Consider the following 54,862-nt stretch of genomic DNA (forward strand, 5'->3'; position numbering starts at 1 on the left):
GCCCAGGCTGCGCGAAACATGCAGTTCGTCGGGGAATATCACCGTGCGCGGGTCCGGAGACCACCAGAGAATGGGTTGGCCCTCTGAGAACCACGGAAAGCAGCCATGGCGATAGGCCTGGACCAGTCGTTCGGCCGACAGGTCGCCACCGGCGGCGAGCAAGCCATTGGGTTCGCGCATGGCCTTGGCCAGTGGCGGAAAAGTCAGCGAATCGCGTTGCAACCAGGTCAGCATGGTATCCAGGCTTATGGAAGGGGAGGGGAGTGGCAGGTCAGTCGCCTGCCGCAAGAGTGCTGATTATTGTCGACGCAGCGCTGTGGGGCCAGCCCGAATAGGGCATTGAGTGGGATTAGCGTGAGCGGGTGTTTCTGCAACTCTATGCCTGGGGCGCGGTCGTAATCGGGTCTGTGCCGTGGAGGCCATTGGCCAAGCTTGCCTGGTTTGCTAAATACAGCTCATAAGCCTTTGTCAGCAAAGGCAATGCATGCTCAAATTGAACAGGCTGTGACACTTCAATTGTCCAGGCCGCCGGGTGAAGGGTAAGGACGTGGCATCGCCGACGCAAACCCGTACAATGCGGCCATTATGGCGTGATCGTCATTTCGTCGATCCATCATCCGGTGTTAAAAAGTAGATTCAACGACGCTCGTTCATTTTTCAGCTGCTCGGATTGGGCAGTATTTACAGTCATTCAATAGATGGACGCGCTAAAGGCGCAGGAAAAGACCCGTTTTGAAGAAATCCGCCGCAACACCTAAAGCAGCAGTCGTGCCGGCCTGGCGTCAGCACCTGCACTACCGACTCAAGGAAGGTGCGCTGATCGCCATTGGCGCGCTGTGCCTGTTCCTGATGATGGCCTTGCTCACCTATGGCAAGGACGATCCGGGCTGGAGCCACAACAGCAAGATCGAAGACGTGCAGAACTTCGGCGGTCCCGCCGGTTCCTACAGCGCCGATATTCTGTTCATGGTGCTCGGCTACTTTGCCTACATCTTCCCGCTGCTGCTGGCGATCAAGACCTGGCAGATCTTCCGCCAGCGTCACGAACCGTGGCAGTGGAGCGGCTGGCTGTTCTCCTGGCGCCTGATCGGCCTGGTGTTCCTGGTGCTCTCCGGCGCGGCGCTGGCGCATATCCATTTCCATGCACCCACCGGCTTGCCGGCGGGCGCAGGCGGGGCGCTGGGCGAAAGCCTCGGCGACCTGGCGCGCAAGACCCTGAATATCCAGGGCAGCACCTTGATGTTTATCGCGCTGTTCCTGTTCGGCCTTACCGTGTTCACCGACCTGTCGTGGTTCAAGGTGATGGACGTGACCGGCAAGATCACGCTCGACCTGCTCGAACTGTTTCAGGGCGCCGCCAACCGCTGGTGGTCGGCCCGGGTTGATCGCAAGCGCATGGTCGCGCAACTGCGCGAGGTCGATACCCGTGTCAACGAAGTGGTGGCGCCGAGCACCCCGGACCGACGTGAGCAAGCCAAGGTCAAGGAACGCCTGATCGAACGCGAACAGGCCCTGAGCAAGCACATGTCGGACCGCGAGAAGCAGGTGCCGCCAGTGATTACACCGGCGCCGGCCAAGGCGCCCGAGCCCAGTGCCCGCGTGCAGAAAGAGAAACAGGCGCCGTTGTTTGTCGACAGCGCCGTCGAAGGCACCTTGCCGCCGATCTCGATTCTCGACCCGGCCGAAAAGAAACAGCTCAACTATTCTCCGGAGTCGCTGGCGGCGGTAGGCCACCTGCTGGAAATCAAACTCAAGGAATTCGGCGTCGAAGTCACCGTGGATTCGATCCACCCAGGCCCGGTCATTACCCGTTACGAGATTCAGCCGGCCGCAGGCGTCAAGGTCAGCCGTATTTCCAACCTGGCGAAAGACCTGGCGCGTTCCCTGGCGGTGACCAGCGTTCGTGTGGTGGAAGTGATTCCCGGCAAGACCACCGTCGGTATCGAGATTCCCAACGAAGACCGCCAGATCGTGCGCTTCTCCGAAGTGCTGTCGACCCCGGAATACGACAACTTCAAATCGCCGGTCACCTTGGCGCTGGGTCATGACATCGGCGGCAAGCCGGTGATTACCGACCTGGCCAAAATGCCGCACTTGCTGGTTGCCGGTACGACGGGTTCCGGTAAGTCGGTGGGTGTGAACGCGATGATTCTGTCGATCCTGTTCAAGTCCGGCCCCGATGACGCCAAGCTGATCATGATCGACCCGAAGATGTTGGAACTGTCGATCTACGAAGGCATTCCGCACCTGTTGTGCCCGGTCGTGACCGACATGAAGGACGCCGCCAACGCGCTGCGCTGGAGCGTCGCCGAGATGGAGCGCCGCTACAAGCTGATGGCGAAGATGGGCGTGCGTAACCTGTCCGGCTTCAACGCCAAGGTCAAGGAAGCCCAGGATGCCGGCACACCGCTGACCGACCCGCTGTACAAGCGCGAAAGCATTCACGACGAAGCGCCGCTGCTGACCAAGCTGCCGACCATCGTGGTGGTGGTCGATGAGTTTGCCGACATGATGATGATCGTCGGCAAGAAGGTTGAAGAACTGATTGCCCGTATCGCCCAGAAGGCGCGTGCCGCCGGTATTCACTTGATTCTCGCCACCCAGCGTCCGTCGGTGGATGTCATCACGGGTCTGATCAAGGCCAACATCCCGACGCGGATGGCGTTCCAGGTGTCCAGCAAGATCGACTCGCGGACCATCATCGACCAGGGCGGCGCCGAGCAACTGCTTGGCCACGGTGACATGCTTTACATGCCGCCGGGCACCAGTCTGCCGATTCGTGTGCATGGCGCCTTTGTGTCCGATGACGAAGTACACCGCGTGGTGGAAGCCTGGAAGCTGCGCGGCGCACCGGAATACAACGACGATATCCTCGCGGGCGTTGAAGAGGCCGGCAGCGGCTTCGACGGCGGCAGTGGTGGTGGCGACGACGATGCCGAAACCGACGCGCTGTATGACGAAGCCGTGGCGTTCGTGCTCGAAAGTCGCCGCGCTTCGATCTCCGCAGTGCAGCGCAAACTGAAAATCGGCTACAACCGCGCCGCCCGCATGATCGAAGCCATGGAAAACGCTGGCGTTGTGACTGCTATGAACACCAACGGCTCGCGTGAAGTCATCGCCCCCGGGCAAATGCGCGACTGATCACATGCCGCGTGGCAGCACGCGGCTCGCCCTAACGACTCAATGAGGACTCCCATGCGTCTTATCCGCATGCTGTTGTTGCCGGCACTGGCCCTGACGGCTGTTTCGGCCCACGCCGACCCGGCCTCCGTAGCCAGCCTGAAGAACCTGTTGGACAAATCCCAGACCCTCACCGCGCGCTTCTCTCAGCTGACCCTGGACGCCGGTGGCACCCAGCTGCAGCAAACCGAGGGTGAAATGGCCGTGCAGCGCCCAGGGCTGTTCTACTGGCACACCGAAGGGAAGTCCGAGCAGACCATCGTTTCCGATGGCCAGAAAGTCACGCTGTGGGACCCGGACCTGGAGCAGGCGACCATCAAGAAGCTGGACCCGCGCCTGAACCAGACCCCGGCGCTGCTGCTCTCGGGCGACGTGTCGAAAATCAACGACAGCTTCGAGATCACCTCCAAGCAAACCAGCAACGTTATCGAGTTCACCCTCAAGCCGAAATCCAAGGACACGTTGTTTGACAGCCTGAACCTGTCGTTCGGCAACGGCGTGATCAACAACATGCGCCTGATCGACAGTGTCGGCCAGCGCACCGATATCCTGTTCTCCGGGGTCAAGGCCAACCAGCCGGTGCCGGCATCCAAGTTCAAGTTCGACATCCCCAAGGGTGCCGATGTGATCCAGGAATAACCTGCCTAGAGGTTTCAATCGCTGCCCATGGACCTGTTTCGAAGTGACCCGATTGCTCAGCCCCTGGCCGCACGCTTGCGTTCGACCAACCTGGATGAGTACGTCGGGCAAGAACACCTGCTCGCTCGCGGCAAGCCATTGCGCGAAGCCCTGGAGCAGGGTGCGCTGCACTCGATGATTTTCTGGGGGCCGCCGGGCGTGGGTAAAACCACCCTGGCGCGCCTGCTGGCAAAGGTGTCGGATGCACACTTCGAAACGGTTTCTGCGGTGCTGGCCGGGGTCAAGGAGATCCGCCAGGCGGTGGAAGTCGCCAAGCAGCAGGCCGGGCAATATGGCAAGCGCACCATCCTGTTCGTCGATGAAGTGCACCGCTTCAACAAGTCCCAGCAGGATGCGTTTTTGCCGTATGTCGAAGACGGCACGCTGATTTTTATCGGCGCGACCACTGAAAACCCCTCGTTTGAACTCAATAACGCTTTGCTCTCACGGGCGCGCGTCTACGTGCTCAAGAGCCTGGACGAAGCGGCGATGCGAAAGCTGTTGCACCGCGCCTTGAGCGAAGACAAGGGCTTGGGCAAGCGTCAGCTCAGTCTCAGTGACGAAGGCTTCAAGATTCTGCTGAGCGCCGCCGATGGCGACGGCCGGCGTTTTCTCAATCTGTTGGAGAATGCCTCCGACCTCGCCGAAGACGGCAACGAGATCGGCGTCGACCTTCTGCAAAGTCTGCTCGGCGACACCCGCCGCCGCTTCGACAAGGGCGGTGAAGCCTTCTACGATCAGATCTCGGCGCTGCACAAATCCGTGCGCGGCTCCAACCCCGACGGCGCGCTGTACTGGTTTGCGCGGATGATCGACGGTGGTTGCGACCCACTGTACCTGGCGCGCCGCGTGGTGCGCATGGCCAGCGAAGACATCGGCAACGCCGACCCGCGCGCGTTGAGCCTGTGCCTGGCCGCCTGGGAGGTGCAGGAACGCCTTGGCAGCCCGGAAGGCGAGTTGGCCGTTGCACAGGCCATTACGTATCTGGCCTGCGCGCCGAAAAGCAACGCGGTGTACATGGGCTTCAAATCGGCCCTGCGCGCCGCCGCCGAACATGGCTCGCTCGAAGTGCCGCTGCACCTGCGCAACGCACCGACCAAACTGATGAAACAACTGGGCTACGGTGATGAATATCGCTATGCCCATGACGAGCCGGACGCCTACGCGGCCGGCGAAGATTACTTCCCCGATGAGCTTGAGCCGCAGCCGTTCTACCAGCCGGTCCCTCGTGGTCTGGAGCTGAAGATCGGTGAAAAGCTCAATCACCTCGCCCAACTCGATCGCCTCAGCCCCAAACAGCGGAGAAAGTAGTGCTCAAGACGATTCTTGCCGTGTCCGTAGCCGGCATCGCTGGTACATTATTGCGTTTCGCCACCGGAACGTGGGTCAGCGCCAATTGGCCGAAGCATTTTTATGCGGCGACCCTGGCGGTCAACCTGGTGGGCTGCTTGATCATCGGGCTGTTGTACGGGTGGTTCCTGTTGCGCCCGGAAGTGCCGATTGAAATGCGGGCCGGCTTGATTGTCGGCTTTGTAGGCGGTCTGACGACCTTTTCATCCTTTTCACTGGATACGCTGCGCCTGCTGGAAAGCGGGCAGGCCCTGGTAGCCTTCGGTTACCTGGGCATCAGCGTGTTCGGCGGGCTGCTCGCCACTTGGGCTGGCCTGTCCTTGACCAAACTTTGATAAACGAGAGACCGACATGCTCGATTCCAAACTGTTACGTAGCAACCTTCAGGACGTAGCGGACCGCCTGGCATCCCGTGGCTTTGCCTTGGATGTTGCGCGCATCGAAGCGCTGGAAGAACAGCGCAAGACCGTCCAGACCCGCACCGAAGCACTGCAGGCTGAGCGGAATGCGCGTTCCAAATCCATCGGTCAGGCCAAGCAGCGCGGCGAAGACATTGCGCCGTTGATGGCGGACGTCGAGCGCATGGGCACCGAGCTGTCCGACGGCAAAGTCGAGCTGGAAGGCATTCAGAGCGAGCTGGATTCGATCCTGCTGGGCATTCCCAACCTGCCGCACGAGTCCGTGCCGATTGGCGAAGACGAAGACGGCAACGTCGAAGTGCGCCGTTGGGGCACACCCAAAGCCTTTGATTTCGAGATCAAGGACCACGTTGCCCTGGGCGAATTGACCGGTGGCCTGGATTTCGAAACTGCCGCCAAGATGTCCGGCGCGCGTTTTGCCTTGCTGCGCGGTCCGATTGCGCGCATGCACCGTGCCCTGGCGCAGTTCATGATCAACCTGCATACCGGCGAACACGGCTACGAAGAAGCCTACACCCCGTATCTGGTGCAGGCGCCGGCGCTGATGGGCACCAGCCAGTTGCCGAAATTCGAAGAAGACCTGTTCAAGATCAGCCGTGATGGCGAAGCTGATTTGTACCTGATCCCGACGGCCGAAGTGTCGCTGACCAATATTGTGGCCGGCGAGATCCTCGATGCCAAACAGCTGCCGATCAAGTTCGTCGCTCACAGCCCATGCTTTCGCAGTGAAGCCGGTGCGTCGGGCCGTGACACCCGCGGCATGATCCGCCAGCACCAGTTCGACAAGGTCGAGATGGTGCAAGTGGTTGAGCCGTCGACCTCCATGGAAGCCCTGGAAGGCCTGACTGCCAACGCCGAGCGCGTCCTGCAACTGCTTGAGCTGCCTTACCGCGTGCTGGCGCTGTGCACCGGCGACATGGGCTTCAGCGCCGTGAAGACCTACGACCTTGAAGTGTGGGTGCCGAGCCAGGACAAATACCGCGAAATTTCGTCGTGCTCCAACTGCGGTGATTTCCAGGCCCGTCGCATGCAGGCGCGTTTCCGTAACCCGGAAACCGGCAAGCCGGAACTGGTGCACACCCTCAACGGTTCGGGGCTGGCGGTGGGTCGCACCCTGGTAGCCGTACTGGAAAACTACCAGCAGGCTGACGGTTCGATCCGTGTGCCTGAGGTGCTCAAGCCTTACATGGCGGGCGTTGAGGTCATCGGCTAAATGGAATTTCTGCCGCTGTTTCATAACCTGCGCGGCAGTCGTGTGTTGGTCGTCGGTGGCGGGGAGATTGCGTTGCGCAAATCCCGGCTGCTGGCCGACGCCGGTGCGTTGCTGCGGGTGGTTGCTCCCCAGATCGAAGACCAGTTGCGTGAATTGGTACTGGGCAGTGGCGGGGAACTGATTTTGCGCGGTTATCAGGAGCCCGACCTTGATGGTTGCGTGCTGATTATCGCGGCGACGGACGACGAGCCGCTGAACGCGCAAGTGTCCAGTGATGCCAAGCGTCGTTGCGTGCCGGTCAATGTAGTGGACGCGCCAGCCTTGTGCAGCGTGATCTTCCCGGCGATTGTCGACCGTTCGCCGTTGGTGATTGCAGTGTCCAGCGGCGGCGATGCGCCGGTGCTGGCGCGCTTGATCCGGGCCAAGCTGGAAACCTGGATTCCGTCCACTTACGGTCAGTTGGCCGGGTTGGCGGCGCGCTTCCGTGCCCAGGTCAAAGGTTTGTACCCGGACGTTCAGCAGCGTCGTGCGTTTTGGGAAGAGGTTTTCCAGGGCCCGATCGCCGACCGACAGTTGGCCGGGCAGGGCGATGAAGCTGAGCGCTTGCTGATTGAAAAGGTCAACGGCGCGCCACCGTACGCGCCGGGCGAGGTTTATTTGGTGGGCGCAGGCCCGGGTGATCCGGACCTGCTGACCTTCCGCGCCCTGCGCCTGATGCAGCAAGCCGACGTGGTGCTGTATGACCGTCTGGTCGCTCCGGCGATTCTCGAACTGTGCCGCCGTGATGCCGAGCGCATTTACGTCGGCAAACGTCGCGCCGACCATGCCGTGCCGCAAGACCAGATCAACCAGCAATTGGTGGACCTGGCCAAGCAAGGCAAGCGCGTGCTGCGCCTCAAAGGTGGCGATCCGTTCATCTTTGGTCGTGGTGGCGAAGAGATCGAGGAGCTGGCGGCCCATGGCATTCCGTTCCAGGTAGTGCCGGGCATCACCGCCGCCAGTGGCTGCGCGGCTTATGCCGGGATTCCGCTGACGCACCGTGACTATGCCCAGTCGGTACGGTTTATCACCGGGCATTTGAAGAACGGGACGTCAGACCTGCCTTGGCAGGATCTGGTGGGGCCGTCGCAGACCCTGGTGTTCTACATGGGGTTGATTGGCTTGCCGATCATCTGCGAACAACTGATCAAGCACGGTCGCGCAGCGGATACCCCGGCGGCGTTGATCCAGCAGGGCACCACGTCCAATCAGCGCGTGTTTACCGGCACCCTGGCGGACTTGCCGCGCATGGTGGCGGAGCATGAAGTGCACGCGCCGACCTTGGTCATCGTCGGTGAAGTGGTGGTGTTGCGCGAGAAGCTCAAGTGGTTTGAGGGCGCGCAATCCCAGGTCTGATCCTTTAACGCATCGCGGGTAAGCCCGTTCCCACATTGGCCTGTGTAGACCCAAATGTGGGAGGGGGCTTGCCCCCGATGAGGCCTTCAAACACAGCGACTGATTCGGATCAGCCCTGGACGCCTTTGCCACTTAGCCGCTTCCTGTCATGCCCGGCATCAAAGGTTTGCAACGGCCCTTTCGGCACAATCCCCGTCGGATTGATCGTCCGATGGCTCGCGTAGTAATGCCCCTTGATGTGCGCAAAATCCACCGTCTCGGCCACGCCCGGCCATTGGTACATCTCCCGCAGCCAGTTCGACAAGTTCGGATAATCGGCAATCCGCCGCAGGTTGCATTTGAAGTGGCTGTAATACACCGCATCAAAACGAATCAGCGTGGTGAACAGCCGCACATCGGCTTCGGTCAGGTATTCACCGGCCAGGTAACGGTGCGCGTCCAAGTGCCGCTCCAGGTGATCGAGCTCGGCAAACACATCATCAAATGCGCTTTCATAGGCCTTTTGCGAGGTGGCGAAGCCTGCGCGGTACACGCCATTGTTCACGGCCGGGTAGATGCGGTCGTTCAGCGCGTCGATGCTTGCACGTAGTGCTTCGGGGTAGAAGTCCAGCGTGTTGCCGGTCAGGTCGTTGAAGGCGCTGTTAAACATGCGGATGATTTCCGCGGATTCATTGCTCACGATGCGCTTGAGCTTTTTGTCCCAGAGCACCGGTACGGTGACGCGGCCGGTGTAGTCGGCAGTGTCCGCGGTGTAGCGCTGGTGCATGAATTCGAACCCATCGAGCCTGTCGCCGGTGGAGCCGTGGGCCTTGTCGAAGGTCCAGCCGTTTTCCAGCATCAGCCAACTGACCACGGAAACGTCAATCAGGCTTTCCAGGCCCTTGAGCTTGCGCAGGATCAAGGTGCGGTGGGCCCACGGGCAGGCGAGGGAAACATACAGATGATAGCGACCGGCTTCTGCCTGGAAGCCGCCTTCGCCACTGGGGCCGGGCTCGCCGTTGGCTGTAACCCAGTGACGCCGTTGCGCCTGTTCGCGCTGGAAAGCGCCGTCTGCACTGCTTTCGTACCACTGGTCTTTCCAGTGTCCTTCGATCAGCAAACCCATGACTGGCTCCTTGGCTAATAAGCGTTGGAGCCCAGTCTAAAGGGATGAGTTCGAACTAAAAGCGCAAAGACTGCGGGGTAATGATCGATTAAATCGATTTGTCCCGCGCGTCCCAGTAATGCTGGGCCAGTTCGAAGGCCTGCTCCCGTGGGTGGCCGAGGCCGCGCAAGGCCAGTGCCATGGTGGCGATCAGGGCCAGTTGCGGGTAGCTGTCCTCGACATCGCCGCGCCACAGCGCTTTCAAATGCTCGGGCTCCAGGGTCGCGGGTTTGACGTGGCGCTGGTCGGAGAGGGCAGGCCACTCTTCGTCCCAGCTTTCGCCGCCGGTGGTGCCATAGAGGTGGCTCAAGGTGTCGGGGTTGATCTCGACCTCGCCACCATCGCCCTTGACCACAATCACGTTGTCGCCGAGCAGGCCGCTGGCGTCACGGTGCACGCCCTGATAACCGGGGTGGAAAATACTTTGCAGGCCGCAACGTGCATTCAGCGGGTTGAGCAGACGCGCCAGGGAATGGATCGGCGAGCGCAGGCCCAGGGTGTTACGCAAATCAATCATGCGTTGCAGTTGCGGTGCCCAGTCACCCAGAGGCATAAACGCCAGGTTGCCGTGTTCGAACGCGCTTTCAACCTGCTGCCAATTACGGCACAACGGGATCTGCAGCCCGTCCAGCAATTGCTCGGTGTACAACCGGCCAGCGGTGTGAGCGCCGCCGCCGTGCATCAGGATGCGCACACCGTTCTGCGCCAGGCATTTGGCCGCCAGCAAATACCACGGCAGGTGGCGTTTTTTGCCGGCGTAGGTAGGCCAGTCGATATCAACGTTCAACGCCGGCGCATTCAGGCGTTCGCGCACCGCTTCGGTAAACCCGGCGAGTTCTTCCGGGCTTTCTTCCTTGTGCCGCAGCAACATCAGGAAGGCGCCGAGCTGGGTGTCTTCGACTTTTTCGTCGAGCAGCATGCCCATGGCCTCACGGGCTTCTTCGCGGGTGAGGTTGCGCGCGCCGCGCTTGCCTTTGCCCAGGATGCGCACGAACTGCGCAAACGGGTGTTCGGCAGGGGTTTGAAGGGTCAGCGGGGCAAAATCGGTCATAAGCAATTCGTCGGCCTGGGCAGGCCCGCCAGCTTGGCGGCGAGTTTGGCGGGAGTGCCGTTGAACAGTGTGTTGAGGTGCAGGCTATTGCCCTTTTCCGGGCCCAGTTTCAAGGCGGTGTACTTGATCAGTGGGCGCGTGGCGGGGGACAACTGAAACTCGGCGTAGAAACCCCGCAGCAGTTCGAGGATTTCCCAGTGGTCTGCCGTCAATTCCAGACGTTCGGCGGCGGCAAGGGCGTTGGCCACGTCGGTGGACCATTGATTCAGGTCGACGAGATAGCCGTCCTTGTCCAGTTCCAGGGTGCGCGAACCTACGGTCAAGGTGTTCATAGCCAGGTGTTGACCTTGTCGTAGTCGATCGACAACTGCACGAACCCTGGATAGTCCACGCTGTCGGCCCAGTCTGGCAGGGGCAGATTGCGCGCCTGCATGTCTTCGGCCAGCACAAAGACCTTCACGCCCTTGGTGTGCAGCGCTGCATCGTGCAGGCCGTAGGCGCCATCGCCGCACAGCAGGATCGCGTCTTCGGCGCCGCAAACGCGCAGGCAACTGGCGAGGCGGCTATCGGTGAATGGGGAGTGGGACACCACATGTAAAGTCGACATCAGAGGGTAATCACCTGGTCGTAACGGTCAATCAGTTGGGAAATCTGCTCGTTGCCCAAGGCCTGAGCACTGGCGGGTGGCGCGAGCCCGCGCGCGGCCAGGCTGTGGCTGCAGGCAAACACGTCATCGATCCCGAACAGGCCCAACGCCTGCAAGTTGGCGCTGAGGTCTTTTTGCTGCACGGCCTTGGCGTCCTGGTGTGGCGCCAGCTGAAACACGCCGTCATCCATAAACAGCAGGCCGATCGGCAGATCAAATGCGCCACCGGCCAGCACGATATCCAGCGCTTCACGCGCGCTCGGCCCGGACCACGGTGCCTGACGGCTGATTACCAATAAGGATTTGGACATCTCACGGCCCTCCAAAGCAGATCAGGCGGTCAGCGGCCTGGGCGGCGTCATGCAACTGCCCAAGGCCCGACAGCGCCCACGGCGCGTCGAGGTTCACAGCGCTGCGTTGATAGCGCGTGGCCTCTTCCTTGTTCAGCACGCCGCGGCGCAAGGCAGCGGCGATGCACACCACGCCGTCGAGCTGGTGCGCGCTGACAAACTCGCGCCATTGCCGGGCGATGTCTTGCTCATCCTGGGGCGCAACGATGTTAGTGGAGGCGCTGTACACCCCGTCCTGATAAAAAAACAGCCGCACAATCTCATGCCCACCGGCCAGCGCGGCCTGTGCGAACAGCAAGGCGCGGCGCGAGGAGGGCGCATGGGCGGCGGAAAACAACGCAATCGCAAACTTCATGGAACACTCTGCAAGCAAACGTAGGCCAATCATAAAGCCGCCGCCGCGAAAAAGCCCGCCGTGATCAAAACGGTCACTCGCGGTGATTGTTCTGACGATTGCCGCCAGGCGCAAGGCTGCCTACGCTGTGGGCATTCGAACCCCAAATGGAGTCGCCATGTCAGGTCCCTTGGCTTCGCTCAAAGTGCTGGATTTTTCCACCTTGCTGCCGGGTCCGTTCGCGTCCTTGATGCTGGCGGACATGGGCGCCGAGGTATTGCGCATCGAATCGCCCACGCGCATGGACCTCTTGCGGGTGTTGCCGCCGCATGATCAGGGGACCTCGGCGAGCCATGCCTATCTCAATCGCAATAAACGCAGCCTGGCGCTGGATCTCAAGCAGGCCGAGGCCCTGGAGATCGTGCGCGAGTTGGTCAAAGACTACGACATCGTCCTTGAGCAATTCCGGCCTGGGGTGATGGAGCGTCTGGGCCTGGGTTATGAGGCGTTGAAGGCGATCAACCCGAAGCTGATTTATGTGTCGATTACCGGCTATGGCCAGACCGGCCCTTACAAAGACCGGGCCGGGCACGATATCAACTACCTGGCGCTGGCCGGTGTCGCCAGTTACACCGGTCGTCAAGACAGCGGGCCGCTGCCGCTCGGCGTGCAATTGGCGGATGTCGGCGGTGGTTCGCTGCATGCGGTAGTCGGTTTGCTCGCGGCGGTGATTGCCCGGCAACAGACCGGGGTTGGCCAATACCTGGATGTGAGCATGACCGATTGCTCGTTCAGCCTGAACGCGATGGCCGGGGCAGGGTATCTGGCCTGTGGTGTGGAGCCGGGTTGGGAGACGCATGTGCTGAACGGCGGCAGCTTCTACGATTATTACCGCTCCCGCGATGGCCGCTGGATGTCGGTCGGCAGTCTGGAACCCGCGTTTATGCAGGCCTTGTGCGCGGGATTGGGGCGTCCGGAGTTGGCGGCACACGGCCTGTCGCCCAAACCGGAACAGCAAAAAGCGCTGAAGCTGGGATTGCAGGTCGAGTTCGAGAAACGCAGCTTTGATGAGTTGTGCGAGCTGTTTGCCGGGCTGGATGCATGTGTCGAGCCGGTACTGAGCTTGAGTGAGGCTGTGGAGCATCCGCAGTTGAAAGCGCGGCAACTGGTCAGCCAGGTGCCGCGCGGCGATGGCTCGACCCAGGCGCAAATCGCCTGTCCGTTGAAGTTTTCCGAGGGTTTGCCGCAGCCTCGGCATATTGGCGCGGCTGTGGGGGCGCACAGTGATGAAGTGCTCGCCGAGTTAGGCTTCAGTGCTCAGCGGATCGACGCCTTGCGGCGGGCCAAGGTGGTTGGGTAGTGCCCGGGCAGGCGCTACCGCAGGCACCCTCCATCACTCCACCCGAGTTTCCCCGGTGTACACCAAGGTATGCCGGCACCGTCGGCACAAATAACGCCGCCCCTGGTTCACCAACCCATGCCGCTGGGCTGAGAACGGGAAGTCGCTGTCGGCACACGGGCAGCGGTAGATATAGCGGGTCACTTGTCGACGCTTGACTGCATAGGTGTGGCAGCGATCCGGCGGCAGTTCGTAAACCCCGCGCATGATCAATTGCCATTCCTCGCCATGGGGCTGGATGCGCTCGCCAAACAATTGGTGGGCAATCAGGTGCGCCACTTCATGGGCCACGGTCTGTTTAAGGAAGTGCTGGCTGTTTTCGCGGTACAACTGTGGGTTGAAGCGCAGCAGGTTCTCGTGCAAATGCGCGACACCGGCTTTCTGGCCCCGCAGCTTGAGGCTGACCTGGGGGCGTTTGAAGCTTCGTTTGAAAAAGGATTCGGCTTGCAGGAAACAATCTTCGACGCGGGTATTGAGTTGCTCGGGCATGCTGTACATATCTCCAGAGACGTCCAGTATGCCGCAAAAGCAGGTGTTTCCGAATCTGTCAGGCGCCGAATGGTCATGCATAACGCACAAAGCCACCTTGCGGTGGCCTTGCCCAGGGTTTATCAGCCTAATTGGTATAGATCGGTCCCACGCCCAGGCCCCACACGATCACAGTAAACGCCATGATCGCCACCAGCACCACCAGGCCCACGGCCAGTACCGAGCTGGAAAACAGGAAGCCCTCGTCCGGGTCAATGCTCATAAAGGTCGGCAGCCCCACATACAGCAGGTACACCGTGTAGCAGATCGCCGCCGTGCCCACGACCATTCCCAGCCACATGTGCGGGTAGAGCGCTGCCAGCCCGCCGATAAACAGCGGGGTCGCCGTGTAAGTGGCAAACGCGACACACCGCGCCATGCTGGGGCTTGCGTCATAGGTACGGGCCATCCAGTGAATGAACGCGCCCATCACCGCCACGCCGCCAAGCATGGCCGCATACGACATCAGGGTCATCCACAGTGCGCTTTCCTGGGTCAGCATGACCGGGGAGCGGTTGCCAATGACCCAGCCGACGCGGGTGGTGCCGATAAAGGCAGAGACGGCGGGGATCGCCGCGAGAATCAAGGTGTGAGTGAGGTACATGTGGCCGATACTTTCTTCTTTATCGCCACGAATTTCCCGCCATTCCTGGTCGGGATGGGTAAACAGCCCCACGACGTGATGGATCATGCCAGTCACTCCTGTCGTAATTACCATCGCCCCCCATCGGAGCGCCCACGGGCCAAATGGCCTCAAAGGTCCTGGATAGTTGTGCGACCTCAAGTCGCAGTATAGGAAGTCATGACCGGAAAAACTGTAGGGCTTTAGAGCAAATTGCGCTGTAAACATTGGCGCTAATCGCGGTGAGGTCTGTCGGCCGCCACGCGAACGGCAGGGTGGGCCGCGGGCGCGCTCCCACCTTGGAACTTGGGCGTCCTTACCGCTAAAATACCGCGCTTTTCGTCACACACCTCTAGCGGATCCAAGCGCCATGGGCACTCTTACGGTCAACCAGAACAAACTGCAAAAACGCCTGCGTCGCCTGGCCGGTGAAGCGGTCGCCGATTTCAACATGATCGAAGAGGGCGACAAGGTCATGGTCTGCCTCTCCGGCGGCAAAGACAGCTACACCCTGCTTGACGTGCTGCTGCACCTGCAGAAGGTCGCACCGATCAAGTTCGAGATCGTCGCCGTCAACATGGACCAGAAACAACCGGGTTTCCCCGAGCATGTCCTGCCGGCCTATCTGAAAGCATTGGGCGTCGAGTATCACATCGTCGAGAAAGACACCTATTCGGTGGTCAAGGAACTGATCCCGGAAGGCAAAACCACCTGTTCGCTGTGCTCGCGCCTGCGCCGTGGCACGCTCTACACCTTTGCCGATGAAATCGGCGCGACCAAGATGGCCCTCGGTCATCACCGCGATGACATCGTCGAGACGTTTTTCCTCAATATGTTCTTCAACGGCTCGCTCAAGGCCATGCCGCCCAAGCTGCGCGCCGATGACGGGCGCAACGTGGTGATCCGCCCGCTGGCGTATTGCAACGAGAAAGACATCCAGGCCTACTCCGACTTCAAGCAATTCCCGATCATCCCGTGCAACCTGTGTGGCTCCCAGGAAAACCTGCAACGCCAGGTGGTCAAGGAAATGCTCGTGGATTGGGAACGCAAGACACCCGGGCGCACCGAGAGCATCTTCCGCAGCTTACAGAATGTGCAGCCGTCGCAATTGGCCGACCGCAACCTGTTCGACTTCACCAGCCTGAAAATTGATGAGACCGCCGCTTCGCGCTTCGTCAATGTTGTGAACCTCTAGCCCGTTTCAACGCTCTGAAAGACGGCGCTTGCGGGCGCCGTTTTCAATTCAATTGCCAGGAGAGGGCATGCGCGATTACAAGTGGCTGCACGAATATTGTCTGAACCGCTTCGGTTCGGCGGCCGAGTTGGAAGCCCATCTGCCTGTACCCAAGACCCCGGCGCAATTGCGCAAAATCAGTGATGACCGTTACCTGTCGACCCTGGCGCTGCGGGTATTCCGTGCGGGCCTGAAGCACAGTGTGGTGGATTCGAAGTGGCCTGCGTTCGAGCAGGTCTTCTTCGGCTTCGACCCGGAAAAGGTGGTGTTGATGGGCGCAGAGCACCTGGAGCGCTTGATGCAGGACACTCGTATCATCCGTCACCTGGGCAAACTCAAAAGTGTGCCGCGCAATGCGCAGATGATGCTGGATATCGAGCAGGAAAAGGGCAGTTTCGGCGCGTTTATCGCCGACTGGCCAGTGACCGATATCGTCGGTTTGTGGAAGTACCTGAGCAAGCACGGCCATCAATTGGGCGGGCTGTCGGCGCCGCGCTTCCTGCGCATGGTAGGCAAGGACACCTTTGTGCCGAGCGATGACGTGGTGGCGGCCTTGAATGCGCAGAAAATCGTCGACAAAGCGCCGACCAGCCTGCGTGATCTGGCGACGGTGCAGGGTGCGTTCAACCAGTGGCACGCCGAGAGTGGGCGGCCGATGTGCCAGTTGTCGATGATGCTGGCTTACACCGTCAACCATTGAGACCGAGGTGATGCCTTCGCGAGCAAGCCCGCTCCCACATTCGACCGCATTCCAAAGGATGTACGCGGACAAATGTGGGAGCGGGCTTGCTCGCGAAGACTGACTATCAGGCGCCGAATCTCTATCAGGCCTCAGCCAACCGCCGATTCAACTGATGCCGCCACCGCACATACAACAACGCGGTGCAAAACACCGCCAGGCTCGCGAGCATTTCCAGCACGCCGAACCACTGCCGGTTCGGGTCATACGCGGCCAGCGCGCCCTTGATGAAGTACAGGTTCACCACAAAGCACATCCACGAATGCCCGCGCGCGCTGCCGAGCAACATCCCTGGGGCCAACAACACCAATGGCACCAGTTCGATGAGCAGGATTACCCATGGACGTGCGCCGTGCAGGTCGGCGACGAACAGGTAATACCCGCACAACAAACCCACCAACCCAAGAAACGCCAGCAGGCTCAGCACCCGTGCGACCTTGACCCGTGGTTCCAGCCACGCCCGGGGCGGCAGGACTTTAGGCTTTCTGGCCACGGCCGTTCTCCAGCAACACGGCGGTGTTGGCCAGGCGCAAGCCCAAGGCGCGGCACAGGGTGATTTCGTGTTGATCGAGCATGCGCTTGCCGTCGGGCCCGGCGTGATGGCTGGCGCCATACGGCGTGCCGCCGCCCTGGGTGTCCAGCAGCGCCTGCTCGCTGTAAGGCAGGCCGGTGATCAGCATGCCGTGGTGCAACAGCGGCAACAGCATCGACATCAGTGTGGTTTCCTGGCCGCCATGCAGGCTGGCGGTGGAAGTGAATACACCCGCGGGCTTGCCGACGAGCGCGCCGGTGAGCCACAAGTTGCTGGTGCCATCCAGAAAGTATTTGAGCGGTGCGGCCATGTTGCCGAAGCGCGTCGGGCTGCCGAGGGCCAGGGCCGAGCAGTTTTTCAAATCATCCAGGCTTGCATACAGCGCGCCTTCGTCCGGGATACTCGGCGCCACGGCTTCGCATTCGGCGGAGATCGCCGGCACGGTGCGTAAGCGCGCTTCCAGGCCACCTTGCTCGATACCTCGGGCAATTTGACGGGCCATTTCGCTCACCGAACCATTGCGGCTGTAATACAACACCAGCACATAGGGCGCAGTCACGGCAGGATCTCCAGCACGTTTTCCGGCGGACGGCCAATGATGGCTTTGTCGCGGGTTTCCAGAATCGGGCGTTCCATCAGCTTCGGATGTTCGGCGATGGCGGCGATCAACTGGGTTTCGCTGAGGCTGGCGTCGGCCAGGTTGAGGGCTTTGTATTCCTCTTCGCCGGTGCGCAGCAGTTGGCGCGCGCTGATCCCCAGCTTGCCGAGCAAAGCCTTTAATTGCGCGGCGTTCAGCGGGGTTTCGAGGTAGCGAACCACGCTCGGATTGAGGCCGCGAGCTTCCAGCAGTTCGAGCGCTCCGCGGGATTTCGAGCAGCGCGGGTTGTGATAAAGCGTCAGATCGGTCATGTGCGGGTCGCATCTTGCGTAAGGTGGCGGGTATTCTACCTGCGCTGCGGCCCGTCCTTAAACCGTAAGAGGCGATAGGTCGCAGCCAACGTTCATTTTTGCGAAGGATTACCCCATGACTAGGCGACTGATCGGTGCATTGGCGATCATCACAACCCTGCTGCTCAGCGGCTGCGGTAACGATTACGGCGTTGACCAATACGGCAAGAAAGTGGCGGCCGAACGCTTGGACAAACAATGGGTGGTGGTCAATTACTGGGCCGAATGGTGTGGCCCGTGTCGCACGGAAATTCCCGAACTGAATGCCTTGGCCGAGCAGTTGAAAGGGCAGAACGTGGGCGTGTTCGGGGTCAATTTCGACAACGTACAGGGTGAAGAACTCAAGGCCGCCAGCGAGAAGCTGGGGATCAAGTTCACCGTGCTGGCGCAGAACCCCGAGGAGATTTTTGATATTCCGCGCAGTGAGGCGTTGCCAGTGACCTACATCATTGATGACAAGGGCAAGGTGCGTGAACAGTTGATGGGTGAGCAGACAGCGCAAGGCGTGTTGGCCAAACTTAAAGCCTTACGCGGCTAAAGCAACCACAAACCAATGTGGGAGGGGGCTTGCTTCCGATGGCAGTCTGTCAGCGACTTATTAGTGGACTGACCCACGGCTATCGGGAGCAAGCCCCCTCCCACACTTAGACCTCACCCGTATCTGGATTGGGGCTATCAGCCTTCTTCAAGCCACAGGCGAATCGGCTTGCCTTCGGCCGGCCAGAAGCGCGTCTGCTCGATCGGCGAGATGTCCCAACGCTCAACGCCTTGCAGGGCCTGGAAGAAGCGGTGTTCCTGCTCCATCAAGGCCTCGGCGCACAGTTTGCGGGTGCTGCCGATCTTGCCGAAGCTGAGCTTGTCGCCCTCGACGGTGTACGGTGCGAACCAGTGGTTGCAGCCGCCATTGCCATAGGCGCGGCCATCGGCACCGAGGGTGACGGTCAGGTTGGCGTAGTCCATCAGCGGGCGCTCGCCAATCCATTCCACGACATAGCTATGATCCTGCTTAAGCTTCACGGCATCCCCGGCGCAGCCCGTCAGGCCAACCGCGATGGCGGCGAGCATAAGCGCGCCTTTCATTGCGCGGCCTGCTGGCATTTCGGGCAGCGGTGCTTGTCGCCTTCGCTGGCCCAGCCCAATTCCTTGATGCGCGCGTTGGCGGCCGGTTGCAGCGGCTCTTTGGTCAGCTTGGTTTCCACCGCGAATTCAAACTCCAGCACGCTGTCGCAGCTGTCGCAATTGACCTTCCAGGTGTGAATCTCCAGCTCGCCGAATTTCGGCCCCTGGGCCATGGCGACCCATTGGCCCGCCGGGCGGATGGAATAGCGCGCGTCACCTTCGACGGTCAGGCGCATCGACAGGGTTTTACTGCCGCGCAGGGTGACGATCAGAATGTCGCCATGCTTGATCGAACCGCCGTTGCCAGTGACTTGGTAACGGCCCGGCACCAGGGCGCGGCATTCGATCAGGGTGTGTTGCGGGCTCAGCAAGCTGAAGCGGAAATCGTGTTCGGCCATGGATCCTCCAAATAGGCGCGGCATCCTATCACGGGTGCCGGCCGATCATGAGCCTGGTATGTGACCGCTGATCAACCGTCGACCAGGTTCTGCGGCTGGCCATTGGCCCAGGCGGCAATGTTGGCCAAGGTGGTGCCGGCGATTGCCGCCAGGGCCTCACGGGTAAGAAATGCCTGGTGTGCGGTGATGATCACGTTGGGGAAGGTCAGCAGGCGCGCGAGCACATCGTCTTGCAGGGGCAGGTCGGAGCGGTCCTCAAAAAACAGTTGGGCCTCTTCTTCGTACACGTCCAGCCCCAGGTAGCCGAGTTGGCCGTCCTTGAGGGCTTCGATCAGCGCCGGGGTCTCTACCAAACCACCGCGACCGGTGTTGATCAGCATCGCGCCAGGTTGCAGCTGCGCCAAAGAGCGGGCGTTGATCAGGTGCTTGCTGTCGACGGTCAGCGGGCAGTGCAGGCTGATGATCTGCGCTTGCGCCAGCAGTTCAGGCAGGCTGACGTAACGGGCGCCGAGGGCCTGGACCTGCGGGTTGGGGAAGGGGTCAAAGGCGAGCAACTGGCAGCCGAACCCGGCCATGATTTTCGCGAACGTGGCCCCGATCTGCCCGGTGCCGACCACCCCGACGGTCTTGCCCACCAGGTCGAAACCGGTCAGCCCATGCAGGCTGAAATCACCGTCGCGGGTGCGGTTGTAGGCGCGGTGCAGGCGGCGGTTGAGGGCCAGGATCAGCGCGACCGCGTGCTCGGCCACCGCGTGAGGCGAGTAGGCAGGAACGCGCACGATGCTCAGGCCCAGGCGCTTGGCGGCGGGCAAGTCGACATGGTTGTAACCGGCCGAGCGCAGGGCAATCAGGCGCGTGCCGCCTGCGGCCAACTGTTCCAGCACCGGAGCGCTGAGGTCATCATTGATAAACGCACAGACCACGTCGTGGTGTTCGGCCAGGGCCACGGTGTCGAGGTTGAGCCGGGCAGGTTGAAATTGCAGTTCAAGGCCGGTTGGCAGTGGCTCGCCGAGAAAACTGTCACGGTCGTAGGTCTGGCTGCTGAAAAGAATCACGCGCATGAAAAAGCTCCCTGCACTCGCGGAAAAAAATACATGACCCCGGTGGGCGCGGGCTTGCCCGCCCCCACACAGGCGCCTTAAACGCTGACGCGCGCCTCGCTGGCCAGCCGTGCAATGGCCATGTCCAGCTCGTCCAGCGCGGTGACGGCTTTGGCGTCGTCTTGCTTAAGCAAGGTTTCTGCACGTTGGCAGGCGGCGCGCAATTGCGGCACACCACAGTAGCGCGTGGCGCCATGCAAGCGGTGGACGCGCTCGATCAGGGCGTTGTTGTCTTTGGCTTCACGGGCGGCGGTAATGGCCAGGCGATCAGCTTCCAGCGAGGCCAGCAACATGGCGAGCATATCGGCCGCCAGGTCAGCTTTGTTGGCCGCCAGGCGCAGGCCTTCGTCATGGTCCAGTACCAGCAGTTGTACGCCTGGGCCAAAACTGTCAGTGGTGCGTTCCGGCCCTTGGTTGCGCAGGGCCAGGCCGGTCCATTTCAACACCACTTGGGCCAGTTGCCGCTCGCTGATGGGTTTGGTCAGGTAGTCGTCCATGCCGCTTTGCAGCAGGGCGCGTTTTTCGTTGGCCATGGCGTGGGCGGTGAGGGCGACCACCGGCAATGGCGTGCCGTGGCGCTCGCTTTCCCATTGGCGGATCGCCTCGGTGCTTTGGCGGCCGTCCATACCGGGCATTTGCACGTCCATCAGCACCAGGTCGAAGGTTTCCTGCTTCACAGCGTCGATGGCCGCGTAACCGCTTTCCACGGCCTGGACCTTGGCACCCATGTCTTCGAGCAGGGTTTGCACCAGCAGCAGGTTTGCCGGGTTGTCGTCCACGCAAAGCACACGGGGTGCGCGGCTGGACAGGGGCTCACCAGGCTCACTGCGCAACGGGCGCGGGCTGATCAGGTCGGCAAGGGCACGGCGCAGCTTGCGCGTACAGGCCGGCTTGGCCTGCAATTGGCTGTTGGGGTTGGGCACCGACTGGTTGAACAGCATCTGCTCGGTGGTCGGGCACAGCACCAGCACTTTGCAACCCAGGTGTTCAAGGTCCCAGAGATGCTGGTTGAGGCGTTCGGGCGGAATGTCATTGGCGGTGATGCCGAGCACGGCCAGGTCAATTGCCTGTTCGGTCTGATGGGCGCTGGTGATGCCGTTGGTGAGGCTTTCCAGGGTATTGAACGGCGTGACTTCCAGGCCGCAGTCTTCCAGTTGATGTTGCAGGGCCTGGCGCGCCAACTCGTGGTTTTCCAGCACGGCCACACGACGGCCGAGCAGCGGCGCGGAGGGCAGGTCTTCGGCGTCGTCGCGGGTTTTGGGCAGGTTCAGGCTGATCCAGAACTCCGAACCTTCGCCCGGCGTGCTGTCGACCCCGATTTCACCGCCCATCTGCTCGATCAGGCGCTTGGAGATCACCAGGCCCAGGCCGGTGCCGCCCGGTTGCCGCGACAGCGAGTTGTCGGCCTGGCTGAAGGCTTGGAACAGCGCGCGTACATCCTGGTTGGACAGCCCGATGCCGGTGTCTTGCACGCTGATGCGCAGTTGGACGCTGTCTTCCTGTTCGTCCTCGACCATCGCCCTGGCGACGATGGTGCCCTCGCGGGTGAACTTGATCGCATTGCTGATCAGGTTGGTGAGGATCTGTTTGAGGCGCAGCGGGTCGCCCACTAGCGCCAACGGCGTGTCGCGGTACACCAGGCTGACCAGTTCCAGCTGTTTGGCATGGGCGGCGGGGGCGAGGATGGTCAATGTGTCTTGCAGCAAATCGCGCAGGTTGAACGGCACGCTGTCGAGCACCAGCTTGCCCGCTTCGATTTTCGAGAAATCGAGGATTTCGTTGATGATGCCCAACAGGTTGTCGGCAGATTTCTCGATGGTGCCCAGGTAATCCAACTGACGCGGCGACAGCTCGCTTTTTTGCAGCAGGTGGGTAAAGCCGAGGATGCCGTTGAGTGGCGTGCGGATTTCATGGCTCATGTTGGCGAGGAATTCCGACTTGATACGGCTGGCTTCCAGGGCCTCCTTGCGCGCCAGGTCCAGCTCGATGTTCTGGATCTCGATGGTCTCCAGGTTCTGGCGCACGTCTTCGGTGGCCTGGTCGATACTGTGTTGCAGTTCTTCCTGGGCATTTTGCAGGGTTTCGGCCATGCGGTTGATGCCCGAGGCCAATTGGTCCAGCTCCTGGCTGCCCAAAGGCGGCAAACGGGTTTCCAGGTTGCCGTCCTTCAGTTGTGCCACGGCCTGCTTGATCTGGCCGATCGGCGAGTTGATCGTGCGGCTGATCCGCAGCGCCAGGGCCGCGGTGAAAATCAGGCCGATGGCGATCAACAGCAGGCTGGCAAACAGGCTGCGATAGCCGCGCAGCAACATGCCATTGTGTGAAAGCTCCACTTCGACCCAGCCGAGCAGGCGGTCAGCTTCGTCGGGGATCAATTCGCCGGCAAGGTTGCGATGGCGACCGAATACCGGCAGCAGGTAGCGCGTGGCGTCATTGCCGGTGCGTTGCAGCAGGTGGGAGCTGTTGCCGACGGGCGGCTGGTTAAGCATGGTCGGGCCGGCGTGGGCCAGGGATGAACGGTCCGGCGCAAGGAACGACACGGCGCGCACGTCCGGTTGCTCCAGCGACTGGGTAGCGATGCGCTCCAGCAGGTCGGTGTTCTTGCTGCTTAACGCAGGGGCCACCAGCGGTGCCAATTGTTCAGCGATCATTTCGCCGCGTTGCAGCAATTGGGACTGCAATTCCGACAGCTGCATCCAGGTGAAATAGCCCCCTAACAGCAGGGCCATCAAGCTGGTCGGTAATAAGGTCAGCAACAGTACGCGGCCTTTTATCCCCATTTTTGTAAGCACGCCACTCTCCTGTTGCCACATTGTTTTCAATGATCCGCGCGGGCATCCGGCCCACGCTACCTGCGCAGTGTAGCCATTTGCGCGGTGCGGAATCTCGCAAATTAATGACAGACCGCAATCTGCGGGCCATTGGGCGCCAGCTGGCGATTGCCTGCGACAGTTTAATCTTGAATAATCAGTGATTGAGAATGACTTGCAGACGCTAATGAATCCCGCCGTGGTTGCTCTACCCAATATCCTGACGATCGAAGATGACCCTGTGCTGGGCGCGTACGTCCATGAACACCTGGGCCGCTGCGGCTTTGAGGTCACCTGGTGTCGCAACGGCGAACAGGGCCTGCAACTGGCGCGTGACCAGGTGTTCGACGTGGTGTTGATGGATATCCTGCTGCCCGGCATGGACGGCTTGTCGATCCTCACGCATCTGCGCCAGAGCCAGACAATCCCGGTGATCCTCATGTCTGCGTTGGGCGCCGAAGCCGATCGCGTCAGCGGCTTTCGTCTCGGTGCGGACGATTACCTGCCCAAGCCGTTCAGCATGGTCGAATTGCGGGTACGCATCGAGGCGATCCTGCGTCGCGTGGCCCTGGACCGTCGCCCGCCGCCCACTGTTTTACCGGCACGCGACGACAGTCGCCCCCTGTGCTTTGACGATGAGCTGTATGACGTCTGCTACCAGACGCTCTGGGCAGGGCTGACCCGCAGTGAATTTCGCCTGCTGGAAACCCTGCACCGCAATGCCGATGAAGTGCTCAGCAAAGCGTTCCTTTATCAGCATGTGTTGCAGCGCGGTTATGCGCCCCACGACCGTAGCCTGGACATGCACATCAGCCAGATTCGCCGCAAGCTCAAGGCCATCGGCTACAACGAGCGCGAAGTGCGCACCGTGTGGGGCAAGGGCTATGTGCTGAGCGTGCATGATGAAGGGCTTTGAGCAACTGCCCGGCAAGCACTCGTTATTCTGGAAACTTGCCTGCCTGCTGATCGCCTTCTGTTTACTGATGATTTGGCTCAGTTGGTCGTGGGGCCGATACATGGAACAGCGCAGTGCCTATGTGGCCGAAGAGTCGCGGGCGATTCTGCGCGGCTATGCGGCGGGGGCGGAACTGGCATGGAGTACGCAGGGCCGCGCAGGCGTGGATGCCTGGCTACAGCTGATGGCCAAGCGCGAATCCACGTGGCTGGGGGTGATCGGTCACGACTTGCAGTCGCTGAGCAGCACGCCCTTGAGCGACAAAGAGAGCCAGCGCCTGACCTTCCTGCGTGGGCTGGAGTGGCCGGTCAGTCGGCATGTCAAAGGCCTGCCGTGGGTGAAAATCCCCTTCCCGGTGGACGCTGGGGTCGGTTCGCTGGTGATGGAGTTGCCGCAACGCTTTATGCCGGGGCGCTACCAAGTGTTCTGGCGCGTGGTCACCAATGGGGTGATTCCCGGCCTGTTTACCTTGCTGCTCTGCGTGGGCCTCTACCGGCTGCTGATCATGCCCCTCAACCAATTGCGCGAGCAGGCCAATGCGTGGCGGGCCGATCAATTGAATACGCGAATGTCCAACGAGGCCACCAGCCGCCAGGATGAATTGGGGGAGTTGGGCCGGGCCTTTGACCACATGTCCGAGCGTTTGCAGGGCACCGTGTTGTTGCAGCAACAGCTGCTGCGGGATATGTCCCACGAACTGCGCACCCCGTTAAGTCGATTGCGGGTGGCCTGTGACAGTGAGCAGGATCTGGCGCAATTGCGTGAGCGATTGAGTCGGGAAATCGACGCCATGCAGCGCCTGGTAGAAGACAGTCTGCAACTGGCGTGGCTGGATAGCGAAACAGCGCCGCTGCCCAACGAAGATATTCAGCTCCAGGCGTTGTGGGACATGCTGCGGGAAAACGCCTGTTATGAAAGCCACTGGCCGGCGTCGCGTTTGCCCTGCCGGTTGCCGGCGGATTGCTGGGTGCGGGGCAACCTGAATGCGCTGGCCCAGGCCCTGGAAAACATTCTGCGCAATGCCATCAGGCATTCTCCTGCCCACGGGGTGGTGACGCTGGACGGCTGTCGTGAAGGTGATGAGTGGCATATCTGGCTGGAAGACCAGGGCGGCGGCATTGCCGAGCAGGACTTGGAACGTATTTTCGCGCCGTTTACCCGATTGGAGGGCTCACGGCCCGGTAATGGCGGTTTCGGCCTGGGCTTGAGCATCGCCCGCAACGCTGTACAGCGCCAGGGCGGGCGTTTGTGGGCGGAAAATAGCGGGCAAGGCTTGCGCGTGCATCTGCGACTGCGGGCCGGTTAGCTTCCAGCGCGACGCTGCTTGCGCTTCTTCCACTGGTGCGCGACCCACCAACGCCAGTACCCCATCGTCAGGCAGTACGCCAGCGCGGCCAGCACCAGGCCGCACACCACGGAACCCAGCAGGAACGGTTGCCACAGGGTGCTCAACTGGCTGCTGATCCATTCCCAGGTCAAGTCATCGGGCAAGCTGCGTGGCGGCGTGTTCATCAGCCACGCCCCGGTCAGGTACGTACAGAAGAACACCACCGGCATGGTGATCGGGTTAGTCAGCCACACCAGGCTGACAGCAATCGGCATATTGCCGCGCACCGCGATCGCCAGGATCGCGGCCAATAACATCTGCAGCGGAATCGGGATAAACGCCGCGAACAGGCCTACCGCCATAGCGCGCGCGACGGAGTGCCGGTTCAGGTGCCAGAGGTTCGGGTCATGCAGCAACGTGCCGAGAAATCGTAAGGACTTGTGTTCCCGGATACTCGTGGGATCGGGCATGTACCGTTTAAAGAGGCGCCGGGGCATAAGGGGTCCAGGTCAGTGCGAGGGGCAAGTATGCCCGCATTCTATAAACAGAAAATTCAGACTTTGTGACAAAACATCATAGGCCGTGCTGAGCGGGCGACTAAGACTGAGTGAATCACTTGAAAAGGATGATTCATGAGAACAGGCATGTTCGCGCTCGGACTTGGATTGCTTACGCTGCGATTTCTACCGGCACTGCCGCCCACCGCATGGCTGCTGGCCATGTTCGTGCTGGCGTTGATGCTGTTGCCGTTTCGCACCTATCCGCTGGCGTTCTTCCTGCTGGGGTTGGGTTGGGCCTGCATCAGCGCGCAATGGGCGTTGAATGATCGGCTCCAGCCGGCACTGGACGGGCAGACGCGGTGGGTAGAGGGCCGTGTGGTTGGGTTGCCACAGCAAACGAGCACCGGCGTGCGCTTCGAATTGGCCGACGGCCGGTCGCGTACGGCTCGGTTGCCCCAGCGTATTCGAGTGTCCTGGCAGGGTGGCCCGCCGGTAAACAGCGGCGAGCGCTGGCGGCTGGCGATCACCTTGAAACGGCCCGCGGGGCTGCTTAATTTTCATGGCTTTGACTATGAGGCCTGGTTGCTCGCCCAGCGTATGGGGGCCACCGGTTCGGTGAAGGATGGCCAACGCCTGGCGCCGGCCCGCAATGCCTGGCGTGACAGCGTCCGGCAGCGCTTGAAAGCAGTTGATGCTCAAGGTCGCGAGGCGGGCTTGGCGGCGTTGGTGCTGGGCGATGGCTCGGGGCTGGCGACCGCGGACTGGCAGGTGTTGCAAGACACCGGAACCGTTCACCTGCTGGTGATTTCCGGTCAGCACATCGGCTTGCTCGCGGGGTTGATCTACGGCCTGGTGGCCGGGCTGGCACGCTACGGTTGCTGGCCCCGAGCCTTGCCGTGGCTGCCGTGGGCGTGCGGCCTGGCGTTTACCGCTGCGCTCGGTTACGGCCTGCTGGCGGGGTTCGGTGTACCGGTGCAGCGGGCCTGCGTGATGGTCGGGCTGGTATTGCTGTGGCGTCTGCGTTTTCGGCATTTAGGCGTGTGGTGGCCGTTATTGCTCGCCCTCGATGGCGTGCTGGTGCTGGAGCCGTTGGCCAGTTTGCAGCCGGGGTTCTGGTTGTCGTTTGCAGCCGTGGCGGTGCTGGTTCTGGCGTTCAGCGGGCGCTTGGGCCCGTGGCGCATCTGGCAGGCCTGGACGCGTCCCCAAGGGTTGATCGCCATCGGTTTGTTTCCGGTATTGCTGGTGCTGGGCTTGCCCATCAGCCTCAGCGCGCCGGTAGCCAACCTGTTTGCCGTGCCGTGGATCAGCTTGGTGGTGTTGCCTCTGGCACTGCTGGGGACCTTGCTTATGGCGGTGCCGTGGGTGGGCGAGGGCTTGTTGTGGTTGGCCGGTGGAGCGCTTGATGGTCTGTTCAGGGGCTTGACGCAGTTGGCGGGGCTGCGCTCGGCCTGGGTGCCTGCCGAGGTGCCCGTGGGTTATTGGTTATTAAGCGCTGTGGGCGCGGTGTTATTGCTGTTGCCCAAAGGCGTGCCGTTTCGGCTGCTGGGCTGGCCGATGTTGATGGTGGCAATCTTTCCGCCGCGGGCACTGGTGCCGCATGGGCAGGTGGAGGTGCTGCAACTGGATGTCGGCCAGGGGCAAGCGGTGATCCTGCGCACGCGCCATCACACAATGCTCTACGACGCAGGGCCGCGCTCCGGGGCGGCCGACCTCGGTGCGCGCGTGGTGTTGCCGGCGCTGCAAAAACTGGGGCTAGGCGCGCTGGACCTCATGGTGATCAGCCACGCCCACGCTGACCATGCCGGCGGCGCCACCGCGGTTGCCCGTGCGCTTGCGGTCGGTCGGGTTGTCGGCGGAGAGTCCGCAGGGCTGCCGGCGTTTCTCGATACGCAGCCTTGCATCAGTGGTGAGCAATGGGAGTGGGATGGCGTGTCGTTTGAGCTGTGGCAATGGTCAGGCGCCACGAGCCCTAATCCGAAATCCTGCGTGTTGCGCGTGCAAGCCCAGGGCGAACGCCTGCTGCTGACGGGGGATATCGATCAAGCCGCTGAAAGGGCGTTCCTCACATCCCCGCTGGCGGTGCCGACGGATTGGCTGCAAGCGCCCCACCATGGCAGCCGCAGCTCCTCATCCTGGCCTTTGCTGCAACGCCTTGCGCCCAGCTCGGTACTGATCTCACGCGGGCGTGGCAATGCATTTGGTCATCCCCACCCACAGGTAATGGAGCGTTATCAAGCGTTGGGCAGCCAAGTCTACGACAGCGCGGAACGGGGGGCCGTGCGTCTGCAATTGGGTACCTTCCAAGCACCGGTTGTTGCGCGTAGTCAACGTAGATTCTGGCGCGAGGCGTTACCGTAATCCAGGGTTACCAAAGACCCTGGTCCGTGAACGGCGGGCCTTTGGCCGGCGAACCACGCTGGCGAACCTATATGGTAAAGTGGCGCACTTTTTCGAGGGGACATTCACTGTGTGGGAATTGGTCAAATCCGGCGGCTGGATGATGTTGCCGATTATATTGAGCTCCATCGCCGCCCTTGGCATCATTGCCGAACGCCTGTGGACCCTGCGCGCCAGCCGGATAACGCCTGAGCATCTGTTGGGGCAAGTCTGGGGCTGGATCAAGAACAAGCAGCTGGATAAAGAAAAGCTCAAGGAATTACGCGCCAACTCGCCTTTAGGTGAAATCCTCGCGGCCGGCCTTGCCAACTCCAAGCATGGTCGAGAGATCATGAAAGAGTGCATCGAGGAGGCCGCTGCCCGGGTCATCCATGAAATGGAGCGCTATATCAACGCGCTTGGCACCATTGCGGCCATGGCACCGTTGCTCGGCCTGTTGGGTACGGTGCTGGGCATGATCGATATTTTCAGCTCGTTCATGGGGGCGGGCATGACCACTAACGCCGCCGTGCTGGCGGGCGGTATCTCCAAGGCGTTGATTACCACGGCTGCGGGCCTGATGGTCGGCATCCCTTCGGTATTTTTCCACCGTTTCCTGCAACGTCGCATCGATGAGCTGGTGGTCGGTATGGAGCAGGAAGCCATCAAGCTGGTCGAAGTGGTGCAGGGCGATCGTGATGTCGATTTCGTTGAGGGCCGAGCGTGAAATTTCGCCGCAAGCAACGGGAGAACGTGGATATCAACCTGGCGTCGTTGATCGACGTGGTCTTTATCCTGCTACTGTTTTTTGTTGTCACCACCACGTTCACCCGGGAAACCCAGCTGCGTGTCGACTTGCCGGAAGCGGTGAGCGGCTCGCCGGCCGAAGACCAGGAAGTCAAGCAACTGGACATCGCCATCAGTGCCGACGGCGTCTTTTCGGTGAATAACCAATTGCTCGAGAAAAACGACCTGGCCAGCCTGATGGACGCCCTGCAGAAAGAGTCCGGCGGCGACACCAAAATGCCGCTGTCGATCAGTGCGGACGGCAAAACTCAGCACCAAGCCGTTATCACCGCCATGGACGCTGCCGGCAAGCTGGGTTTCAGCCACCTGCGCATGACCACCGTCGAGGCGGCGAGCCAACCCTGATGGCCATTTCCGATCGTCTGCTCAAGGCCTGGTACGAAGGGCATCCGGCACTCATGCTGCTGCGGCCGTTGGAGTCCTTATATCGCCGCGTGGTGCAGCGCAAGCGCGCGCGCTTCGTGGCCGGCGAGGGGGAAATCTACCAATCACCGGTGCCTGTGGTGGTGGTGGGGAATATCACCGTAGGTGGCACGGGCAAGACGCCGTTGATCCTGTGGCTGATCCAGCACTGTCAGCGCAGTGGCTTGCGTGTCGGGGTGGTCAGTCGCGGTTACGGTGCAAAGCCGCCACAGTTGCCCTGGCGGGTCGAGGCCAGCCACAGCGCAGCGGTAGCCGGGGATGAACCGCTGCTGATCGTGCAGCGCTGCGGTGTGCCGCTGATGATTGATCCTGACCGAAGCCGCGCGGTGCAAGCGCTGCTGGCCAGCGAGCACCTTGACCTGATTCTCTCTGACGACGGCCTGCAGCACTACCGCCTGGCTCGCGACCTGGAATTGGTGCTGATCGACGCCGCCCGTGGCTTGGGTAACCGCCGTTGCCTGCCGGCCGGGCCGTTGCGTGAGCCAGTGGAACGCCTGCACAGCGTCGATGCGCTGTTGTACAACGGTGCAGGCTCCGACCCTCAGGATGGTTTTGCCTTTCGTCTGTTACCGACGGCGTTGATCAACTTGAGCACCGGCGAGCGCTGCCCGGTCGATCATTTTCCGCTTGGCCAGCAGGTTCATGCGGTCGCCGGCATCGGTAACCCGCAACGTTTCTTCAATACCCTTGAAACGCTACACTGGCAGCCGATACCCCATGCGTTTGCCGACCATGCGCCCTACAGCGCAGAGGTCCTGAATTTTACGCCGTCGTTACCGCTGGTCATGACCGAAAAGGACGCGGTGAAGTGCCGCGCCTTCGCCCAGCCCGACTGGTGGTACCTTGCGGTGGATGCAGTGCCGTCACCGGCGTTTGTGGCCTGGTTCGACACGCAACTGATGCGCCTGCTGCCCGCCCGACTCTTGCCTTAAATCGCTTCTTCCAGGAAATACTCATGGACACCAAACTGCTCGACATCCTCGCTTGCCCGATCTGCAAAGGCCCGCTCAAGCTCAGCGCCGACAAAACCGAGCTGATCAGCAAGGGGGCTGGCCTGGCTTACCCGATCCGTGATGGCATCCCGGTAATGCTCGAAAGCGAAGCCCGCACCCTGACCACCGATGAGCGCCTGGATAAATGACCACAGCCTTTACCGTCGTCATTCCATCACGCTATGCATCGACGCGCCTGCCGGGCAAACCGCTGCAATTGATCGGCAACAAGCCGATGATCCAGCTGGTGTGGGAACAGGCCTGTAAAAGCAGCGCCGAACGGGTCGTGGTCGCCACCGATGACCCGCGCATCATCGAGGCCTGCAAGGGTTTCGGCGCCGAAGCGTTATTAACCCGCGAAAACCATAACTCCGGCACTGATCGCCTGGCCGAAGTCGCGACGCAACTCGGCCTGGCCGCCGATGCGATCGTGGTCAATGTGCAAGGTGACGAGCCCTTGATCCCGCCGAGCGTGATCGATCAGGTCGCCGCCAACCTGGCTGCCCATGGCGAGGCGCGCATGGCGACCCTGGCCGAACCGATCGAAGACATCGCCACCCTGTTCAACCCGAACGTGGTGAAGGTGGTCAGCGACATCAATGGCCTGGCGCTGACGTTCAGCCGCTCGACATTGCCGTGGGCGCGAGACGCCTTCGCCAGCAACCCTGACGTGTTGCCGGACGGCGTGCCGTATCGCCGCCATATCGGCATCTATGCCTATCGCGCCGGTTTCCTGCATGACTTCGTCAGCTGGGGCCCGTGCTGGCTGGAGAACACCGAGTCCCTGGAACAGCTACGCGCCCTGTGGCACGGCGTGCGCATTCATGTGGCAGACGCCCTCGAAGCGCCACCTGCCGGTGTCGACACCCCGGAAGACCTTGAGCGCGTTCGTCGCCTGCTGGGGGCCTGATGGAGGTCTTGTTCGTCTGCCTGGGCAATATCTGCCGTTCGCCCACCGCTGAGGGCGTCCTGCGCCACAAATTGCGCGAGGCGGGGTTGGCAGACCAGGTTGAGGTGGCGTCCGCCGGAACCGGTGAATGGCATGTCGGCAACCCACCGGACAAGCGTAGCCAGCGCGCGGCACTGGCGCGGGGCTACGACTTGTCCGCTCAGCGTGCCCAGCAGGTTTCCCGCGCTGACTTTGCGCGCTATGACCTGATCCTGGCCATGGACCACAGCAACCTGCGCAATCTCAAGGCGCTGCACCCCGGGCCAGGCAAGGCGGAGCTGGACTTGTTCCTGCGCCGGTATGACGCCGAGGTGGATGAAGTGCCAGACCCTTACTACGAAGGCGAGCAAGGCTTTGAGCGGGTTCTGGACCTGATCGAGCGAGCCTGTGATTTATTGGTGATCGAATTGAAGGGGCGGTTATGACCTTGCAAGTGCTTGCGCAGGTATCGCTCAAGCCATTCAACAGCTTCGGCATTGACGTGCGCGCCCAGTTGTTCGCCGAGGCCCATAGCGACGCCGATGTGCGTGAAGCCTTGACCTACGCTGCCGCACAGGCGTTGCCGCTGTTGGTGATTGGTGGTGGCAGCAACGTGTTGTTGACCCAGGATATCCCGGCGTTGGTGCTGCGCATGGCAACCCAGGGCATTCGCGTGCTGCAAGATGATGGCGTGCACGTGGTGGTCGAGGCCGAAGCCGGTGAAGCCTGGCATCCGTTTGTGCTGTGGACCCTGGAACACGGTTTCTGCGGCCTGGAAAACCTCAGCCTGATCCCCGGCACCGTCGGTGCTGCGCCGATGCAGAACATCGGCGCCTACGGTGTGGAGATCAAGGACGTTTTTGCCGGCCTGACCGCATTGGATCGCCAAACCGGCGAGTTGCGCGATTTCAGCCTCGAAGCGTGCAACTTTGCTTACCGCGACAGTCTGTTCAAGCACGAGACAGGGCGCTGGCTGATCCTGCGTGTGCGCTTTGCCTTGAGCCGTGCCAGTCACTTGAAACTCGACTACGGCCCGGTACAGCAGCGCCTGGCCGGGCAGGGCATCACCGAGGCGACGCCCAGTGACGTGAGCCGTGCCATTTGCAGCATCCGCCGCGAAAAACTGCCGGACCCGGCAGAGCTGGGCAATGCGGGCAGTTTCTTCAAGAACCCGCTGGTGTCGCAAACCTTGGCCGCAGAGTTGCAGGCGTTGTATCCGGACCTGGTGGCGTACCCGCAGGCTGACGGGCAGATGAAGCTCGCCGCCGGCTGGCTGATCGACAAGGCTGGCTGGAAGGGCTTTCGTGACGGCGATGCGGGCGTGCACAAGCTGCAGGCGCTCGTATTGGTCAACTATGGCGCTGCTACAGGGCACGACATTGCCAACCTGGCGCTGCGTATTCAGCAGGACATTGCTGAACGCTTCAAGGTTGACCTGGAGATGGAACCTAACCAGTACTGACGCGTTAACAACAAAAAGGCCCCGCATCGTTCGATGCGGGGCCTTTTTTATGCCGCTAGTAATCAGTCATCACGGCTCATGATGCCGAAGATCTGCAACAGGCTGATGAACAGGTTGTAGATCGATACATACAGGCTGATGGTTGCCATGATGTAGTTGCGCTCACCGCCGTGGATGATCGCGCTGGTCTGGAACAGGATGCACACGGAGGAGAACAGCACGAAACCGGCGCTGATCGCCAACTGCAGACCGCTGATCTGGAAGAACATGCCGGCGACAACGGCCGCCAGCAACACGAAGAAGCCTGCGGTGATGAAACCACCCAGGAAGCTCATGTCCTTACGGCTGATCAGCACGTAGGCCGACAGGCCGCCAAACACCAGGGCAGTCATGGCAAATGCCGAGCTGACCACTTCCGCGCCGCCGGCCATGCCGAGGTAACGGTTAAGGATCGGGCCGAGGATAAAGCCCATGAAACCGGTCAAGGCAAACGCCGACACCAGGCCCCAGGCCGAGTCGCGCAGTTTGTTGGTCAGGAAGAACAGGCCGTAGAAGCCGATCAGCACGACAAAGATATTCGGGTAGCCAACGCGCATTTGCTGCGCTACATACGCCATTACGCCGCTGAATGCGAGGGTAAGGGCGAGCAAGCCGTAGGTGTTGCGCAACACGCGGCTGACTTCAAGCTGCTCAGCCTGCGCGTTACCATTCACTGCGTAATTCTGTTCGCGCATGGCGACACTCCTTCAGTTTTGAAACATTCAGTCGCAAGGATCATAACAGACGCTCTGTAACAAGCCATGGCAAGAGTTTGACAGTGTGTTTCATTCGGGTATTATGGCGCCCGCTGACACGGGATGGGCTACTATAATCCTGTGATGCAAAAGGGAAATTGGCAGAGTGGTTGAATGCACCGGTCTTGAAAACCGGCGGACGTTAATAGCGTCTCCAGGGTTCGAATCCCTGGTTTCCCGCCAAGATTTACACAAAAGCCTCGCGAAAGCGGAGCTTTTGCGTTTCTGGGGTTTGATGCAGCCATCAGCTTGGGGTCTGATCGTTTCTGCATCATTTCAGACAGTTTCCGCAACGCCGCATAATTCACCTTCTGCGAGTCGGTTTGTAGATGAAGACGTAGGCGAACCGGAGGGCGGAGATCATGGCGTCACCTCGCGCTATTGTTCATACCCTTCGCCATATTCCCAGCAGTAGGTTGCCGGCCACGCTCCGCGAGTCGCTCGGTCAACGATGTTGTAGCTCCAACCGCCTTTCGCTGGTGTGGTTTTGATCCAGACGTGCTGTGCGCCGCCGAGATTCCAGTCGCCCTAATCCTTGACGACCTCGACCATGAACTCGCGCACGTCGTGGTGCCCGCGACTCATCACTATGTAGGTGTCACCGCCAATGCTCTCGACAGCGAGCGGATACTTTTCTTCAGGCATGCCCGGCTCCTTGCCACTAAAGCGGCTATCAAATTCATAGATTGGAGCGGTATCTTCACCTCTTCATAAATCGAGGTGAGATGTGGTCGTACACGGAGTTGAATAGCGGTTTTGCTGCGCCTCAAGCGTCGCCGTAGGACACGATGGCCTTGCGATGGAGTGCTGGAAAGGTAACCGCGGACCGAGGCACAGCTGGCGCGGGATTTGAAATAACCGCTATACAAATGTCATCACCGGCCATATAGGTTGTGCTATCGCAAGAACTCAGAGCGCTCGGCCATTGTGCCGGGTTTTTTATTGCGCTCAGTTTGTGCAAGGTCGAAAATAGAGCTTCCGACTATAAACTGGGAGAGCGTCATGGTTTTGCGTGGCATGGCACAGATGCATGTCGACGACTTGGCGGAACGGTTCAAGAAGTTGGTTGTAGGGCAGGCTGGTGAAGCGAATATTCAGTTTGCGTGGGTTGTTTTTTATCAGGGCCGAATGTTCGGGGCTTATTCAACGGCCGAGCTTGCGCTGGAGAAAATAACCGACATCGAGCACTGCATTAGCATCGACGAGGCCCCAGTCCCGCAAGCCTCAGACGACTAAAGTTTTCATTAAGCCCCGCCTGGAACGGGGCTTTTTGCTTTTCGCCGTTCGTCCAGTGTTCGGCACTCACTGCAACCTGCCGACTACCATGTTTAAGCACGGATATTCCGAGCGTTTGAACGGAGAGGCAGCATGGATATTGATAAGAATGCCCCAGGCAATATTTCGCAGCAGGAAGTGACACGCGGCACGGACAATGAAGCGGGTCACGACCCTCGCCGGGATGAACACGAGATCCGGCCGCCTCAGAATGACGATGCCTCCCTCGAAGAGGATATGTCGGATGTGGACGCTGCCGATTCGGTGGCGAGCGAGCATCCCGATAACTGACGAGTTTCATGTCAACGAGCCCGGCCATCGCGTCGGGTTTTTTATTGCTCACGGAAAGGGCGATTCAGCAAAAGGAATTTGCAGATGTTGAAAGAATTCAGATGCGGTAACTGCAAAAGACTTATCGCCCGTACGGAAAGGGTTTACAGAGCTCCAGATCAAATGTTCCCGATGTGGGACCTTGAATCATGTGAAGGCCACGCGCCTCGAGCAATCGCCTTTGAGCGATATGAAAGCGGAAATCTCCGCACCAAATCATTCGACTCAATAGGTGACAAAATGACTGTACGAGTACTCGGCAAACACTTCAAAAACGACCTAAAGTTCAGTGGTAGCGCCAGTCAGGTAGCGACGTTGTTCCCGCCACAAAAAAACGGGAATGGCATTATTTTTTATGACATTCGTACCTGGGCCCAAAACACCGTAAGTGTTGGTCTGACTCCACCACCCTATCGTTTTCAATTTACCCTATCGATCATTTATACGGGGGGTGAGGTATTTCAGCCCATCATGATTCCTGCGGGTCTTGGGGTTTATATGCAGTTGAGCGACAGCTACAACATTCCCGTGTATCTGTGCTGGGAGTATCTCAACGCCGACGGCACTGTGGCTCAACTCCCGCTGATGACGGCAGGTCTGTATAAGTGCGGGCCTACCCAGCAATATCGCGCAGCTTAGGTCGCGCAACTTTTCAAGGCCTCACCATCGTGCGGGGCCTTTTCGTTTTCGGCTCCACCACACCCGTTGCTCCCAGCTAGGAGTGCTGTGTGAGCCGATTAAATTCCGCAGGTCACGGCCTGTCGTGTTCCTAACTCCCTGACGGGGAGGAACTGAGATGCCCACCATGCCAGACAAACCAGAGACCTGGGCGATTGCGCTTGCGTGGTTGAGCCAATATTCGCCAATCCTCTATGCGGCTGCGTTGTCCTGCGCCATGGCCGTCCTACAAATCACCTACGGCGGTGGTACGCGGCGCCAAATGATTGTGGAAGGCGCTATCTGCGGCGGGCTGGCCCTGACCATAATCAGTGGGCTTGAGTTCTTCTCGCTACCCCAGAGCATGGCGACATTCGTCGGTGGGTGGCTTGGCTTCCTGGGTGTGGAGAAGATCCGCACCATTGCCGATCGCGTGACGGACTACAAGCTACCAAGCCGCAAGGTTGATTAGTCAGCGCCACGTTTTCGAGTGCGCCAAATCGTGGTGCGGGATTACTACGGCGTATGAGTGGGACTGGTTGATGCGGCGTAGCAAGCGCGCAAGGTCTGTTGATATTGCTCCATCATTACCTCAAGGGAACCAACCCGCTCTGGGTAGTATTTCATTGCCGAGCTGATGTCTGACCTTATATCGTCGACATCCAATTTGATGGGCGTACACCGATCGTTTTCCAACTGACGCACTCTCTCCTCTGAAGTTGCGAGTGTTGCGGCCTGCTTGTTGTACGCCGCTATCCATTGGTTTAGTGAAGTATTGAGGCCATCGTTTGTCTTTTTGAAGTCTTCTACTCGTTCTCTGACATTAATAAGGTCGCTGTCTTGGCGGCCGTAGTGAACCCCAACTGTCGCGATTGTTGATGCCACTCCAAGAGCAAAAGACCAAAATGCGATTGTGAGTTTAGGGCGGAGAGGAACCGCTTGTTTCATTTCACTCATGTGGACTTCCTTGTGATTTGACCACTATCAATACCGTTAACCTTTCACCAGTTCAAGGCGAAGTAGCACACCGATGACGACCATTGCCTACAAAGACGGCGTCATCGAAACGCAGTCGAAGCAGGTGCTTGGTCACCTGCCTGCCATCCTCTGTGATCACTGGATAGGGCCCCCGCACGCTGCGAGAACGTCTCTGCTCTATTAAGTCGGACGACCAAAACTCCCAGGTCATTCAGCACTCCAGGTTTCTTCGGTTGCGTTAAATTCTCGCGATACCTCTTTGTTCTTCCGCACGCCGGCGGCAGGGGGGACGATGAGACCTCACTCGTGTGCGATGTTGTAAATGTGCGACAGAAGCGAGATGTCCCGGTTGTCACGTACCTTCGCGGTACGGCCGTCTCGGTACTGGGCGATGACTTGCGGCGTTACCGCGTCTATGCGGAGCTAAAACCTGCAATACCGTCTACCTTTCAAGGTGGCATTCCCTTCCGGAGAAGACAGTCATGTTTAAATCTCGCTCGCTTGTAGTCACCGTTACCTGCCTTGCGTTGGCCGTAGGCTCAATGACAACCCTGGCCGACCCGGGCAATGGCAAGGGGCAGGGCAATGGGAAAGGCAACGCCGAGGGCGGCCAAGGGCATGGCAACCAAGGCAAGAAGGGGAAGGGCTCCAGCGAAGGTGATTGGGCGCGCGGGCCCAGCATTGACAGAGGTGGTGTACTGGGCGTGCTCGGTGGCTACCGTGACTATTGGCGGCCAGGCCCTTCGCTGCCACCCGGAATACAAAAGAATCTAGCCAGAGGAAAACCGCTTCCTCCAGGCATTGCCAAGAAGCTGGATGGCCGGCTGCTGGGCAGGCTGCCCCATTACGACGGCTATGAATGGCAGCAGGCGGGCACTGATCTGATTCTTGTCGCAATTGCTTCCGGCATTATTTACGAAGTTCTCAACGGAGCCTTTGATTGAGGGGCTTACGGTTCAATGCTCAAATCCAACACAGTCAATAGCTCGCAAGGAATCAGATTGGGTCAGTGACATCTCGGCCAGAGGGTCAATTCGGCATCAGCGCCGACAAGCGGGGCCACCTGCCGAGAACCTCGTTAAACACGGCTTTGCCTAGGCATTGTAAAATTTTTTATCTCCCCTCTTGAAATTTTTCCCGTCGCACATAAATTTTTATCACGCGACGCCGAATGCGGGTCGCGCACTTAATCACTTGGATTTAATCAGGAGATTTAGAGATGGCTACTACCCTTTCGTTGGCCCCGCTGTTCCGTCAATCTGTGGGCTTCGATCGTTTCAATGACCTGTTTGAGTCGGCGCTTCGCAGCGAGGCTCCGAATACCTATCCGCCTCACAATGTGGAAAAGCATGGTGATGACGAATACCGTATTGTCATCGCAGTAGCTGGGCTCACTGAAGCGGATCTGGATATCCAGGTCGAGAAGGGGGTTTTAACAGTCGTTGGCGACAAGCGTGAAACCGGGAAAGAAGTAACTTATCTGCACCAGGGCATCGCGCAACGAGCATTCCGATTGTCGTTCCGGTTGGCGGACCACATTGAGGTTCGCGGTGCTTCGATGAGCAATGGACTGTTGAGCATTGACTTGCTGCGCGTGATTCCTGAAGAAGCCAAACCGAAAAAAATCGCTATCGGTGGCGAAGCTACGCCCGAGCTGCGTCAGGTTGGCTTGCAGTAAGTTGGCGGTAAAAAAGGCGCTCTTAGTAGCGCCTTTTTTTGTGGCGCTGGAGTGAAGGCTTAGCCCTATGTACAGAGCCTGCAAACCTCTGGAGCCGTTTCCTTGACAGGCACGTCCCAACACCCGGCAAGCGCTGCACCTGCCGGGTATGCCGAGCGTTTAAGGCATCAACACCGAGTCGACAACGTGGATCACACCGTTGGACTGCATCACGTCTGCGATGCTGATACCGGCTTTGCCGCCCTTGGCATCGACCACCCACAGTTTGCCGTCGTGCAGTTTGATATTCAGCGACTCGCCTTGAACGGTTTTCAGCACAACGGTGCCTCCGTTCTTTTTGGCGTCGGCCATCAGCTGTGCCGATGTGTGAGTGCCAGGCACAACATGGTAGGTGAGGATTTTAGTCAGGTCGGCCTTGTGTTCAGGCTTGACCAGTGTGTCGACGGTACCTGCCGGCAGTTTGGCAAAGGCTTCGTTTGTCGGGGCGAATACGGTGAAGGGGCCTTTGCTGTTGAGGGTATCAACCAGCCCGGCGGCCTTGACTGCGGCAACGAGTGTTGTGTGGTCCTTAGAGTTGACCGCGTTTTCTACGATGGTTTTACTGGGGTACATCGCTGCGCCTCCGACCATCACGGTGTCGGCGGCAACGCTGAGCGTTGCGGTGACGGAGAGAATTGTGAAGCAGGCAGCTGCAGCAAGTTTTTTGTAAAAAGCGTGCATGATGTATCTCCTTGGCTCTTATGCCCTCCGAGTGAGGGTATTGAATCTACGAGCCAACGATCAAAGTGGATGCACCCCGTCCTGAAATAATTGTTCAAGCACTGCGCGGGCCTGTCCAGACCCGTGTTGCTGCCAGCGATGTGCGATTCACAATGGCCACTTGGCCAGGCCGCGCGTAACAAAAAACGCCTTCTATTTGCCTGGCTCAACCGGGTAAGTGCAGCCCATACCTCACCTCTGCCAGTGCTGCGCCGCCGCGCTGAAGTGTGCGCTCACTGCCTGTTTCCTCCACGCACCCGGCCCTGCGATAAAATCGGATAGCCCTGTCATTTTCGGTCAAGACCCAAAGCGTCAGGCGCTGATACCCCTGCTCAATCAAGCACTGCAAGCCTGCTTTCCACAAGGCCCGCCCGACGCCGGTTTGCCAATGGCTGGCTAGCACATAGATGGCCATGACCTCGCCTGTGTTGCCTTCAGTGGCATCTTCGTCACGGCTGGCGCCGACGGATACCCAGCCGACGACCTGCTGGTTCAGTTCCGCGACCCATACGTTTGACTCGTCTGATTCAATCGAGCGAGCCCAGGATGATTCGCGCTGAGCCAGCGTTGCGTCCAGCGCGTTCAAATAGTCGGCAGGCATCAGGTCACGATACGCGTCCTGCCAACTGCTGATGTGCACCTGAGCAATGGCCTGTGCGTCGCGGGGTAATGCTTTACGAATCATTGATGAACTCCGTGTTCGAGCACTGAATGCTCTGCGGTCATTCCTGTAAGCCCGTCGCTGGCGAAACGCGTGGTGTTGACGTGGTCCAACCTGAAAGCACCCACGTAGTCCAGCACAAATTTCTGTCAGTTCAGTTACTCCAGACGCACGTTGAGCGCGCTTATGGCTCCGTCGTTGCGATAAGCAAGCCGTCTAGATCAATGGTTGTAACGCAATTGAGGGTTGCCACAGGGAATTTTGGCCGCTAACCTGAAAATGTATGAATTGTTACGAATAGTTTCGTGCGTGACCTGTTTCGGGTTGCGCGACTTCAGGATGAGGAACGAAAAATGTTTTCACACGAAGGTCCCGCACTAGAGCTGTTGCTGTTCATTTTTGGCTTGGCAGGCCTGCTTTTGGTCGTTTGGTTTTTTCACCATCGATACGAGCGAAAGAACGGGAAAGGCGTAAAAAAACAACAAAATCGTAACGAAAGTCGCTCTGCGTAGGCGGTTGCTTACGATCAGATCAAATCAGATCGGGCCGGAGCAGTGGCGGCTTCCATCATGAGAAGTGGCCAGGCTCCGAGCCGGGTGCGGACTGGCCGCAAGCGATGCTTGAATACGCCGTGTCCGGTGTTCCAGCGAGCAAAATATGCTCAGGCCTGACGGCTACGACGACAGCGCCGGTAAACACGTGCAGTGGGTGCATGATGCGAAGGTGATTTCAGCGCCTATAGCCACGGTTCACCGGACAAAGAAAAGCCCACGATGGGGGCGCGGGCTTAAAAGGTGTTCACTTAGGAGCTGGATTAAGCCTAGGCGCTCAACTGTGAAAACCCCGTGAAATAAAAGTGCCGGTTATGTCTTTTACCGCCGACTGTTTGCTCGCGTACTGTGCGGGTTTCCTATCCCACCTATGCAACGGTGTTTTCATGTCAGATGAAGTTCGGCTTGTCGTGATTATCCAGACCCAGCCCGGTAAAGGTTCGCAGCAGTTGGCCGCATTCGAAGGGCTGGCGCCCAAGGTCAGGGCCGAGCATGGCTGCCTGCACTATGATTTGCACCCGGTTGCGGGCAACTCGGACCATTTTGTCCTGATCGAAACGTGGGCCTCCCAGGATGCACTGGATGCCCATCACCTGGCAGCCCATAGGGTGGAAGCGGCCAGGCACAATCCCTCGTTTCGTGCCGGGCCGGCTACCGTTCTGGTTTTACACGACGCGGTCCTGTCTGCATAAGGCGGCGTTCAGAGCAGCACCCGGCGCAACCGGCCACTCAACGGCACCACCGTGTTGTCGGGTGTGGGGATGCGCCGGCCGGCCAGCCCCATGCCTTCGCTCACTAACACCGCGCCGTGCACCCTGCACAGGTTGGACGGCGTATCCAGCCCGCGCGCCAATACTTCGACCGGCCCGGTGTGCAGGTTGCAACGCAACAATCGCCCACTGAAGCGAGTAAAACCGCCATGCAGCGGCTCGCCGCTCCAGTCCGGCGGCAAGGGTTGTTGCAGGTGGTTGCATAGCTCCAGCACCAGCAGGTTGCCCTGTGGGCACAGCGCCAGGCCCGTGGGCCATTGCAGGCCGCGTATCACCACCTCAATCTGCCCGCTGGCCGGGTGCACTCGCACCACTTGGCCTGCGAAGTCGGCAAAGTCGATGCCCTTGCGTGCCGGGTCGCCGTGCAGCTCCCCGGAGAACAGGCTGATCAGCACCGCGTCTGTCTGCGGTTCATACACCAGGGTTACGGGGACGGCTTCCTGGCCCATGTCCAGTTCGGGCAGTTGCACCAGCACCTGTTCGTCCTGGCCGTCGCGAAATTCCACCAGTTGGTTGGTATCGGGCTTGACCGCCAGCCAACTGTCGCGGGTCGGGTGATAACACAGCGCATTCAAATTGCCACGGCTGTGAAACACCGGCTCGGGCGGGCTGTATTGCAGGTCGAGCAGTTTCGAGCCGCCGACATAATCGGTCTGGCTGGCCAGGCAACGGCCGCCGCCGCAGGCGATGTCCGACAAGCCCATGATTTCATCACGCAGCATGCGCGCCTGCATGTTCATGGCGCGAAAGCCTTGTGCGAGGGGCTCGCTGGGCAGGTAGGCACCGGGCTGCAACGGGTCGGGACGCAGCCGACTGACGCGGCCGCTGAACGGCTGGTCGGCCAGGCCTGAGCCGGCCTCGGCCACTAGCAGGCTGCCGTCGGCTTGCTCGCACACCCCGCGAGGGTTGAGCAGGTTCTCGGCAATCAGTGTGCTTGGGCGCAGGTTTTCGATGGGCTGCGCCGGGATATGCAGAGTCATGGGCGTTGCTCCTATTGCGGCGGCTGCCACGGGCTGCCGGTGAGATAGGCGCGCAGCAGCGCCCGTTGGGCCGGCGACATCGAACGCACCACCGGCATGAACAGTGTGGTGCCTTTGTAGGCGTCCGAAGTGCGCGCGAGAATCGCGTTCTTCGCGCCCATGATCGCGTCGGGTTGGTTCAGCGGGATGTAGCGCGACATGGCGGGGAAGGCCAGGTAGTGAAAGCGCAGCACGTTCGGGTACATCTGCTGCCAGGTGATGATGCTGCCCTTGGGAATGCCAAAGTCGGTCTGGGCATATTTGCGGAAGTTGGTGAAGAAGGCGCCGTCGTCCACGCCGTTGGCGGTGCAGGTCAGCGCGACAAAACCTGCCTGGCTGGCGCTGCCGGATTTGAGGCTGACCGGAAAACTCACCGTCTGTTGGCCGGCATTGACGGTCAGTGACGTCGGAAAGTTGAGGAAGTCGGTGTATTGCTTTTGATCATAAACCCCAGGTGCGCTGGCCCCCAGGCTGACCTGGGTGGCGTTGGGCACCGGCCCGCCCAGGTAGCTGACCTGTAAGGTGATGGTCAGGCCGTTGGGGTAATCCTCCAGGTACACATTGCGCTGATCGGCGTAGACCCGATAGGTCGATTCGGTCGCGTTAAGTTTTTGACCGTTCACCGGGTTGGGGGCGGTGATGTTCAACGCGCTGGTCTTGACGGCTTGCTGCTGGCTGGTATTGAGCGTCACGTCGACGATACCGCCGTACACGTAGTAATTGACCAACGGGCTGGCGGTTGGGTTGAGGGTCATCAACGCGGCAGCGCCGGCCGAAATCGTCACCGGCCCGTAATTCGCATTCGGCCCGATCGGCTGGTGATGTCATCCCGCACGGCCCGGAAGGTTTGCTTGGGGATGACGTTGACCATATCGAGGCTCAGCAAACCATTGTTGCCCAGGGCCGCATAGGCGGCATTGCCCGTGACCTGGTTGACCAGTTGCCGACCCGGCTGGCAGCCCAGCGGCTCGCCGGCGAACGCCGGAGCGAGGGTGCCGATCACGCGGCCGATGCTCGGGTTGGGTGTGTATTTGCCCGCCGCATAATCGGCGTCCAGTTGCGCGGTGGTCATCTGCGGGCACATCTCGAACATCACGAAGCGCAGCACAATCCCGGTCGCGCCGGGGGCCTGGATGATCGCCTTGAGGCCGCTGCTGTTTTTGTTCCAGCTGACAATGCTGCTCAATGGGAAAGTCAGCTGGAACGTGCCGCTGGCATGGAACGAGCCCGGCGCGTCCATCTTCGCCGGGTCGAGCACGCGGCCGGTCACGTCGAAACTGCTGCACACCGCATTGCAGCGGATCAGCAACTGGATATTGTCACCGCTGCCGATTTGCAGGCCGCCGACGAATATCTGTGTGGTGGTCGACGCGCTGGGGTCGAGGTCGACCATCATCGGGCCGGACACCGGGCCTTGTCCGGTAACCGGGTCCACTGAGCCCAGCAGGTACACGGGCTGGCCGACCTGGTCGCCGGTGGTGCTGATGTTGCCCGGCGCACCTTGGGAACTGATCAAGGCGTTCTGCATGTCCACCACATGCTGGCCATAGTGGTTCCAGCCGCCCGCGGTGTAGTAGTTGCCGGCCGGCGCGTTGATCATGTTGTTCAACTGGTCATCGGTATACGACTGCGCACCCGGCGCGAGAGTCGAGGTGGTCAGGTCGAACAGCGGCCAGTTCGGGTTGCCGTTGAAGGGAATGGTCGGTGAGTTGTTCGGCAAACTCACGTCCGTGCGGATGCCGCCCCAGAAATTCAGTCGTGGTCCGTTGAGGATGCTCATGGTCTATTCCTTGTCCGTGGCGTGTGGGGTGACAGGCGGATTGGCGAATTTGAACAGGTAGGAGAAGTCGGATTTGAACGGGCTCTTCACCGGTGTCGCCATGGAGTGGCAGTTCATGCAACTGCTGTTGGGCTGGATATAGCTTTCCATGGTCACGTTGGCCGACAGCGCCGGTGTCGGTTGGCCCAGCGGGTTACTCGGGTTGTTCGGCATCAGTGGGCGCTGGGTGGTGATGAGCTGGTAGTACTTCAACACGCTGCGCTGCAGGTCGGGGTTGGCCTGGTAATTGGCGTTCACCCAGCGTGTGGCATCGGCGATGGGTGTCACGCGGTTCAGCGGGTTCGGCGTCTGGAACGTGGTGCCGGGTGTGGGTACGCAGACCAACTGCGTGCCCTGGGTTTGCCAGTTGCACGGTGACTGGTTGAGCGTCGCAGCCGGCGCGAGTGAGTTGTAGTAGGAATAGGCGGTGCCGGCGACAGGCTGGTCGACCCACTGGCCGTTGACCTTGGCCTTGGGCGGCACGTTTTCGATTTGCTCGAAGGTCGACCAGATCCACTGCGGGTAGCCATTGACCTTGGTGATGATATGCAGGCCCACCAACCCCAGGTAAGCCTCGGTCACGCCGGTGCGTTGGCCCTGGTTATTGAAGGTGGCCACGCGCGCGAACTGCGTCAGGTAATGGCTGGCGTTGTCCTTGGGCGTAAGGATGCGCCAGCTCGATTTGATCTCGATGACCCCATTGGGGAAGCTGATGTTGCTGGCTTTGGACACCACGTTGGCGTTGTAGTAATTGTTGCCCACGATGTAGTTATAGGAAGCCTGGTTGGCCGAGATGTCGTAGTAGGTCGGGTTACCCGCCTGATCGATCAACCAGCCGCCGACCGCCTGGTCGACGGCGTTGACCAGCGAACTGTTCTTCAGCGCGGCGATGTTGATGATGCCCAGGCTGCGGGCGGTCAGCGGGCTGTTCCAGGGCCCCGGGTTGGCGGCTCCCGGCAGGAAGATTTCGCTGACGGTTTTGTAGGTCTGCCACACCGTGTAGCCGGCGTCGCCCGGTTGTTTGTTGCAGTTGGGCGTGCCGCGTTGCCCGTCCTGGGCAGGCCAGTTCAAGGCGATAAACATCTGCCAGCTGTATTGATCGAACTGGTCCTGCGGCGCATTGGCGGCGGGTGCGCTGCTGGGCGGCTGGCAATTGAGCTGCGTGGCCTGCGTCGACGGCTGAGGCGCTTCCCGCGCTTGGGCCGACAGGCTGACCAGCGCAAATACCATCACACTGAATAACGTTTTCATGGCGATCCGTCCTTGTGGGTCAGGGTTTGCGCTGCATGAGCTGGTTCCACTGCGCCTTGCGGCCGTTGCTTTGCGACGCCGGCGGATCGAACAGCTGGCAAGGCGGCGGGTTCGACGGGCACATCGCGGCCACTTGGTCCCAGGTCTGTTTCGGGTCGGGCCTGGCGATACGGAAGTTCGTGTAGTTCTGGCTCACGATGGGCGCATTCGCGACGCTGGCGTCCCCCGAAAAGAAGAATGACTGGGGCAAACGGTAGGGCGGCGACCCCGATTGTTGTGTGTTGAAGGCATACCCGAACAGGATCGGCCCCGCCGGTGATTGCAGGTCCAGCGCATACGCCTGCACGCTGCCGTTGAGGTTTTTGCTGCGCGCGGCGCTGTACGGCAGGTGTTCGATAAAGCTTTGGCGTGGCGGATGATTCATCGGTGAAAACATGCAGCAGGCCGGCATGTCTTTCGGGCGGTCCTGCGGGTAAGTCAGGAAGTACGCCTTGTTGCCCAGGGACACGAACGAGCAGCTGTAGTTGTTGTTCTTGATCGGGAAGATCGGCAAGCAGTACTTCTCGTAGTGCTCCATCATCGCGCCGAAGCCGTCGCCGTCCGCCGGGATGTAGCCGGTGTCGTAGTAGCTGGTGCCCTTGGACACCGTGTAATCCGCAGGCGTGAGGGTGGAAGGCGGATTGCTGTAGGGCGGCGGGTTTTTCTCGTAGTTGTTCATTACCCGGTACATCGTCCAGTCGCTGATCCATTGCGCTGGGAAAAACGGATCGGACGGGTCGCCGGGTGCGCGTTTGGCAATGCAGTTGCCGTTCTGTTGATTACAGCCCTCGCTGTTGTGCACCCCGTTGGTAAAGTACACGGCGCCGCTGTCGCCTGCGGCAAACGCGCCGGGGCTGAGCAGCACAATCAGCAGCAACAGTCGGTTCAAAAGGTGGCTATTCATATGACACTCCTGTGGGAGCCGGGTGCTTGGTTCGCTACCCGGCGGTCCTGTGTGCGGCTTAGTCGTAGTCGCTCATGCTGAGTGGGACGGGCGGGTAATTGCGTTTCACCAGGGCTTGCGCCCACAGCTCCAGCACCGCGCGACGGCTTTGCGGCATGTCCCGCGTGATAGGCATCGCCAGGGTGCTTTGCTCCTGGTATTCCTTGCTGATCAACACAATCAACTGGTCGACGGCGCCCTCGATGCGTGTCAACGAGTTGAGCGGCATGAACTTGCTCATGATCGGGTACAGGTAATAGAACGGCTGCAGGATGAACGGGTAGATGAAGGTCTCCCAGATCACGCTGCCCGCATCCTTGTTCATATAAATGCGGTTCCACGCATTGACGAAATCCTGCTGCAGCTGTGGCTCCAACGGCAGTACGCGCAGCGGTGCGAGGAAGTCGGTGAAGGCCGTCGGCAGCGGGAAGCTGAACGGAATGGTGGGGGCCTGCTGACCCTCCTGCAGGAAAAAACGCAAGGTGGGGAAACCCGGTGCCACGCCCGTGACGGTCAGGTTGGCGATGCCATTGGCGTCGGTCTGAATCTTGGTCAGGCTGTAGTGCACCGCACTGTTCAGCGGGTCCTGCAACGTGCCCTGCATGGCAATCGGGTTGGCGAACTTAAGCGTCGGGCTCAAGGCGACAGCGGCGGGTGTCGGTAGAAATGCCTGATAGGTCACCGGCGTCATTTGATCCGCTGCCACCGCGAGCCGCGTGGCCACCAGCTGGCGACCGGTGCCCTCGGTCACCTGGCTGAGCAGCGTCGATGCGCCCGTGAATTGCGGCAGGTTCGCGCTGTTATTGGCCGGGTTTTGCGGGTCATTGTTGAACAGCGTGAAGTTGGCCGGGTTGCTGAATGCCAAGTAATAATCGGTGGTGCACAGCATGTAGGCATTGCCGTATTCCGCCACCCACAACGTGGTGCCGGCCGGGGCGGGCAGGCCATCGTATTGCACCATGACCTGCAGCGTCCGGGTGTCGCCCACGTCGATAAAGCTGGCGCTTTCGACCACTTCGGCGGTCCACATCTGCTGGGTCGCGGCAGTGACGGCGGCGGCGCCCTGCAGTTGCAGTTCCAGGGTGCCGGTTTGCAGTTGCGTCTGTGCTTGCGCCGTCAGCGTCAGGTCGAGGATGCCGGAGCGTTTGTCGAACGCCGCCTGTTGATAGTCGTCATAACCGAAGCTGGCCAGCGGGTTGAATTGCCCATTCTGGCGAATGCCAATCTGGTAGTTGCCCGCCTGGTACTTGGCGGCTACCGGAATGGCCGCGGTTTTGTCGATCGGATAGAACGGGAAGGCGTTGCTCAGGTCCAGCGACAAGGTCGCGCCATGGGCCTGGGCCGAGATCACGCCCAGTTGCGCCGGTGTCGATTGCGCCGGCGTGGTTTTGTAGATGGGCACGGGGCTGGCGGGCACCAGGCGTCTGCCGGCGGGGGCGGTGGGGAATTCGTCTTCGAACCACAGGCCCAGGGTGCCCACGGTGCGGCTATAGGCGGGGTTGAAGAAAATATCGCTGACGTTGTCCAGCCCCTGCTGATACATGGCCTGCACCTTGGCCTGGGCTGCCGCACTGGAGCTGTGGGTGTCGATGGGCGGGTAATTGTTGAGGATGCCGTTCTTGTCGTAGCAGGTCAGGTAGGTGGAAAAGCGGAACATCAGGCCCTTGGCATTTTGTTGCGTCATTTGCGTTTGCAGGTTTTGCAGCAAGGCCGAGTTGCCGATCACCCACTCCAGGTTTTCCTTCGGGAAACAGGTTTGCCAGGTGGTGGTGACATAGGCCAGGCCGCCCAGGTTGGCCCAGTTGAAGTTCAGGAAGCGGTCGAGCATGCGGAACTGGCGGTTGAGCGTCAGGCCGCACTGCGCATTGCCCAGCACCAGCTTGTCGAAATACAGCGCGGTGAAGGTGTTCTGCCAAGGGCTCACATCCACGAAGCGTGCCGGGGAGCTTGGGGCGCCGCCGAAGGGGTTGCCGAGCAACTGGAAGCTCTGGTTGATCAGCGGGTCCTGGCTCACATAGCCACCGTCGGGCAACTCACCGCCGGTGACCACCGATTGGGTCTGGTTGTAGCTGACGGTGCCGCACGCGTTGTCGCCGAACAGGTTCCATTCGCCGGGGATCATCGGTGTGCTCAACTGCCCGGCATTGCCGGGCACCTGCATGACGTACGCCGGTACGCTGGCGGGTGACAGCGGCGCGATGGTCCACGGCAGCAAGGTGCTGACGGCGTTTTCCGGGGTGATGTTGAAGGCCTTCAAAAATGGCCAGTTCATCTGCATTTTCACCGCATCGTAGAGCGGGTACATGTCGTTGTTGTTGGCGGTCGGCGGGTTCCAGAACATATGGCCGCCCAGGTAGATACGCGGGAAATTCAAGACGCTCATGTGAGGCTCCTTAGCGTTGCCACTGGGCGCGTTTGAGCGACCAGACAAAGTCCAGTTTGTGGTAGCCGACGAAGTCGGAGGCCGGCAGTTCAGCCGTGGGGTACACGATGCCGCCCTGTTGTTTGAGGGCGAAATTGAAGTAGCCTTTTTTCGCTGAATACGCGGCAGTGCTGTGGCAGGCGAAACACGAAGACTCGCTCTGGAACGCCGACTCCAGCTGGGAGTTGGCGAGCAACGTCGGCACGGTGTTGGACTGCACGCCGATCAGCTCGTACTGCGCCAGGGCCGGGAAGTTGGCCTGAAACGTCGTATTCACCGGCTGCGCCGCCTTTGTCGGCCCGGTGCTGTTGGTCATCGGCGTCGCCGGCGTCGCGTTGGTTACCGTGTACTTGCTGTTGTTGCGGTTTTCGAAGGTGGTCCACACCCAGTCGGGGTTCAGTTTGTTGATCACATGCAAACCGCTGAGCGCGGCGTAGCCGACCAGGTATTTACCGTCCTGCTGATAGTAGGCCTGGGCAATGTAGTAACCATCCTTGATCAGTTGCTGCTGATAGGTCGGGTTATTGCCGATCCACAGCCAGGCGGCCTTCAACTCCCAGGCGGTGGAGGGGAACGACAGGTCGCTGGTCAGCGCGGCCTGGCCATTCACGTTGTAGACGTTCTGCTGCACGATGTAGTTGAAGGTGTCCTGGCCCATCAACAGTTGGAAGCGTACCGGCTGGCCTTTTTGCGCCGCCGGCACCTGGCCGCCCATCTGCAGGATCAACCCATCCACTTGCTGCGTGGCATTCAGGTTGTGAAAGGTTCGGTTGAGGTTCATGCCCAGTTTTTGTGCCTGTGCAATCACCTCGATCGGTACGCGCTCGCGCTCGGCATACGGCAGGGGCTGAGCGCCATTGCTCAGGTAGACCTGATCCGAAGGCTTCATGGTCTCCCAGACCCGATCAGGACTTTGCGCGGAGACGTACTGGTTCAGGCAGGCAAACCAGTTCCAGGCGAGCGTGTCGCGGCTTTGCACGAAGGCCGCGCGGGTCTTGTCGAGGTTGCCTCCAAACTGCAGGAACTGGGTGCAGTCGAAAGGGGTGGCGTCTTGGGCATGGGCCAATCCGGCCAGTGCACTCAGGACAGTTATAGATAAGGCTCGCCGCATGGAAACTCCTTGGCTGTGGCCAGTTCGAGGTGGGGGCGCCCCAGGAAATGTTCCAGGAGCAGTTGCTTCACTGCCGTCGCCGCCAGGTGTTGCGGCAACGCCAGTGCGCAATTGGTGATCAGCAACGGGCCGGTCTGTGCACTGCTGGGTAAGCGACCGTGGCTGCCGCGTACCAGGGCGGTGTCCAGGGGTATGAGGTCCATGTAGTAGCGAAAGCCGAGCTTTTTTTGCAGCAGGCGGCGCGCCACTTTCAGTCTGGGGAAACGAATCGCCGGGTCGATAAACAGCTCGACCGGGTCGTAACCGGGCTTGCGGTGGATGTCCACGGTGCGCGCGAAATCCGGTGCTTTGCGATCGTCCAGCCAGTAGTAGTAATCGAACCAGAAACCGGCGGCGGCCACGGCCACCAACTCGCCGCTGCGCGGGTGGTCCAGCTGCCAGGCGCGTTGTTCGGCCTTGTCCAGCACCTGCTCGATGCCGGGCTGGCGTTGCAGCAAGGCCTTGACCCGCGGGATGTCCTGCGCCTGCTTCACGTAGACATGCGCGACCTGATGGTCGGCCACGGCAAACGCCGCGCTGGCGCCGGGGTCGAGCAATTCCCAGCTCAGGGACTGGCGCACCTGCAACAGGCCTTCGGCGCGCAATACACGGTTGATCGACAGCGACTGCTCGACGGCCTCAATGCCATATTCAGACAGCAGCATCACCGCCGCGCCTTGCGCTTGGGCGAAGGTCAGCAGGCGCCCCACTTGCATGTCGATGGCCCGCACTTCATCAGCAATCGACGGGTGATCGGGCCCCAGGCGCTGCAAGCTGTAATCGAGGTGCGGCAAGTAGATCAACTGCAGGTGGGGCCGGTTGATCTGGAACTCGGCCATCGCGCAATCGACGATCCAGCGGCTCGAAGCAATACCTGCCGCCGGGCCCCAGAACCCTGGAAACGGAAACTCGCCAATCTGCCGTTCGATCTGTTCGTGCAGCCCGGGCGGCGACGAATACAGGCCGAATTGTTTGCGACCATCCGCCGGGTAGTGCGGGCGCGGGGTGATTGCGGCGTCCACGTCGGCGTACATGTTGTACCACCAGAACAACTGGCTGCAGCGAAAGCCCGGAAGCTCACGCTTGAGCGTGTGCCAGACCTTTTCACCCTGGATCAGCGCATTGGGTTGCAGCCAGAAACGCACTTCGGCCTGGTCGCGAAAGTACCAGCCATTGCCGACGATGCCGTGCTGCGAGGGCGGTGCGCCGGTGAGGATCGAGGCCTGGACCGTTGAGGTGACGGCAGGGAACACCGGTTGCAAGTGGGCCATCTGGGCGGTCTTGAGCAGCGCATTGATGTGCGGCGTTGCCTCACCCAGCAGCGACGGCGTCAGCCCGACCACATTGATCAGCAGCAGCGGTTGCTCAGAGCACATGGGCGTAGGCCTCGTGCATCAGCGCGAGCAGCAGGTTGCGCTGGCGCAGTTGCTCCTCGACCCAGCGCAACTCGGCGGCGATCCCTTCCAGTTGCGCCCGCTCGGTGGTGGGCCGCAGTTGCGCAGGCAACACACCCCAGCTGTAGGTTTCCACTTCGAGCACCGGGCGGAAGTCGCCATGGGCCGCCAGGTAATCGAACGTCTGTGCCAACGCGGCCTGGCTGCCGCTGAGTTCAGGCAACAGCAAGTGTTCGCTGAACAGCGGGATATGGAAATGAATACGCAGTTCGCGCAACCCGTTGCAGTCAGCGAGCGCGGCCGGCAGGTCCGGCCAGCTGATGACGCGGCCGTAGGGGTCGAGGGCTTTTACCTGATGCAGGTAGGTGGTTTCGGCGAAGGTGCTCAGGGTGTTGAGCACGTGTTCGCGGCGCAGTGCGTCCTGAGTCGGCAGGCGGCAGATCATCGCGTTGGACAGCTGGATCTTGCCCACGGGCACCTGGGCTTGGCGCAGCCTGGCCAGCGATTGGTAGCAGTCCTCGAACATCACCGCCTGGTGGCACACGTCAAAACACAGGGCCAGGTAAGCATGGTTCGGGTCCAGGCGCTGCCGGCGCTGGAAGAACGCGATGGCCTGCGCGGTGTTCTCCAGCACGCAATCGGGCTCCATCTCCAGGCAGAACACGATCTGCTTGCCGGTTTCCCGGTGCAGGCTGGCGAGTGCGGCAGTGAGCTGGTTGAGGTGCTCGTCGGCGCGTGCCTGCATTGGCGCGGTCCACGTGGCGGCATAACCCAGCGGCACCGTGGAAATCACCCCTTGGTGGCAGTCGGCCGGCAAGGCCTGCGCAAGGATGCGCGCCAGGTTCAGGCTGTAGTCCAGCCGCTGCGGGTCGGCCCAGTTGGGTAGATACACCGCGGCTTTCACCGCGCCCTGATGGAATTCGCCATAGGGAAAACCGTTCAGCGACGTCAGGCGCAAGCCGGTGCGATCGAGCAACTCCAGAAATGGCGCGCACGCTGCAGCCTGTTGTAATTGCGCCGCCGCGTGAGCGCAGATCCACAAGCCGCTGTCCTGTTCGCGCAGCCCCCGCAGCTGTCGCACACCCTGAAAGTGCTGCTCGATAGAGGCGCGTAACCCGGCCAGGTCACGGGTCGGGTGCACATTGCTGCAATACCCGACCTGGGGCGCGGTCCAGCCGCTGCGGCGGCTCATTTAACCACCGGTTCCTGGCCGCGCAGGGCCGAGTTTTCCTGCCATTGCTTGCGTTGGTCGATGGGCAGCGGGGTGCTGACCAGGCCTTTGTCCAGCTGGCCGCTCTGGGCAAAAAAGTCCACTGGGTTGTGGAACAGCACCTGTTCTACCTGGGCTTCAGTAAAGCCCGCCGCCAACATTGCCTGGCCGGTCTTGGGCACCTTGAGCGGGTCGCTGATGCCCCAGTCGGCGGCGCTGTTGACCACCATTTTCTCGGTGCCGTATTCCTTGAGCAGGGCGACCATGCGCTGCTCCGACATCTTGGTGTTGGGGTAGATGGAATGGCCGCGCCAGCACTCGCTGTCCAGCACCAGCGGCAGGGTCAGTTCGTTGAGGTGGTCAATAATCACCAGGTGCTCGGCAATCCCCACCTCGCGGATGACCGCCAGTGTGCGTTTGGTGCCACCGATCTTGTCGCGGTGCGGCGTATGCACCAGCACCGGCAGGTTGAATTGTTTCGCCAGCTCAAGCTGCGCCGCGAGAAAGCGATCCTCTTCGGGGGTGATGTCGTCGTAGCCGATTTCGCCCACCGCCACCACGCCGTCCTTCACCAGATAACGCGGCAGGATTTCCAGCACTTCATTGGCGATCGACAGGTCATTCGCTTCTTTGGGGTTAAGGCCGATGGTGCAGAAGTGATGGATGCCGAACATGCTCGCGCGAAAGCGTTCCCAGCCCAGCAGCGTGTCGAAGTAGTCGACGAAACTGCCGACGCTGGTGCGCGCCTGGCCTTGCCAGAACGCCGGTTCGATAACCCCGGTGATCCCGGCGGCGGCCATGTTCTGGTAGTCGTCGGTGGTGCGGCTGACCATATGAATATGCGGATCGAAGTACTTGAGCATGGTGAATCCTCGTCAAGGGCAGGCGGTGTGCATCAATTCAAGTAGGCGTGCCATTCCGGCGGCAGGCGCAAGCCGCGCAGGCGTTGGTGTTGCGCCGGGCTGAGCAGGTCAAAGGCGATCACTCGGGGCAAACCTGGGGACACGCTGCGTGCGGCCGCCAGTTGTTCATCGAGCAGGTCGAGCGCCAGTTGGTTGAGGCTGACGCTGTGGTGCTGCGGCAGGCCGACCAGGCGCCCGATGTCGAGGCCCATGCCGAGTGCTTTCAACACCAACTGGTGAAAGGCGCGCTCCGGGTAATGCAGTGACGGGTAGGCCGTGTCGAGGGCGAGGGCGGCGAACACCTGCGGGTTGCTGGTGCGCCCGGCCTGCAACGCCAGTTCCAGGCACACCCCGTCACTGTCGAGCCAGTCGAGGGCGCCCAGCAGGGCGATTTTTTCCTGATCGTCGCCCCACAGGAACAGTTGGCGCAGCAGCGGCAAGTGTGCGTCCTGCGGGGTGTGTTCCAGCGCATGGGCCAACGCCAACGCACGTGCCAACGCGACGGCATGGCCGGGCAGATGACGCTTGCACTGGCCGCTCAACAGCGCCGCGGTGGTGGCGTCCGGTTGTTGCGCAAGCTGCGCCTGAGCCTGCTGCCACCACTGCAATTGGGGCGCCTGCAGTTGTTGGCGCAAGGCTTGGCGTTGTTCGGTGAGGCGATCCAGGCGCATGTTCATGTCGGCTTGATCCAACGCTGAAAGTGGGGGAGCAGGAAAAACACCAGCACACACAGCAGGCTGCCCAACGGCTGGTTGGCCACGGCCAGCACCAGCGCGTCAAACAGTGGCAAGGCGGCCAGGCCCGCCCCGATAAACGCACGCACCTTGCGCTGTTGCGGGTGGGCCAGGTACGTCCAGTAGTGCCAGCCCAACCACCCCAGCCAGAGCAGCAGCACCGGCCAGAACCACACGTTGTTGGCGTAGATCGCCAAGGCCAGCGGGCTCAGCATCAACAGCAACGGCAGGCGGCTGATCAGTTGGTTGCGGTGCTCCTGACGGGCCAGGTAGGTCAAACCGCTGATGTACACCCCGAGCAGGATCGCGCACAGCCAGATCGGCTCCGGCGGCACGGCCAGGCTGGCGGCCGCCGTGAGGTACAGCGCCGAGCGGCAGGCGCCCATCAGCCAGACGCTGTGCGCGTATTTCTTGTGCAGCAGGTTGTAGCCGAAGATGCAGCCCACCAGCAGCACCACGCTGCCGAGCAGCCAGTGCGGCTCGGCGATCAGCCGGCTCAGGCCCAGCACTGCCGCCGCCGCGAGGATCAGCAGCAGCGCCGTGGCCAGGCCCACCTGCTGACGGCTG

The 54,862-nt window shown here is 60.7% G+C and carries 58 protein-coding genes, 1 tRNA gene and 2 pseudogenes (1 of these 61 cut by a window edge); 29 read left to right on the top strand and 32 right to left on the bottom strand.

Going from position 1 to position 54,862, the window contains the following annotated elements:
* A partial coding sequence (locus A7D21_RS22320) for a leucyl/phenylalanyl-tRNA--protein transferase (protein ID WP_371859230.1) occupies positions 1–234 on the bottom strand: 234 nt, incomplete at its 3' end.
* A 498-nt stretch (positions 235–732) separates the two neighbouring features.
* Between A7D21_RS22320 and A7D21_RS22325 the strand changes: the two genes are divergently transcribed.
* From A7D21_RS22325 to cysG, 6 genes are read left to right on the top strand one after another with little or no spacing between them, the layout of a single operon-like run.
* Positions 733–3,141: a DNA translocase FtsK gene (locus tag A7D21_RS22325; protein ID WP_053256825.1), complete on the top strand. Its 2,409-nt coding sequence runs from the start codon at positions 733–735 to the stop codon at positions 3,139–3,141.
* A 54-nt stretch (positions 3,142–3,195) separates the two neighbouring features.
* Positions 3,196–3,819 (top strand): outer membrane lipoprotein chaperone LolA, encoded by a 624-nt coding sequence (gene lolA / locus A7D21_RS22330; protein ID WP_064452889.1) that lies wholly within the window; start codon positions 3,196–3,198, stop codon positions 3,817–3,819.
* A 27-nt stretch (positions 3,820–3,846) separates the two neighbouring features.
* Positions 3,847–5,169: a replication-associated recombination protein A gene (locus A7D21_RS22335; RefSeq protein WP_053256823.1), complete on the top strand. Its 1,323-nt coding sequence runs from the start codon at positions 3,847–3,849 to the stop codon at positions 5,167–5,169.
* A complete protein-coding gene (crcB, locus tag A7D21_RS22340; RefSeq protein WP_069552724.1) occupies positions 5,169–5,543 on the top strand; it encodes a fluoride efflux transporter CrcB in 375 nt (124 codons plus the stop codon). Before A7D21_RS22335 ends, crcB begins: the two co-directional genes overlap by 1 nt.
* 16 nt (positions 5,544–5,559) lie before the next feature.
* Entirely contained in the window at positions 5,560–6,840 is a 1,281-nt protein-coding gene (gene serS, locus A7D21_RS22345; RefSeq protein ID WP_053256822.1) for a serine--tRNA ligase, read from the top strand.
* Positions 6,841–8,235: a siroheme synthase CysG gene (cysG, locus tag A7D21_RS22350; RefSeq protein WP_053256821.1), complete on the top strand. Its 1,395-nt coding sequence runs from the start codon at positions 6,841–6,843 to the stop codon at positions 8,233–8,235. It begins immediately after the preceding gene.
* Between the two features lie 109 nt (positions 8,236–8,344).
* On the opposite strand, the gene A7D21_RS22355 is transcribed toward cysG, so the two are convergent.
* The 6 genes from A7D21_RS22355 to tusD all read right to left on the bottom strand — a co-directional run bounded on the left by A7D21_RS22355 (position 8,345) and on the right by tusD (position 11,781).
* On the bottom strand, positions 8,345–9,340 hold the full coding sequence (locus tag A7D21_RS22355) for a glutathione S-transferase family protein (protein ID WP_053256820.1): 996 nt from the start codon (positions 9,338–9,340) through the stop codon (positions 8,345–8,347).
* A gap of 88 nt (positions 9,341–9,428) precedes the next feature.
* Positions 9,429–10,430, bottom strand: coding sequence for a glycosyl transferase family protein (locus tag A7D21_RS22360; protein ID WP_053256819.1), 1,002 nt, complete (start codon positions 10,428–10,430; stop codon positions 9,429–9,431).
* Positions 10,427–10,762, bottom strand: coding sequence for a TusE/DsrC/DsvC family sulfur relay protein (locus tag A7D21_RS22365; protein ID WP_053256818.1), 336 nt, complete (start codon positions 10,760–10,762; stop codon positions 10,427–10,429). The genes A7D21_RS22360 and A7D21_RS22365 overlap by 4 nt, the downstream gene beginning before the upstream one ends.
* Positions 10,759–11,037: a sulfurtransferase complex subunit TusB gene (gene tusB / locus A7D21_RS22370; protein WP_053256817.1), complete on the bottom strand. Its 279-nt coding sequence runs from the start codon at positions 11,035–11,037 to the stop codon at positions 10,759–10,761. The genes A7D21_RS22365 and tusB overlap by 4 nt, the downstream gene beginning before the upstream one ends.
* Positions 11,037–11,387: a sulfurtransferase complex subunit TusC gene (gene tusC / locus A7D21_RS22375; protein WP_053256816.1), complete on the bottom strand. Its 351-nt coding sequence runs from the start codon at positions 11,385–11,387 to the stop codon at positions 11,037–11,039. Before tusC ends, tusB begins: the two co-directional genes overlap by 1 nt.
* Before the next feature lies 1 nt (position 11,388).
* Positions 11,389–11,781 (bottom strand): sulfurtransferase complex subunit TusD, encoded by a 393-nt coding sequence (gene tusD, locus A7D21_RS22380; protein ID WP_053256815.1) that lies wholly within the window; start codon positions 11,779–11,781, stop codon positions 11,389–11,391.
* Between the two features lie 157 nt (positions 11,782–11,938).
* On the opposite strand from tusD, the gene A7D21_RS22385 reads away from it, so the two are divergent.
* Positions 11,939–13,120: a CaiB/BaiF CoA-transferase family protein gene (locus A7D21_RS22385; RefSeq protein WP_069552725.1), complete on the top strand. Its 1,182-nt coding sequence runs from the start codon at positions 11,939–11,941 to the stop codon at positions 13,118–13,120.
* 33 nt (positions 13,121–13,153) lie between these two features.
* Here the strand turns inward: A7D21_RS22385 and A7D21_RS22390 are convergent, their stop codons facing one another.
* The gene (locus A7D21_RS22390; RefSeq protein WP_053257992.1) at positions 13,154–13,648 is read right to left on the bottom strand and encodes a SprT family zinc-dependent metalloprotease; all 495 of its coding nucleotides are present in this window, start codon (positions 13,646–13,648) and stop codon (positions 13,154–13,156) included.
* Positions 13,649–13,775: 127 nt separating this feature from the next.
* Positions 13,776–14,378, bottom strand: a complete 603-nt coding sequence (locus tag A7D21_RS22395; RefSeq protein WP_053256813.1) for a Yip1 family protein — start codon at positions 14,376–14,378, stop codon at positions 13,776–13,778.
* A gap of 301 nt (positions 14,379–14,679) precedes the next feature.
* On the opposite strand from A7D21_RS22395, the gene ttcA reads away from it, so the two are divergent.
* Both ttcA and A7D21_RS22405 read left to right on the top strand, forming a co-directional pair.
* Entirely contained in the window at positions 14,680–15,504 is an 825-nt protein-coding gene (gene ttcA / locus A7D21_RS22400; protein ID WP_053256812.1) for a tRNA 2-thiocytidine(32) synthetase TtcA, read from the top strand.
* A 67-nt stretch (positions 15,505–15,571) separates the two neighbouring features.
* The gene (locus tag A7D21_RS22405; protein ID WP_053256811.1) at positions 15,572–16,243 is read left to right on the top strand and encodes a DNA-3-methyladenine glycosylase I; all 672 of its coding nucleotides are present in this window, start codon (positions 15,572–15,574) and stop codon (positions 16,241–16,243) included.
* Positions 16,244–16,367: 124 nt separating this feature from the next.
* Here A7D21_RS22405 and A7D21_RS22410 read toward each other — a convergent pair whose 3' ends face one another.
* From A7D21_RS22410 to arsC, 3 genes are read right to left on the bottom strand one after another with little or no spacing between them, the layout of a single operon-like run.
* Positions 16,368–16,775 (bottom strand): DUF2069 domain-containing protein, encoded by a 408-nt coding sequence (locus A7D21_RS22410; RefSeq protein ID WP_053256810.1) that lies wholly within the window; start codon positions 16,773–16,775, stop codon positions 16,368–16,370.
* Positions 16,759–17,373 carry an NAD(P)H:quinone oxidoreductase gene (gene wrbA, locus A7D21_RS22415; RefSeq protein WP_053256809.1) on the bottom strand — a complete coding sequence of 205 codons (615 nt, stop codon included), beginning with the start codon at positions 17,371–17,373 and terminating at the stop codon, positions 16,759–16,761. The genes A7D21_RS22410 and wrbA overlap by 17 nt, the downstream gene beginning before the upstream one ends.
* Positions 17,370–17,723 carry an arsenate reductase (glutaredoxin) gene (arsC, locus tag A7D21_RS22420; protein WP_053256808.1) on the bottom strand — a complete coding sequence of 118 codons (354 nt, stop codon included), beginning with the start codon at positions 17,721–17,723 and terminating at the stop codon, positions 17,370–17,372. Before arsC ends, wrbA begins: the two co-directional genes overlap by 4 nt.
* Positions 17,724–17,838: 115 nt before the next feature.
* On the opposite strand from arsC, the gene A7D21_RS22425 reads away from it, so the two are divergent.
* Entirely contained in the window at positions 17,839–18,300 is a 462-nt protein-coding gene (locus A7D21_RS22425) for a TlpA disulfide reductase family protein (RefSeq protein ID WP_053256807.1), read from the top strand.
* Between the two features lie 137 nt (positions 18,301–18,437).
* On the opposite strand, the gene A7D21_RS22430 is transcribed toward A7D21_RS22425, so the two are convergent.
* From A7D21_RS22430 to A7D21_RS22445, 4 genes are all read right to left on the bottom strand, one after another.
* A complete protein-coding gene (locus tag A7D21_RS22430) occupies positions 18,438–18,842 on the bottom strand; it encodes an META domain-containing protein (protein WP_053256806.1) in 405 nt (134 codons plus the stop codon).
* A complete protein-coding gene (locus tag A7D21_RS22435; protein ID WP_053256805.1) occupies positions 18,839–19,279 on the bottom strand; it encodes a hypothetical protein in 441 nt (146 codons plus the stop codon). The genes A7D21_RS22430 and A7D21_RS22435 overlap by 4 nt, the downstream gene beginning before the upstream one ends.
* A gap of 71 nt (positions 19,280–19,350) precedes the next feature.
* The gene (locus A7D21_RS22440; RefSeq protein WP_069552726.1) at positions 19,351–20,340 is read right to left on the bottom strand and encodes a 2-hydroxyacid dehydrogenase; all 990 of its coding nucleotides are present in this window, start codon (positions 20,338–20,340) and stop codon (positions 19,351–19,353) included.
* 77 nt (positions 20,341–20,417) lie between these two features.
* Positions 20,418–23,171 carry a response regulator gene (locus A7D21_RS22445; RefSeq protein WP_069552753.1) on the bottom strand — a complete coding sequence of 918 codons (2,754 nt, stop codon included), beginning with the start codon at positions 23,169–23,171 and terminating at the stop codon, positions 20,418–20,420.
* 205 nt (positions 23,172–23,376) lie between these two features.
* Between A7D21_RS22445 and A7D21_RS22450 the strand changes: the two genes are divergently transcribed.
* Both A7D21_RS22450 and A7D21_RS22455 read left to right on the top strand, forming a co-directional pair.
* Positions 23,377–24,105, top strand: a complete 729-nt coding sequence (locus A7D21_RS22450; protein WP_069552727.1) for a response regulator transcription factor — start codon at positions 23,377–23,379, stop codon at positions 24,103–24,105.
* A complete protein-coding gene (locus A7D21_RS22455) occupies positions 24,092–25,450 on the top strand; it encodes a sensor histidine kinase (RefSeq protein WP_053256802.1) in 1,359 nt (452 codons plus the stop codon). The genes A7D21_RS22450 and A7D21_RS22455 overlap by 14 nt, the downstream gene beginning before the upstream one ends.
* Here A7D21_RS22455 and A7D21_RS22460 read toward each other — a convergent pair.
* Positions 25,447–25,968 (bottom strand): DUF2062 domain-containing protein, encoded by a 522-nt coding sequence (locus tag A7D21_RS22460; protein ID WP_069552728.1) that lies wholly within the window; start codon positions 25,966–25,968, stop codon positions 25,447–25,449. The genes A7D21_RS22455 and A7D21_RS22460 overlap by 4 nt on opposite strands.
* A gap of 135 nt (positions 25,969–26,103) precedes the next feature.
* Between A7D21_RS22460 and A7D21_RS22465 the strand changes: the two genes are divergently transcribed.
* The 8 genes from A7D21_RS22465 (at position 26,104) to murB (ending at position 32,959) form a co-directional block, all read left to right on the top strand.
* Positions 26,104–28,329, top strand: a complete 2,226-nt coding sequence (locus tag A7D21_RS22465; RefSeq protein ID WP_069552729.1) for a DNA internalization-related competence protein ComEC/Rec2 — start codon at positions 26,104–26,106, stop codon at positions 28,327–28,329.
* A gap of 109 nt (positions 28,330–28,438) precedes the next feature.
* Positions 28,439–29,074, top strand: coding sequence for a MotA/TolQ/ExbB proton channel family protein (locus tag A7D21_RS22470; RefSeq protein WP_069552730.1), 636 nt, complete (start codon positions 28,439–28,441; stop codon positions 29,072–29,074).
* Complete coding sequence (locus tag A7D21_RS22475; protein ID WP_053256798.1) at positions 29,071–29,499, top strand: biopolymer transporter ExbD; 429 nt, start codon at positions 29,071–29,073, stop codon at positions 29,497–29,499. The genes A7D21_RS22470 and A7D21_RS22475 overlap by 4 nt, the downstream gene beginning before the upstream one ends.
* A complete protein-coding gene (gene lpxK, locus A7D21_RS22480) occupies positions 29,499–30,509 on the top strand; it encodes a tetraacyldisaccharide 4'-kinase (protein WP_069552731.1) in 1,011 nt (336 codons plus the stop codon). The genes A7D21_RS22475 and lpxK overlap by 1 nt, the downstream gene beginning before the upstream one ends.
* Before the next feature lie 23 nt (positions 30,510–30,532).
* Positions 30,533–30,718, top strand: coding sequence for a Trm112 family protein (locus tag A7D21_RS22485; RefSeq protein ID WP_003174668.1), 186 nt, complete (start codon positions 30,533–30,535; stop codon positions 30,716–30,718).
* Entirely contained in the window at positions 30,715–31,479 is a 765-nt protein-coding gene (kdsB, locus tag A7D21_RS22490) for a 3-deoxy-manno-octulosonate cytidylyltransferase (protein ID WP_069552732.1), read from the top strand. Before A7D21_RS22485 ends, kdsB begins: the two co-directional genes overlap by 4 nt.
* Positions 31,479–31,943 (top strand): low molecular weight protein-tyrosine-phosphatase, encoded by a 465-nt coding sequence (locus A7D21_RS22495; protein ID WP_053256795.1) that lies wholly within the window; start codon positions 31,479–31,481, stop codon positions 31,941–31,943. The genes kdsB and A7D21_RS22495 overlap by 1 nt, the downstream gene beginning before the upstream one ends.
* Positions 31,940–32,959: a UDP-N-acetylmuramate dehydrogenase gene (murB, locus tag A7D21_RS22500; protein ID WP_053256794.1), complete on the top strand. Its 1,020-nt coding sequence runs from the start codon at positions 31,940–31,942 to the stop codon at positions 32,957–32,959. The genes A7D21_RS22495 and murB overlap by 4 nt, the downstream gene beginning before the upstream one ends.
* A gap of 62 nt (positions 32,960–33,021) precedes the next feature.
* On the opposite strand, the gene A7D21_RS22505 is transcribed toward murB, so the two are convergent.
* Positions 33,022–33,693 (bottom strand): Bax inhibitor-1/YccA family protein, encoded by a 672-nt coding sequence (locus A7D21_RS22505; protein ID WP_053256786.1) that lies wholly within the window; start codon positions 33,691–33,693, stop codon positions 33,022–33,024.
* Between the two features lie 152 nt (positions 33,694–33,845).
* Between A7D21_RS22505 and A7D21_RS22510 the strand changes: the two genes are divergently transcribed.
* The 6 genes and pseudogenes from A7D21_RS22510 (at position 33,846) to A7D21_RS22535 (ending at position 36,487) form a co-directional block, all read left to right on the top strand.
* Positions 33,846–33,936, top strand: a tRNA-Ser gene (locus A7D21_RS22510).
* A gap of 819 nt (positions 33,937–34,755) precedes the next feature.
* Positions 34,756–34,989 carry a hypothetical protein gene (locus A7D21_RS22520; RefSeq protein WP_053256713.1) on the top strand — a complete coding sequence of 78 codons (234 nt, stop codon included), beginning with the start codon at positions 34,756–34,758 and terminating at the stop codon, positions 34,987–34,989.
* Between the two features lie 132 nt (positions 34,990–35,121).
* The gene (locus A7D21_RS22525; protein ID WP_069552733.1) at positions 35,122–35,319 is read left to right on the top strand and encodes a hypothetical protein; all 198 of its coding nucleotides are present in this window, start codon (positions 35,122–35,124) and stop codon (positions 35,317–35,319) included.
* Between the two features lie 84 nt (positions 35,320–35,403).
* Positions 35,404–35,590: pseudogene (locus A7D21_RS34620) on the top strand (Com family DNA-binding transcriptional regulator).
* An 8-nt stretch (positions 35,591–35,598) separates the two neighbouring features.
* Entirely contained in the window at positions 35,599–35,997 is a 399-nt protein-coding gene (locus A7D21_RS22530) for a 3-methyladenine DNA glycosylase (RefSeq protein ID WP_242486560.1), read from the top strand.
* Positions 35,998–36,154: 157 nt separating this feature from the next.
* On the top strand, positions 36,155–36,487 hold the full coding sequence (locus A7D21_RS22535; RefSeq protein ID WP_069552734.1) for a phage holin, lambda family: 333 nt from the start codon (positions 36,155–36,157) through the stop codon (positions 36,485–36,487).
* 44 nt (positions 36,488–36,531) lie between these two features.
* Here the strand turns inward: A7D21_RS22535 and A7D21_RS22540 are convergent, their stop codons facing one another.
* Positions 36,532–36,972 carry a hypothetical protein gene (locus A7D21_RS22540; RefSeq protein WP_053256709.1) on the bottom strand — a complete coding sequence of 147 codons (441 nt, stop codon included), beginning with the start codon at positions 36,970–36,972 and terminating at the stop codon, positions 36,532–36,534.
* A gap of 503 nt (positions 36,973–37,475) precedes the next feature.
* On the opposite strand from A7D21_RS22540, the gene A7D21_RS22545 reads away from it, so the two are divergent.
* A complete protein-coding gene (locus A7D21_RS22545) occupies positions 37,476–37,937 on the top strand; it encodes an anti-virulence regulator CigR family protein (protein WP_053256708.1) in 462 nt (153 codons plus the stop codon).
* Between the two features lie 275 nt (positions 37,938–38,212).
* Entirely contained in the window at positions 38,213–38,671 is a 459-nt protein-coding gene (locus A7D21_RS22550) for an Hsp20 family protein (RefSeq protein ID WP_053256707.1), read from the top strand.
* 159 nt (positions 38,672–38,830) lie between these two features.
* Here the strand turns inward: A7D21_RS22550 and A7D21_RS22555 are convergent, their stop codons facing one another.
* On the bottom strand, positions 38,831–39,391 hold the full coding sequence (locus A7D21_RS22555) for a fasciclin domain-containing protein (protein ID WP_053256706.1): 561 nt from the start codon (positions 39,389–39,391) through the stop codon (positions 38,831–38,833).
* Positions 39,392–39,596: 205 nt separating this feature from the next.
* Positions 39,597–40,115 carry a GNAT family N-acetyltransferase gene (locus A7D21_RS22560; RefSeq protein WP_053256705.1) on the bottom strand — a complete coding sequence of 173 codons (519 nt, stop codon included), beginning with the start codon at positions 40,113–40,115 and terminating at the stop codon, positions 39,597–39,599.
* Between the two features lie 913 nt (positions 40,116–41,028).
* Between A7D21_RS22560 and A7D21_RS22565 the strand changes: the two genes are divergently transcribed.
* Positions 41,029–41,334, top strand: coding sequence for a putative quinol monooxygenase (locus A7D21_RS22565; protein WP_069552754.1), 306 nt, complete (start codon positions 41,029–41,031; stop codon positions 41,332–41,334).
* Positions 41,335–41,342: 8 nt separating this feature from the next.
* Here the strand turns inward: A7D21_RS22565 and A7D21_RS22570 are convergent, their stop codons facing one another.
* The 11 genes and pseudogenes from A7D21_RS22570 to A7D21_RS22620 all read right to left on the bottom strand — a co-directional run.
* On the bottom strand, positions 41,343–42,392 hold the full coding sequence (locus A7D21_RS22570; protein WP_069552735.1) for a hypothetical protein: 1,050 nt from the start codon (positions 42,390–42,392) through the stop codon (positions 41,343–41,345).
* An 11-nt stretch (positions 42,393–42,403) separates the two neighbouring features.
* Positions 42,404–44,211: pseudogene (locus tag A7D21_RS22575) on the bottom strand (hypothetical protein).
* 3 nt (positions 44,212–44,214) lie between these two features.
* The gene (locus A7D21_RS22580; protein ID WP_069552736.1) at positions 44,215–45,501 is read right to left on the bottom strand and encodes a hypothetical protein; all 1,287 of its coding nucleotides are present in this window, start codon (positions 45,499–45,501) and stop codon (positions 44,215–44,217) included.
* 19 nt (positions 45,502–45,520) lie between these two features.
* A complete protein-coding gene (locus tag A7D21_RS22585) occupies positions 45,521–46,444 on the bottom strand; it encodes a hypothetical protein (protein WP_053256700.1) in 924 nt (307 codons plus the stop codon).
* Positions 46,445–46,502: 58 nt separating this feature from the next.
* Positions 46,503–48,866 (bottom strand): hypothetical protein, encoded by a 2,364-nt coding sequence (locus tag A7D21_RS22590; RefSeq protein WP_069552737.1) that lies wholly within the window; start codon positions 48,864–48,866, stop codon positions 46,503–46,505.
* Positions 48,867–48,876: 10 nt separating this feature from the next.
* A complete protein-coding gene (locus A7D21_RS22595; RefSeq protein ID WP_069552738.1) occupies positions 48,877–50,016 on the bottom strand; it encodes a hypothetical protein in 1,140 nt (379 codons plus the stop codon).
* Entirely contained in the window at positions 49,995–51,431 is a 1,437-nt protein-coding gene (locus A7D21_RS22600; RefSeq protein ID WP_069552739.1) for an alkaline phosphatase family protein, read from the bottom strand. Before A7D21_RS22600 ends, A7D21_RS22595 begins: the two co-directional genes overlap by 22 nt.
* Positions 51,421–52,641: a metabolite traffic protein EboE gene (gene eboE / locus A7D21_RS22605; protein ID WP_069552740.1), complete on the bottom strand. Its 1,221-nt coding sequence runs from the start codon at positions 52,639–52,641 to the stop codon at positions 51,421–51,423. Before eboE ends, A7D21_RS22600 begins: the two co-directional genes overlap by 11 nt.
* Positions 52,638–53,522, bottom strand: a complete 885-nt coding sequence (locus tag A7D21_RS22610; protein WP_069552741.1) for a TatD family hydrolase — start codon at positions 53,520–53,522, stop codon at positions 52,638–52,640. Before A7D21_RS22610 ends, eboE begins: the two co-directional genes overlap by 4 nt.
* Positions 53,523–53,554: 32 nt before the next feature.
* Positions 53,555–54,238 (bottom strand): EboA domain-containing protein, encoded by a 684-nt coding sequence (locus A7D21_RS22615; protein ID WP_069552742.1) that lies wholly within the window; start codon positions 54,236–54,238, stop codon positions 53,555–53,557.
* On the bottom strand, positions 54,235–54,862 hold the 3' portion of the coding sequence (locus A7D21_RS22620; protein ID WP_069552743.1) for a UbiA family prenyltransferase. It continues 242 nt past the right edge of the window; the window shows 628 of its 870 coding nt (coding positions 243–870); the start codon falls outside the window, past its right edge — the gene reads right to left on this strand; its stop codon occupies positions 54,235–54,237. Before A7D21_RS22620 ends, A7D21_RS22615 begins: the two co-directional genes overlap by 4 nt.

Source organism: Pseudomonas sp. AP19, assembly GCF_001728855.1.
GTDB lineage: Bacteria > Pseudomonadota > Gammaproteobacteria > Pseudomonadales > Pseudomonadaceae > Aquipseudomonas > Aquipseudomonas fluorescens.

What these genes read in the sequence shown, in the direction of transcription:
- lolA (WP_064452889.1), top strand. Translation starts at nt 3,196, where the DNA reads ATGCGTCTTATCCGCATGCTGTTGTTGCCGGCACTGGCCCTGACGGCT.
- A7D21_RS22335 (WP_053256823.1), top strand. Translation starts at nt 3,847, where the DNA reads ATGGACCTGTTTCGAAGTGACCCGATTGCTCAGCCCCTGGCCGCACGC.
- serS (WP_053256822.1), top strand. Translation starts at nt 5,560, where the DNA reads ATGCTCGATTCCAAACTGTTACGTAGCAACCTTCAGGACGTAGCGGAC.
- cysG (WP_053256821.1), top strand. Translation starts at nt 6,841, where the DNA reads ATGGAATTTCTGCCGCTGTTTCATAACCTGCGCGGCAGTCGTGTGTTG.
- A7D21_RS22355 (WP_053256820.1), bottom strand. Translation starts at nt 9,340, where the DNA reads ATGGGTTTGCTGATCGAAGGACACTGGAAAGACCAGTGGTACGAAAGC.
- A7D21_RS22360 (WP_053256819.1), bottom strand. Translation starts at nt 10,430, where the DNA reads ATGACCGATTTTGCCCCGCTGACCCTTCAAACCCCTGCCGAACACCCG.
- A7D21_RS22365 (WP_053256818.1), bottom strand. Translation starts at nt 10,762, where the DNA reads ATGAACACCTTGACCGTAGGTTCGCGCACCCTGGAACTGGACAAGGAC.
- tusB (WP_053256817.1), bottom strand. Translation starts at nt 11,037, where the DNA reads ATGTCGACTTTACATGTGGTGTCCCACTCCCCATTCACCGATAGCCGC.
- tusC (WP_053256816.1), bottom strand. Translation starts at nt 11,387, where the DNA reads ATGTCCAAATCCTTATTGGTAATCAGCCGTCAGGCACCGTGGTCCGGG.
- tusD (WP_053256815.1), bottom strand. Translation starts at nt 11,781, where the DNA reads ATGAAGTTTGCGATTGCGTTGTTTTCCGCCGCCCATGCGCCCTCCTCG.
- A7D21_RS22385 (WP_069552725.1), top strand. Translation starts at nt 11,939, where the DNA reads ATGTCAGGTCCCTTGGCTTCGCTCAAAGTGCTGGATTTTTCCACCTTG.
- A7D21_RS22390 (WP_053257992.1), bottom strand. Translation starts at nt 13,648, where the DNA reads ATGCCCGAGCAACTCAATACCCGCGTCGAAGATTGTTTCCTGCAAGCC.
- A7D21_RS22395 (WP_053256813.1), bottom strand. Translation starts at nt 14,378, where the DNA reads ATGATCCATCACGTCGTGGGGCTGTTTACCCATCCCGACCAGGAATGG.
- ttcA (WP_053256812.1), top strand. Translation starts at nt 14,680, where the DNA reads ATGGGCACTCTTACGGTCAACCAGAACAAACTGCAAAAACGCCTGCGT.
- A7D21_RS22405 (WP_053256811.1), top strand. Translation starts at nt 15,572, where the DNA reads ATGCGCGATTACAAGTGGCTGCACGAATATTGTCTGAACCGCTTCGGT.
- arsC (WP_053256808.1), bottom strand. Translation starts at nt 17,723, where the DNA reads ATGACCGATCTGACGCTTTATCACAACCCGCGCTGCTCGAAATCCCGC.
- A7D21_RS22425 (WP_053256807.1), top strand. Translation starts at nt 17,839, where the DNA reads ATGACTAGGCGACTGATCGGTGCATTGGCGATCATCACAACCCTGCTG.
- A7D21_RS22430 (WP_053256806.1), bottom strand. Translation starts at nt 18,842, where the DNA reads ATGAAAGGCGCGCTTATGCTCGCCGCCATCGCGGTTGGCCTGACGGGC.
- A7D21_RS22435 (WP_053256805.1), bottom strand. Translation starts at nt 19,279, where the DNA reads ATGGCCGAACACGATTTCCGCTTCAGCTTGCTGAGCCCGCAACACACC.
- A7D21_RS22440 (WP_069552726.1), bottom strand. Translation starts at nt 20,340, where the DNA reads ATGCGCGTGATTCTTTTCAGCAGCCAGACCTACGACCGTGACAGTTTT.
- A7D21_RS22450 (WP_069552727.1), top strand. Translation starts at nt 23,377, where the DNA reads ATGAATCCCGCCGTGGTTGCTCTACCCAATATCCTGACGATCGAAGAT.
- A7D21_RS22455 (WP_053256802.1), top strand. Translation starts at nt 24,092, where the DNA reads ATGAAGGGCTTTGAGCAACTGCCCGGCAAGCACTCGTTATTCTGGAAA.
- A7D21_RS22460 (WP_069552728.1), bottom strand. Translation starts at nt 25,968, where the DNA reads ATGCCCCGGCGCCTCTTTAAACGGTACATGCCCGATCCCACGAGTATC.
- A7D21_RS22465 (WP_069552729.1), top strand. Translation starts at nt 26,104, where the DNA reads ATGAGAACAGGCATGTTCGCGCTCGGACTTGGATTGCTTACGCTGCGA.
- lpxK (WP_069552731.1), top strand. Translation starts at nt 29,499, where the DNA reads ATGGCCATTTCCGATCGTCTGCTCAAGGCCTGGTACGAAGGGCATCCG.
- A7D21_RS22485 (WP_003174668.1), top strand. Translation starts at nt 30,533, where the DNA reads ATGGACACCAAACTGCTCGACATCCTCGCTTGCCCGATCTGCAAAGGC.
- kdsB (WP_069552732.1), top strand. Translation starts at nt 30,715, where the DNA reads ATGACCACAGCCTTTACCGTCGTCATTCCATCACGCTATGCATCGACG.
- A7D21_RS22495 (WP_053256795.1), top strand. Translation starts at nt 31,479, where the DNA reads ATGGAGGTCTTGTTCGTCTGCCTGGGCAATATCTGCCGTTCGCCCACC.
- murB (WP_053256794.1), top strand. Translation starts at nt 31,940, where the DNA reads ATGACCTTGCAAGTGCTTGCGCAGGTATCGCTCAAGCCATTCAACAGC.
- A7D21_RS22505 (WP_053256786.1), bottom strand. Translation starts at nt 33,693, where the DNA reads ATGCGCGAACAGAATTACGCAGTGAATGGTAACGCGCAGGCTGAGCAG.
- A7D21_RS22520 (WP_053256713.1), top strand. Translation starts at nt 34,756, where the DNA reads ATGGTTTTGCGTGGCATGGCACAGATGCATGTCGACGACTTGGCGGAA.
- A7D21_RS22525 (WP_069552733.1), top strand. Translation starts at nt 35,122, where the DNA reads ATGGATATTGATAAGAATGCCCCAGGCAATATTTCGCAGCAGGAAGTG.
- A7D21_RS22530 (WP_242486560.1), top strand. Translation starts at nt 35,599, where the DNA reads ATGACTGTACGAGTACTCGGCAAACACTTCAAAAACGACCTAAAGTTC.
- A7D21_RS22535 (WP_069552734.1), top strand. Translation starts at nt 36,155, where the DNA reads ATGCCCACCATGCCAGACAAACCAGAGACCTGGGCGATTGCGCTTGCG.
- A7D21_RS22540 (WP_053256709.1), bottom strand. Translation starts at nt 36,972, where the DNA reads ATGAGTGAAATGAAACAAGCGGTTCCTCTCCGCCCTAAACTCACAATC.
- A7D21_RS22545 (WP_053256708.1), top strand. Translation starts at nt 37,476, where the DNA reads ATGTTTAAATCTCGCTCGCTTGTAGTCACCGTTACCTGCCTTGCGTTG.
- A7D21_RS22550 (WP_053256707.1), top strand. Translation starts at nt 38,213, where the DNA reads ATGGCTACTACCCTTTCGTTGGCCCCGCTGTTCCGTCAATCTGTGGGC.
- A7D21_RS22555 (WP_053256706.1), bottom strand. Translation starts at nt 39,391, where the DNA reads ATGCACGCTTTTTACAAAAAACTTGCTGCAGCTGCCTGCTTCACAATT.
- A7D21_RS22560 (WP_053256705.1), bottom strand. Translation starts at nt 40,115, where the DNA reads ATGATTCGTAAAGCATTACCCCGCGACGCACAGGCCATTGCTCAGGTG.
- A7D21_RS22565 (WP_069552754.1), top strand. Translation starts at nt 41,029, where the DNA reads ATGTCAGATGAAGTTCGGCTTGTCGTGATTATCCAGACCCAGCCCGGT.
- A7D21_RS22570 (WP_069552735.1), bottom strand. Translation starts at nt 42,392, where the DNA reads ATGACTCTGCATATCCCGGCGCAGCCCATCGAAAACCTGCGCCCAAGC.
- A7D21_RS22580 (WP_069552736.1), bottom strand. Translation starts at nt 45,501, where the DNA reads ATGAAAACGTTATTCAGTGTGATGGTATTTGCGCTGGTCAGCCTGTCG.
- A7D21_RS22585 (WP_053256700.1), bottom strand. Translation starts at nt 46,444, where the DNA reads ATGAATAGCCACCTTTTGAACCGACTGTTGCTGCTGATTGTGCTGCTC.
- A7D21_RS22590 (WP_069552737.1), bottom strand. Translation starts at nt 48,866, where the DNA reads ATGAGCGTCTTGAATTTCCCGCGTATCTACCTGGGCGGCCATATGTTC.
- A7D21_RS22595 (WP_069552738.1), bottom strand. Translation starts at nt 50,016, where the DNA reads ATGCGGCGAGCCTTATCTATAACTGTCCTGAGTGCACTGGCCGGATTG.
- A7D21_RS22600 (WP_069552739.1), bottom strand. Translation starts at nt 51,431, where the DNA reads ATGTGCTCTGAGCAACCGCTGCTGCTGATCAATGTGGTCGGGCTGACG.
- eboE (WP_069552740.1), bottom strand. Translation starts at nt 52,641, where the DNA reads ATGAGCCGCCGCAGCGGCTGGACCGCGCCCCAGGTCGGGTATTGCAGC.
- A7D21_RS22610 (WP_069552741.1), bottom strand. Translation starts at nt 53,522, where the DNA reads ATGCTCAAGTACTTCGATCCGCATATTCATATGGTCAGCCGCACCACC.
- A7D21_RS22615 (WP_069552742.1), bottom strand. Translation starts at nt 54,238, where the DNA reads ATGAACATGCGCCTGGATCGCCTCACCGAACAACGCCAAGCCTTGCGC.